The organism is Asticcacaulis aquihabitans (genome assembly GCF_032490435.1).
Lineage (GTDB): Bacteria > Pseudomonadota > Alphaproteobacteria > Caulobacterales > Caulobacteraceae > Asticcacaulis.
The window spans coordinates 1,425,612-1,480,436 of sequence record NZ_JAVGWM010000001.1; the positions used below are offsets into that span (position 1 = coordinate 1,425,612).

The window sequence follows — 54,825 nt, forward strand, 5'->3', positions numbered from 1 at the left end:
GTGCGGCAGGCAGTCGCCCTTGCCAAATCTGGCGAGGGTAAATCGCCAGATTTGGAGTGCCTATGAACCTGCCTAACCTTGTCCATCCTGAGCTTGCCCACGTCGACACCTGGATCTTCGATCTCGACCAGACCCTGTATCCGCATGAGGCGGAGGTCATGGCGCTGATCGAAGGCAAGATGACCGCCTTCGTCGCCCGCCAGACCGGGCTCAGCCACCCCGCCGCCTATGACCTGCAGAAATCCTATCTCAGCGAGCACGGCACCACACTGGCGGGACTGATGGCCAATCACGATATCGATCCCTATGCCTTCCTCAACGAAGTGCACGACGTGTCGTTGGAAAATTTGTATGCCGACCTGGACCTCAATGCCCGCATAGCCGCCCTGCCCGGCCGCAAGCTGGTCTTCACCAACGGTGATGAACATCACGCCTTTCGCATTCTCGACCGATTGGAAATGCGCGACCTGTTCGACGGCGTCTTTCACCTGGGGCACGCCAACCTGATTCCCAAGCCGAACATGGCGACGTTCGAGCGCATGATGGCCAGCCATTCGGTCACGCCGGCAACCGCCGCCTTTTTTGAGGACAGCCCGAAAAACCTCAAACCGGCGCACGAACTGGGCATGAAGACCATTCTGGTCGGGCCAAAAGCCATCGACAATGTCGATGCGCATGTCGATTTCCGCGACACGTCGCTCAAGGCGTTTCTCGATCGGATTTAGCATTTCTGACTTGATCCGCGGACCGCGCCGCCGTAAGCCGATGCCATCTTTGCAACACTGACGAATGAGCACGCACATGTCCGATCTGGCCGCCTTCAAGGATGATATCGAAGCCGCCTGGGAGGCGCGCGATACGCTCAATCCTGCCTATACCGGCCCCTACCGCCAGGCGGTTGCCGGCGCCCTGTCCCTGCTCGACAACGGCCGCTTCCGCGTCGCGGAGAAGAAGGACGGCGTGTGGGTGACCCATGAATGGCTGAAAAAGGCCGTGCTTCTGTCCTTCCGCCTCAATGGCAATTCACTCATGCACATTTCGAGCGGGCTGTTCGAACAGGCGCCCCTGGGTCCTTACTGGGACAAGGTGCCGAACAAGATGGCCGGTTGGACGGCGGATCATTTCAATACGGCAGGCTTCCGCGCCGTGCCTGGCGCCATTGTCCGCGCCGGCGCCTATATCGCCAAGAACGTGGTGCTCATGCCCTCTTTCGTCAATATCGGCGCCTATGTCGACGAAGGCACCATGGTTGACGGCTGGTCGACGGTCGGCTCCTGCGCCCAGATTGGCAAGAACGTCCACCTGTCGGGCGGCGTCGGCATCGGCGGTGTGCTGGAACCGCTCCAGGCCAACCCGACCATCATCGAAGACGACTGCTTCATCGGCGCCCGCTCGGAAGTCGCCGAAGGCGTCATCGTCGAGCAGGGGTCGGTGCTCGCCATGGGTGTCTACCTGTCGGCCTCGACCAAGATCATTGACCGCGCTACCGGCGAAGTCTTCCGCGGTCGCGTACCGAGCTATTCCGTCGTCGTGCCGGGCTCGCTGCCCGATCCGAAGGGCGGCCCGTCCCTCTACTGCGCCGTCATCGTCAAGCGTGTCGACGCCCAAACCCGCGCCAAGACCGGTATCAACGAGTTGCTCCGGGACTAGTCTGGATCGGCAGACGGCCCGGACCTCGCCTTAACGGAAGGGACTTAGGATGGACAAGGCGACACTTGATGCCCTGGCGGCCTTTCCAGCGCAGCTGGAGGCGCATTACGGCGCTATTCCCGATGCCTATAGGCTGTGGTCGCCGCCCGCCTGGGACGGCTGCCCCAGCGAGCACCTGTCTGCCCTCGAACAGCTCTGTCACGTGCGCGACATCGAAATCGACGGCTACCATGTGCGGTTTGTGCGGACGCTGAAGGAAGACCATCCCTTTTTGCCCGGCATCGATGGCGAACGCCTGCGCATCGAGCGCGCCTATGCCGATTGCCATGCACCGGATGTGTTCGACCAGTTTCGCCGCGCCCGGGAAGACACCCTGATTCTGCTCGCCAACCTATCCAGCGATCAGTTGAGCCGCACCGCCGAATTCGAGGATTACGGACGCGTCACCGTGCGCGGCCTGATGCATTTTCTGTGCAGCCACGACCAACAACATCTGGCCGGATTGCAATGGCTGGCTGGCAAGATCGACGCGCTCGATAGCTAAAGCGCTTTCCGAAAAGTGTGCTGCACTTTTCGGATAAAAAAGCGCGTAAAAGCAGGGAAGTAGAGCGCCGATCTGAGTCAGTCAGATCGGAATACGCTCTAATTGAGAAAAAATTACACGCAAGGACTTGACCGGATCGCCGCGATCGGTCAAAAGCGCGCTTCTTCTGATCGCGGTCCCTTCGTCTATCGGTTAGGACGTCAGGTTTTCAACCTGAAAAGAGGGGTTCGACTCCCCTAGGGACTGCCAATCGGATTACCCCCCAAATCATATTAAAACGAATAGCTGCGCAAGACCTGCCCGGCTTGCTGTCGCTATGTTTCGGCGTGTCCAGTCAACAATGTAAAACGTCCTCCCCTGAAACCAGGAGAGGACGTCAAGTCTTAGCTAAGCTCAAACGCCGCATGGCTCCTCGCATAAGCTCGGGCGGCCAGTCGGCCTTGCCAAGCGTCATGAGTCAAAAGTCATGACGCTTGTATTATAGGCTTTTAGTTTACGGTCGGCTTGCCGACAGTCAGGTTTTCGCCGTCGAAACCGACATGGATGACGTCACCGTCCGTCACGGATCCGCTGAGGATCTTGCGGGCGATTTCATCAACCAGCAGCTTCTGGATCACCCGCTTCAACGGCCGTGCGCCATAGGCGGGGTCATAGCCCTTGTCCGCCAGATAGGTTAGCGCCGCGTCGTCGATAGACAGGGTCATATCGCGATCCTTCATCAGCTTTTCCAGCCCCTTGAGCTGGATGCGGACGATATCGTGCATGTGCGCCCTGTCGAGTCGGTGGAACAGGATCATCTCGTCGATCCGGTTGAGGAATTCCGGACGGAAGTGCCGGCGCACCACATCCATCACCAGAGGCCGCACGGTTTCGACCGACGTGTTGTCATCGATATTGACCAGGACGTCCGAGCCCAGATTGGAGGTCATGACGATCAGGGTATTGCGGAAATCAACCACACGCCCCTGCCCGTCCGTCAGGCGTCCGTCATCAAGGACCTGCAACAGGATATTGAAGACATCCGGGTGCGCCTTTTCGACTTCGTCGAACAGGACCACCTGATAGGGACGCCGGCGGACCGCTTCCGTCAACGCACCGCCCTCATCGTAACCGACGTAGCCCGGAGGCGCGCCGATGATGCGGGAGACCGAGTGCTTTTCCATGTATTCCGACATGTCGAGACGCGTGATAGCCGTTTCATCGTCGAACAGGAATTCAGCCAGCGCCTTGTTGAGTTCCGTCTTGCCGACCCCCGTCGGGCCAAGGAACAGGAACGAACCGATGGGGCGGTTCGGGTCCTTCAACCCGGCGCGCGCGCGGCGCACCGCATCCGCGACGGCGACCAAGGCCTCGTCCTGGCCGACCACGCGGGACCTCAGCACATCTTCCATGCGCAAAAGCTTGTCACGTTCGCCTTCCAGCATCTTGTCGACCGGAATGCCGGTCCAGCGCGACACCACCTGAGCGATCTGGGCCGAATCGACCACTTCCGGCGTCAGGGGGGAATCGGCGTCGGGCTGAGCGGTTTCCGCCCGTTGTAACGCTTTTTCCAGGGCCGGGATGATGCCGTACATGATCTCTGAGGCCTTTTGCAGGTCGCCGGCACGTTGGGCATTGGCCAGGTCGATGCGCGCGCGATCCAGGGCTTCACGCGACCGAGCGGCCGAGCCGACCTTGTCCTTTTCCGCCTTCCAGCGGCTGGTCAAGGCCATGGACTTGCCTTCCAGGTCTTCAAGCTCTTCGGACAGGCGTTCCAGACGGGTCCGCGATCCGGCATCGGTTTCCTTTTGCAGGGCCTCGCGCTCGATCTTGAGCTGCACGATGCGGCGGTCCAGCTCGTCCAGTTCCTCGGGCTTGGAGTCTACCGCCATGCGAACGCGGGACGCCGCCTCGTCGATGAGGTCGATGGCCTTGTCCGGCAGGAAGCGGTCGGCGATGTAGCGGTTCGACAGGGTGGCCGCAGAAACGATGGCGCTATCGGAAATGCGTACGCCATGGTGGATTTCGTACTTTTCCTTCAGGCCGCGCAGAATGGAAATCGTATCCTCGACCGTCGGTTCGCTGACGAACACCGGCTGGAAGCGCCGGGCCAGGGCCGGATCCTTTTCGACGTGCTTGCGGAATTCATCGAGCGTGGTGGCGCCGACGCAGTGCAATTCACCCCGCGCCAGGGCGGGCTTGAGCAGATTTGAGGCATCCATGGCGCCATCGGACTTGCCCGCGCCGACTAGGGTGTGCATCTCATCGATAAACAGCACGATCTGGCCTTCGGCCTGGGTCACTTCGTTAAGCACGGCCTTCAGGCGCTCCTCGAACTCACCGCGATACTTGGCACCCGCAATCAGCGCACCCATGTCGAGCGACAGGAGCTTCTTGTCCTTGAGCGATTCCGGCACGTCGCCATTGACGATACGCTGAGCCAATCCTTCGACGATGGCGGTCTTACCCACGCCGGGTTCACCGATCAGAACCGGATTGTTCTTCGTCCGGCGGGCCAGGACCTGGATGGTACGGCGGATTTCCTCGTCGCGGCCGATGACTGGATCGATCTTGCCGTCCAACGCGGCCTGGGTCAGGTCGCGGGCGTATTTTTTCAAGGCATCAAAGCCGCTTTCGGCGGAGGCGCTGTCAGCCGGCTTGCCCTTTCGGAAGGCCGCCTGCGCGTCCTTCAGCTTACCGAGCGAAATGCCCGCCGCCTTGAGCACGGCCGCGCCTTCGGTGTTATCGACGGCGGCGACAAGCAGGCGGTCGGCGGTCACGAAGGAGTCGCCTGCCTTGTTGGCATCGGCTTCCGCGTCGCGAAACAGCTTGGCCGTATCGTTATGCATATAGAGCTGAGCGCCCCCGGTCACGGCCGGTAATTTACCCAGGGCCGTATCGACCGCGGCGCTGAATGCGGCAGCATTGCCACCCGCGAGGTTAATCAGTTGCGGGCCAAGCGACTCCTTGTCCTCGGTCAAGGCCTTGAGCACATGGAGCGGCGTGAAATATTGGTGGTTTCGCGCCTGGGCGATGCCCTGCGCGCTTTGGATAAGCTTTTGAGTTTTTTCGGAATATTTTTCGATATTCATGTCTATTCGTTCCCCGTTTCGGCGGATTGGATTTCGCTCCGTCCTCGTCACAAGCAACGATGCGATAGTGACGATATGGTGTGGCATTTGGGCTACACAAGGGGGCTTTATGGCAAAATTTCGTCTCCCGAAAGGACTGGCGCAGCGCGGCCAAAATGCCTATAAACGCGGTCATGAACGCCAAAATCTTCTACCCCGCCGCCGCCCTGATCGCGATCCTCCTGATTGCGTTGAGCTTCGTCTGGCCGCAGGGCCAGGGCCAGCGCTCGCCGGCGCCGTTTGGGCACGCCATCGAGAAGCCCGACTATTTCCGCATGGTCCGGGAGCGCGACGCCCGCCTGAAAAAGCAGGCCGAAGACAAGGCCCGCGACGCGCAGGAAGCGGCGAATGCCAGCGCAGCCGCCGCCAGCCTGGCCGACAGCAGCGCCGGCCAGTGAGCCCCTTCCAGTGAGCCTGCTGATCTTCGGCTATGGCTTTATCGGCGCCGCTTTTGCCGAAGCCGCCCGCGCCGCAGGCCATACCGTTGTCGCCACGGTCCGCTCACCCCATCGTCGTGAGACCCTGGATCGGCTGGGTATTAAGGCTGTGTCTGTCGACGACAACATGGAAATGACTCAGGCCGTAGCCGCCGCGTCCGGAATACTCGTTACACCGCCGCCCGGTGACGACGGGTGTCCCGCCTTTGCTAAGATGTCTGAAAATGACATCCGCGCAAACGACCCATCCGGCAAATGGATCGGCTACCTGTCCACCACCGGCGTATACGGCAATCGCAACGGTGGCTGGGTCTTCGAAGACTCACCACTCGAAGCCACCGCCGTCGAAGGCCGCCGGCGCCGTCTGGCCGAAAGCCAATGGCTCAGCGTCGGCGCGCAGATCTTCCGCCTGCCCGGCCTATACGGACCGGGCCGCAACGTCATCGACCGCCTGCGCGACGGCACCGCACGCCGCATCCATAAACCCGGCCACGTTTTTTCCCGCCTGCATCACGACGACTGCGCCGCCGCCCTGATGGCCAGCCTCAACCATCCCCGTCCTGGCGGGATATATAATCTCTGTGACGATGAACCCGCCCCGGCCGACACTGTGCTGGAATACGCCGCGGACCTGACCGGACTGCCCCTGCCACCGCGCGTCGCCTGGGACCCTGCCGCCTTCAGCCCGACGATGCAACGCTTCTATGCCGACAACAAACGCGTATCGAATGCCCGCGCCAAGGCCGAACTGGGCTGGCGCCCGCGCTATCCCACCTATCGTGAAGGCCTGACCGCCATTTTCACGGCTATACAAACGGACAAAAAAGACTAGCCTCGGCGGCGACTCAATGGAGTGCGCCATGGCCGATACTAGGACCTTTCTGATTACCGGCGCTTCCTCCGGTATCGGTGCGCAATTCGCCCGCGCCTACGCCCAGCGCGGCTACAATCTGATCCTCGTCGCCCGCCGCCTCAACCGTTTGCAAGACCTGGCGGCGGAGTTGACGGCGAAACACGGCATAGCCGTCACCTGTCTTGATGCCGATTTGAGCGACCGCGCGCAGGTAAAGGCCCTGGTCGCGCGTATAAGGGAAATGAATCTATCCCCGGACGGCCTGATAAATAATGCCGGCTATTCCCTGGCCCACACCTTCGCCAGCACGACCACGCAGCAGCAGATGGATTTTGTCGAGGTCTGCGTCATGACGCCGACCTATCTGGCGCGTGAATTCCTCGATCCCATGCTGGCCCGCGGGTTTGGTCGCATCATCAATGTGTCGTCCATGGTCGCCTTTTCCCCTGGCGCGGCGGGACACACCCTGTACCCGGCGGCCAAGGCCTATATGTTGAAATTTTCGCGATCTCTGGCGGCGGAAGTCGCTTACAAAGGCGTGAATGTCACGGCCCTGTGTCCCGGATCGACCGAATCCGAATTCCAGACCGCCAATGGAATGGCCGCCGCCGTCGGTACATCCCCGTCGCGCTTCGTTCAGTCGGCCGAAGCCGTGGTCGAAGCCGCTATCCGCGCCAATGAAGCCGGTCGCGAAGTCATCGTCACCGGCCTGATAAACAAGCTGGCGGTCTTCCTGATGACCTACCTCCCGGACGGTCTGGTGACCCCGCTGATCCGCTGGGGCGCCAAAAAATATCAACTATAAAAAACGAGTTTGAGATGACCGATGCGCCTGCCTCCGAAGCCACCCATTACGACCTGATTATCATCGGCTCCGGCGCGGGCGGCGGCACCCTTGCCTACGCCCTGGCCAATACCGGCAAATCCATTCTTATCATCGAACGCGGCGAAGAATTGCCCGTCGAGCCGCAGAACTGGGACCCGAAGGCGGTTTTTATCGATCATCGCTATCGCACCAAGGAACAGTGGCTGGACAAGGACAATCGTCCGTTCACGCCCAACACCAACTACTGGGTCGGCGGCAACACCACCTTCTATGGCGCCGCCCTGATGCGTATGAAGCGGCGCGATTTCGAGGCGGTCGAACACAGCGACGGCCTGTCGCCCGCCTGGCCGCTCGATTACGACGACTATGCCCCGTGGTATACCCAGGCTGAGGCCCTGTGGCAGGTTCACGGTCAGCGCGGCACCGACCCGAACGACCAGCCCGACGATCCGCCCTATCCCTTTCCGCCGCTGATCGACGATCCTGGCGTCGCTAAGTTGAAAAGCCATTTCCAGGCCCAGGGCTGGCATCCGTCATCCCTGCCGCTCGGCGTCAAGCGCGATGACGCCCTGCCTCTCACCTCGAAATGCGTGCGCTGCAATACCTGCGGCGGCTATCCCTGCATGCTGAAGGCGAAATCCGACGCCCGATCCATAGTGCTCGATCCCATCCGCGACCTGCCCAATGTCACCATCCTGCCCGGTCACAAGGTCCTGCGTATCGAATCGACCGGTTCAAGCGTGACCGGCGTCGTAACCCAGACAGCGGAAGGCACGGTGCAGACCTTCCGCGCCGATCTCTACGCCCTGGCCGCCGGTGCGGCCAACAGCGCGGCCATCCTGCTGCAATCGCATTCCGCTTCGCATCAGAACGGCCTGGCGAACAGTTCCGGGCTGGTGGGGCGCAACTACATGTTCCACACGACCTCGGCGGTGATCTGCATCCTGCCCGATCGATTCGATTCGAGCTTCCCCAAGACCTTCGCCGTCAACGACTTTTATTTCGGTGAACCCGATTACCCCTATCCGATGGGGCAGATTCAACTTTTGGAATATATGTCGGGCCAAACCCTGGAAGGCCAGATTTCCGACATCATCCCGCCGGGGCTCGTGCCCGACGTCCTGAGCAACGACCTGGCGCGCCACATGGTCGCCTTCCTGACGATGAGCGAAGACCTGCCGCGCGAGGAAAACCGCGTGACCCTGACCGACAGCGGCCAGATCAAGCTGACCTACACGCCGAACAATCTAGAGGCGCATACGCGGCTAACCCGCAAGCTGGAGGTCGCGCTGCGCACCTTCAGCCTGCGTCAGCACACGCTTTTCGAACCCAATTTCCGCATCGACAGCCTGTTGCCGCTTTACGGCACCGCCCATCAATGCGGTACGATCCGGTTCGGCAAGGACCCGTCACGCAGCGTGCTCGATACCAATTGCAAGGCGCACGACCTGGACAATCTCTATGTGGTGGATTCGTCCTTCTTCGTGTCAAGCTCGGCGGTCAACCCGACCCTGACCATCGTCGCCAACGCCTTGCGCGTCGGCCAACATCTGGCGGAACGCATGCGCTAAGGTCCTGCTAAAGCCCGTTCAGGCGACCCGCGCTCTCAGACTCGCCACCATCTCCACCAGCAGGTCCAGGTCCTGAGGTCGCGACAGCCGGTGATCACCGTCCTTGATCAGATGCATATGGGCGTCCGGCGTCGTTAACGTTTCCAGCAGCCGCAATCCGTGCTGCCACGGCACGACGTCGTCGCCCATGCCGTGCAGGATGCGCACCGGCCCGTCGAACGCTATGGCGGCGTTGAGCACCTCATGCGCCGCCGCCTCATCGAAGAAGGCCTGCGACAACGGCACCGGACGATCATAGCCCGGCATCATGTAGACGCCGGATACCTCAAGCTGCCGGCGATCCTCCGGCGACAGGGAGGCCAACATCAACGCCGTCGCGAAATCGGCGGCGGGGGCCAGGAAACCGGCGGCCGCAACCCGGTCCGGCCTGGCCTTGATCAGCAGTGACAGCATGTGACCGCCCATGGACGATCCGACACAGACCAGGCGCCCCTGGGTCAACCGGTCGGTGACGGCCAACACATTGTCGAACCATCGGCCGACCCTCGCTTCGGTGAAATCGCCGCCGGTTTCCCCATGGGCGAAATAGTCGAAACAGAGAAAATCCCAGCCGCGTGCCTTCGCTTCGGCCGTCAGTCTGGTAATCTTGCTGCCGGTCATATCCGACAGGAAGCCGCCCAGCCACAGAATGGTCGGGCCGTCCCCCGTCACATGACGGTAGGCGATGCGGTCCGAAGCATCCAGAAAGGCGGCGGGCTCTTGATTTGGCATGTTTTCCATGGTCATTGCATAGCCATCCCTTCGCCCGCGCACAAGGCACCATGACGAACCCCTCCTTCACCGGCTGCGTCCTGCAGGTCGTTCCCGAACTTGACACCGGGGGCGTCGAACAGACCGTGGTCGATGTCAGCGCGGCGATCATCGCCGCCGGCGGGCGCTCCATCGTCGCCACCAAGGGCGGACGGCTGGAAACGCAACTGACGCGCCAGGGCGCCACCGTGGTCCACATTCCGGTGCACAGCAAGCATCCGCTTGTCCAGCTCAAGAACTATCACGCCCTGCGCCGCCTGATCCGCACCGAAGGCATCGATATCGTCCACGTGCGGTCACGCGCCCCGGCGCTGGCGGCCATCCGGGCGGCCAAGGCATCAGGTGTGCGGTCGGTCGCTACCTACCACGGCATCTACAACGCCAAATCGGCGATCAAGCGCTGGTACAACAGCCTGATGACGCGCGCCGACATGACCATCGCCAATTCGGACTATACGCGTGCCCATATCCTGGCCACATATCCCAAGGTGCCGCCGGAACGGGTGATCAGCATTCCGCGCGGCATCGACATGAAACGGTTCGACCCCGAAGGCTTCGATGTGCGCAAGATCATGACGCTCGAAGAGGACTGGGGCCTGACCGCCGGCGATGGCCGCATCCGCTTCCTGCTGGCCGGACGGCTGACGCGCTGGAAAGGCCAGGAACTGATCGTCGAGGCCGCCAATCTGTTGCGATTGCAGGATATCGACACCTTCGCCGTGGTCATGGCCGGCGACGACCAGGGACGCGGCGACTATACGCAAGGTCTGCGCGACCGCATTGCCAGCTATGGCCTGAGCGAACAGATACGGCTGGTCGGCCATGTCTCGGACATGCCCTCGGCCTATACAGCCTGTCATTTTGCCCTTGCGCCCTCGCTCGATCCGGAAGCCTTCGGACGCACCGCCGTGGAACCCCAGGCCATGCAGCGCCCGCCCTTGGCCGCTGCACATGGCGCCACCGTAGAGACGGTCCTGCCGGGCGAAACGGGCTGGCTGGTCAAGCCTGGCGATGCTCAGGCCTGGGCCGACGCCATGAAAGCGGCCATCCAGATGCCGGAGGCCGACCGGTTCGAAATGGGCCGGCGCGCACGCGCCCATGTCCGTGATCAGTACAGCCTGCCGCTTATGTGCGAACGCACACTTGACGTTTACAGGGCGCTTCTTATCTTGAACACGCGGCCATATCGCCTTTAATGCCTCCGCGCACGGCTAAATTCCTGAAAATTTAACCTATTGAGGCTATGGGGGTTGATAGTTAACCCCTGTTTCGGCATAATCCCGCGCACCATTTACAGACTCAAGGAGAACGACCTATTCGTCGCCCGATTCAAGCACCGCCCCCCAAAGACGGCCCCCGCATCAACAATGAGATCAAGGTTCCCCGTGTTCTGTTGATCGACGCCACCGGCGAAAAGCAAGGCATCATGCCGACCTCCGCCGCCCTGGAAGCCGCTGAAGAAGCTGGTCTGGATCTCGTCGAGGTCTCTCCAACCGCCGATCCCCCCGTCTGCAAGATCCTCGATTACGGCAAGTACCGTTTCCAGGAGCAGAAGAAGAAGGCCGAAGCGCGCAAGAAGCAGAAGGTCGTCGAAATCAAAGAAATCAAGCTTCGCCCGAATATCGATATCCACGATTATGAGGTGAAGGCCAAGGCGATGACGCGCTTCTTCGAAGAAGGCGACAAGGTCAAGGTGACGCTTCGCTTCCGTGGACGTGAAATGGCCCACCCGGAACTTGGCATGAAGCTGCTCCAGAAGGTCAAGGCCGACTTCGAGCCCACCACTAAGGTCGAATACGAACCGAAGATGGAAGGCAAGCAGATGATCATGATCCTGGCGCCGAAATAGGCCTCCGATCCATCCAGACAAAGCCCTGCGCAAGCGGGGCTTTTTTGTTAAGGCGCTCCATGTCCCAGTTTCTCAAATTCGACCGCGCAGACGTCACGCCCGAACAGGACCGTCCTGCCCCGGAACGCGTATTGGATGGCGACCCGCAGTTTACCACCTGGCTGCTGGAAACTTCGCCTGACGAAAAGACCTATGCCGGATACTGGGCGGCAACACCCGGCACATGGCGGGTCAGCTACGACGAATGGGAATATTGCACCCTTCTCGAAGGCTTGGCCATCGTCACCGAAGACGGCCGGCCGCCGGTAACGCTCACCCCCGGCGACCACATCGTCTTCCGGGCCGGGTATCAGGGCCAGTGGCAGGTCATCGAACCGGTTCTGAAGACCTTTGTGATCATTCTGCCGTAACGCCAGCGCACAGCGCTACCTTACGCCGATGGCCCAAAAGCAGGCCGGTACCGCCAACAGCAGCATCATTGCAAACGAGATCATAAAGCCCTGCATCGTGCTATCGGCAGCAGCGCGTTTTTCCGGATCTTTCGTTACGCCCATGGCGATGATGCAGATAAGCCCAAGACCCAGGTCGATGAGGGATAACCCGAAGGGCCAGGTCAGCGCCGCCACTTTCGCAGAACCATCCTTATTTGGTATGCAGTCGACGATCAGAATTAATCCCAATATCACCGCGTTCACGATGACAATGGCTTTCAACGGAGTCATTTTCATCGCGCAGCCTCCATCAGACGCTGTTCGACCGCGGGATCGCGGTAAAACAGGTTCATCGTATCAAAGGGGATAATGCGACCGTCCTTATGGACAATATGGACGCAGGCTTTTTTGACGCCACGCACATCGAAATCGTGCGCATCGTAAAACTTCATGACAATGACGCGGAACAGATTGGCATAGGTCAACGCACCAAACGCCGTTTCCGTTTCAACCTGCGGCAGGCAACACATGATATCGGCGATGGTGTCGGTGCAGTCGGCTGGCGAATTACCGGTCGAGAATAGCTTGATCAGCTTGGCCTGAACCTCTGGCATGGTTTCGAAATTGACCGTGTTGCGCGATGTGCCCAGTAATTCTTCCGGGCTGAAATAACGGGTCAAAGGCACGATATCGTCGCCCAGTTTCAGCGCGTACCCCATCATGATTGCGTCCGGATGGCACGGCACGGGCACCAGATCCTCCGGCACAAATATGTCGCTCTGGTCGAGGATCGCCTGGCGCACTTCAGATAAGGTGATGCGATCAGTGGCGGGGTTAAAATGTTCGGTTCGTCCGGCCACCTGGGTCGGCTGGAAAGTGACGCCGCGCACGCACGCCTGACTACGGGCAAAGCGCAATATGTCGCCGATTTCGTGGTCGTTCAAACCTTTTTGCAACGTGACAACAAGGGTCGTAGAGATGTTGAACGCATTGAGATGTTCTATGGCTTGCTGGCGGCTTGCGCGCAAATCTTCACCGCGCAGCGAGATCAGGGCGTCGGCATCGAACGAATCGAACTGCAGGTAGACTTCGATACCGGGCATGTAGCTGCTTAGACGCTCAACGAAGCCGCGATCCTTGGCGATCCGGATTCCGTTGGTATTGATCATGAGATGGCGGATCGGGCGCGCCTTGGCCATATCCATCACGGCGAAGAAATCAGGATGCAAGGTCGGTTCGCCCCCTGACAACTGCACCACGTCGGGTTCACCTTCGCTGGCGACAACGATGTCGAGCATTGTCTCGATTTCGGCCAGGGAGCGGTGGCGGCCGTGACTGGGACTCGACGCGGCGTAGCAGGTCGGACATGTCAAATTGCAGCGGTCGGTCAATTCGATGATCGATACGCAGGAATGCTGTTCGTGATCGCTGCACAAACCGCAATCGTAGGGACAGCCGCGTTCGACCTTCATACCGAACTTGCGCGGCATGTCACCCGGCTTGTTAAAGTCGCGCGTCTTTTTGTAATAGGCAATATCTGTGGAAATCAGCACCTTTTCCTTGCCGTGATCCGGGCAGGTCTTGAGCATATAGACGCGATCATTCTGGAAAATAATCTTGGCTTCCAGCTTTCGATAGCAGGTAGAACAGACGGAATTCGTCAGCTCGAAAAAGATGTAGTCACGCGTGGCCATTCCGAACCTCCCCCAAGACTCGCCAGGCAAAATAGGCGGCGTAGTAAGCCAGTGCCACCAGGGCGCTGACCTGAAGCCAGGAGAGCCCCGGCACAGCCCGCAAGGCATCTTCCGTAGCTACATTTTGAACGATGTTCAAGCTACTTGTCAAGCTGTAGGTTGTAACGGGCTTGATAAATTCTATCAGGAAACGCCAAGCACAGTACGCCACGATAAAAATCTTGAACAGATCGCCCTCACGGAGCTTCACGCGCTGGTGCACTATAAACAAAGCCAGACCCAACGCCGCCAGGAATACCATTTCGTACCCCGGTGTCGGGTGACGGATGACCCCATCACCCGCGTCGAAGCCCGTGACCAGGTGGGTGGCGTTACCCCAAGTGCCGTCGCTGACGCCGGTAAGAAGGCAGCCGATGCGGCCGATGAAAATGGCAGTCAGAAGCGGGAAGACGTAGATGTCGCCCGTGGAGCGCGTTATGCCTGCGGCCGCCTTAACCGCTTCAACGCCAATCAACCCGCCCAGTAATCCCCCTAGAATGGTTTTCGCGGCGAAAAAATAGAGCGGATTATGCAGGGCCCGCCGCCACAGGTCCGGATGTTCCGCAAAACCCAGCATTTTTGATCCGAGAGCCGCACCAACGACGGCCCCCAGCAAAACGGTCATACGTGTCTTGTCGCCGATGGTATCGGACTGGGCACGCCTCAGCCAGAGATAGAGGCGAAAGCCCACCGCGTAGGCCAAGGTCTCGAAAACGAGATGTGCCGGCAGGGCCATACCGAACAGATCAAACACGACGGGAAAATGCATGATCTGAACACATGCCTGCATTTTCTGCACATCGGCAAGACCTTCGAGACGGTACCTGGCGACTATTGATTTGAGATGTTTTGAAAACGGCGGCTTTTTCTGAAGACCTTTGTGATCATTCTGCCGTAACGGCCTTGCGCCGGACCAGTGCCGCCGGCGAAAAGCCGGTAATCAGCGCCACGCCGACAATGATCAGGGCCGCGCCGCCCAAGCCCATCAGGCCGATGTGTTCGTGCAGCACCAAGGCGCCCCACACCATGCCGAACACCGGCACCAGAAAGGTCACGGTCGTAGCCGATGCAGCGCCAACCTCGTCAATCAATTTGAAATAGAGGACGTAGGCGATCCCGCTGCAAGCAATGCCCAAGGCCAGTACGCACAACATCACCCACGGATCGGGCATGGCGGCGGCGGGGAAGAAAGGTGTGGCCGGAGCGATGAGAACCGTTGCGGCCCACATGCTGCCGTGCGCATTTGAAAAGGCATCGACACTCTTGGCTACCTTCGAATAGAGCGCAGCTATGGCGTAGCAGGCGGCCGCGGTCAGCCCGGCGGCAACGCCCAGCATCATACCGGGCGTCAGACGAGCACCATCAAAGCCGACCAGTATGGCAACGCCGGCCACACCGAGCGCCAGCCCGGCGACCGTCTTCATCGATAGCGCGGTCCGCAGCCATATCGCTCCGAAAATGGCGCCCCAGATGGGCACCGTGGCGTTCAGAACCGATAACAGCGACGCCGGCAGGATTCGCGAGGCCCAGGCAAACAACAGGAATGGCAGGGCGGTGTTGAAAAAACCGAGGATCGCGAAATGCTTCCAGTGCGCCATGATATCGAGCGGCTTTTTCCACAGGAATGCCAGGCCCAGAAGGAAGACCGCCCCCAACAGAACCCGCGACTGAATCAGAAGCACAGGTCCCAGGACGGGCGCCGCAATATGCATGAACAGGAAGGATCCGCCCCAGATAGCGCCTAATATGATCAGTTTGACAAGACTGGCGGCGGGCATGAGGATCTCCTTTTCAGCACATGGCGGGTCTATAACCACAGATAGGTGCAGGGTCGCTCCGCTTCTTGCGGTCACAGCCGGTTTGTCAGGATCGTTACGCCGATTGGCGGATTCTTTCCGAAATGGCGATCTTGGCGCGAACCCAAGCTACAGCCGAGCACACCATATTCGCCGAACATCACGCACTTGCGATAAAGAAACTGTCGCAATGGCGTGCAAATCATTTATAACCGCACGAATGTCAAAACCCGATACCAGTGTTGCGTCCACGGACGATCTTGCCGTGTCCGAGCCGGCATCTGTGATCCCCGCCCCTGAAAACGAAGAGGACGATGATCGTGACGACCGCACCTTTTTCCGGTCGCGCTTGCTGCGAAATATCCGCAGCGCCCTGAAGGAAAACGGCCCGCTGGCGGCCATGTTCGCCGTGGTCTTCGTCAATCTGGTCGGTTTCGGCATTGTCGTCCCCTTGATGCCCTTCTTCGCCCAGAGCCTGAAAGCGCAGGCCTGGCAGGTGACGCTGATGTTCACCACCTACTCCTTGGGCCAGTTCTTCGCCGAACCTTATTTCGGCCGCCTGAGTGACCGCATCGGGCGCAAGCCCATCCTGATCGTCACCACTGCCCTGAGCGTGCTGTTCTATCTCCTGCTCGCCTTTTCGCCCAATATTTGGGTGGCCATTCTCATACGGTTTTTCAGCGGCCTGAGTTCCGGCAATATATCGACGATCCAGGGCTATGTTTCCGATGTGTCGCCACCGGAAAAACGGTCCGGCCGCATGAGTCTGATCGGCGGCGCCTTTTCGCTCGGCTTCATCATCGGTCCGTTCATCGGAGGTATGCTGAGCCACGAAACTGCCGCCGGAGGCAGCCAGTTTCGGCTGCCGCTTATAGGGGCTGCCATCCTGTCGGCTATCGCCAGCTTCGGCGTCATGCTGTTTATACGCGAAAGCCGCCAACGCCGCACCAAGGCCGAAGCCGCCCAGCCCAATGTTCTAAAGACGGCTCAGGAAGCCGTGCGCAACCCGGTCATCCTGCGCGTCATCCTGGCGACCCTGTGCTATATGGCGGCCTTTGCCGGCTTAGAATCCACCTTCGGCCTGTGGGCCGAGGCGCGCTTTCACTGGGGGCCTAAGGAAATCGGCGCCATCTTCCTGCCGCTCGGCATCGCCGCCGCCCTGATGCAGATGGTTTTCATGCGCCCCCTCGTGCGCCGCTACGGCGAAACCAAGGTTCTGGCGACCGGGCTGTTCGTTTTCGGACTGAGCTTTGTGTTGCAAGGGGTGAACAGCATCAACTGGCTGATCGTCCCGATCGTCATGCTGGGCGCGCTGGGTCAGGCGGTTATTTTTTCATCGATCTGCGCCATCATTTCCCTGTCGACGCCACCGGACAAGCAAGGCGCCATGCTGGGGCTGAACATGTCGGCCGGTGCGGTTGCCCGCATCAGTGGACCAATGTTCGCCGGCTTCTTCTTTTCGGTGCTGGGCCCCGACGCGGCGCTGTGGATGGGTGCGGGCATGACCTTGCCGGCGGCATTGCTGGCCCTACAGGTCGGCAAGTTGCGTAAACAGCAGGCGAAGCTTCTGGCAGAACAGGGGCAAGCATAGATGGATCGTTTTCAAGCCGACTGGCATCGCTTCCACCCCAACACGCACCCGGTCGGGCATTTGCTGCGCCAGGCCGACGGCTGGAACCTGACACGCTTCCATCTGCTGCCGGACAACCGCAAGGCCGCACACGATCATGCCGAACTGCGCGCCCTGCTCGATCGCTTCAATACGGTCGCCACCGCGGCTTTGGGCGAAGGTGCACCCTGTCATCTGGTCGCGCTGCAATCGCCAAACCAGGACAAACGCCACCGCGCCCGCATGGAACGTCTTAAGCGGCGCTATGACCTCATCCCCGGCTGGGAATTCCATTCAACCTCGGACCAGTTGAGCTATATCGTGTGCGCCGGCGAGGTAACGTGGACGACCAACGGCTTCAACCGTCTGTTGCTGCATATTTACCAGACCGATTTTTGGGACATTATGTGGATGAACCGCGACACCGGCGCCATCTTCAGGCCCTATGACGCCGGCGCCGACATTTCCCAGCCGACGCCGAACGATCTGATCGCGCGGATTTCCACCTTCTATGGCTGGCTGCCCACCGGCGGTATGGGCTTTATCAATTTCAATCAGGCCCAGATGGCGACGGCCCGGTTCCAGGTGACAAAGCCCTGCGCCGAAGCGATTCAGCGCGTGATCGCCGCTCAGACCAAATAGTCAGCCCCCAATCATGTCGCGCCATTTGCGCCCCAGGACTGCGTAGTCGGGATCGGCCGGATAATCGATCTCGTCAGGGCCTATGAGATAGAAGGCCTGCTTGGATCGGGTCCAGATGTGCCCCGCCGGGCGCAGCCATGTCGCATCGTCCAGCGTCCCGCCCTTGATGTTGAACGTCTCGGCCTCGGCGGTACGACCATGGAACAGGCGAGTGCCGCATCGGCGGCAAAACTCACAAGTCTTGGTCTTGCCGCTGTCGGCGGTGATTTCGAACACTGCCGGTTCACCCGATACCTCGACATCGACAGCGCGCACCTTGACCGACTCGCCAAAGGCCGAAGACGACTGCTTCTGGCAATGGGTGCAGTGGCACAGATAAAAGACGACCGGTGCGGCCTTGAGCCTGTAACGCACATGGCCGCACTGGCATCCGCCGGAAACGGGAAACTGAGGAAGTTGCAACGACATTGGCCCTCCATGTTATAGAGTCGCCCCCACTATAGGGCATTTTGTGGCGATGCGGGCTACCTTGAGACTCCGCTTGCCTTCGCCGTCCTTTTCCTGTAACACCCGCCGTTCTTGCGCGTGGTCCGCCACGCCGCTTGACACACTTCCGACCCGACGGGCCAAAAGGCATGCCTTGGCGGGTCTTAATTCCTATAGAGGGCGGCTTTAATACAGCCGTACATGAAATGCCCAAGTTGAAGACCAAGTCGGGCGCTAAAAAGCGTTTCCGTATCACTGCTTCAGGCAAGGTAAAGGCCGGCGTCGCCGGTAAGCGCCACCGTTTGATCTCGCACAATTCGAAGTACATCCGTCAAAACCGGGGTACCGAAGTGATGTCCGCCCCGGACATCGTGAAGATCAAATCCTACATGCCTTACGCCTAAGAGGAGCAGACACATATGGCTCGCGTTAAAAGAGGCGTAGTTTCCCACGCCCGTCACAAAAAAGTTCTGAAACTTGCCAAGGGCTTCTACGGCCGCCGCAAGAACACCATCCGCACCGCCAAGGCCGCCGTCGATAAGGCCGGCCAATACGCTTACCGTGACCGCAAGGTCAACAAGCGTAACTTCCGCGCCCTGTGGATCCAGCGCATCAATGCCGCTGCCCGCCTGGAAGGCTTCACCTATTCGCAATTTATCCACGGTCTGAACGTGGCCGGCATCGACATGGACCGTAAGGTTCTGTCCGACGTCGCCATGCATGACCTGAATGGCTTTAAGGCCATTGCGGACAAGGTGCGCTCGGCTCTGGCCTGATTTTCTGATCAGACCTGAACATAAGAACCCCGCACCTTTACCGGTCGCGGGGTTTTTTGTGCTTTCGCAATCTGCCGGCTTTACCGCGCCCAGCTCAACACGCCTCTTGTCGAAAATGCTTACATTTTGTCGGGAAGCGCTCTAAACCAGCCCATCGCCTTTTGGCACTTCTTCTCTAAAAGATACGAAAATGACCGCCTACACCGACCTGCAAAGTGAAATCGAAGGCGAAATCGCCGCCGCCGCCGACCTGGGCGCGCTGGATGCCGTGCGCGTTTCGGCGCTGGGCAAGACCGGCCGCATTTCCGGCCTGCTCAAGACATTGGGCGCCCTGCCGCCGGAAGAGCGTAAGACGACTGGCGCCGCCATCAATGCCGTGCGTGACGCCATCCAGACACAGCTCGATGCCCGCAAGGAAACGCTTGAGGCCGAGCATCTGGCCCAGCGACTGCAAAACGAACGCATCGACCTGTCCCTGCCGTCAGCGCCGCGCCCGAAGGGCGGCGTCCACCCGACCTTGCAGGTCATGGATGAGATGATCGCCATCTTCGCCGAGATGGGCTTCGAGGTCGCCGAAGGACCGGACATCGAAGACGACTTCCACAATTTCACCGCCCTGAACTTCCCCGAGAAGCATCCGGCGCGCGAAATGCACGACACCTTCTTCTTCAATCCGGATGAAAACGGCGTGCGCAAGCTGCTGCGCACCCACACCTCACCGGTCCAGATTCGGTCCATGGTGTCGGGCAAGCCGCCGTTCCGCCTGATCGTGCCGGGCCGCGTCTTCCGCTGCGACTCCGATCAGACCCACACGCCCATGTTCCACCAGATCGAAGGCCTGGTCATCGACCAGACGGCGCATATGGGGCATTTGAAATGGGTGCTGGAGACGTTCATTTCTCGTTTCTTCGAAACCAACGATGTCACGACCCAGTTCCGCCCCCATCACTTCCCCTTCACCGAGCCGTCCGCCGAAATGGACGTGCGCTGCTCGTGGGAAAAGGGCGAACTGAAGGTCGGCACCGGCGACTCGTGGTTGGAAATCCTGGGCTGCGGCATGGTTCATCCGAATGTGCTGAAAGCGTGCGGCATCGATCCGGACGAATATCAGGGCTTTGCCTGGGGGATGGGCGTCGATCGCCTGGCCATGCTGAAATACGGCGTGCCGGACCTGCGCGACATGTTCGCCGCCGATACCCGCTGGCTTGGCCACTATGGTTTTAGTGGCTTCACCGCCCCGAACAGCGCCTCCGGTCTCTCCTAACGCTTATTGCCGGGCGGTACGCCGCCCCGGCTCCGAAATAAAGATATAGCCATGAAATTCTCGCTCTCCTGGTTGAAAGACCACCTCAAGACCGACGCCTCCATCGAAGACGTGGCCGCCGCCATGACCATGGCTGGCCTCGAAGTCGAAGACGTCATCGACGCCACCAAGGCTCTCAAGCCGTTTTCGGTCGCCAAGGTCGTTTCCGCCGCCAAGCACCCCAATGCGGACAAGTTGCAGGTCCTCCAGGTCGACACGGTTGACGGCCCGAAGGAAATCGTCTGCGGCGCCCCCAATGCCCGCGCCGGCATGACCACCATCTATGCCCCGATCGGCGCCTATGTCCCCGGCCTAGACGTGACCCTGGTCGAAAAGCCGGTGCGTGGCGTCGTTTCCAACGGCATGATGTGTTCCGCCGCCGAGCTTCAGCTGTCCGAGGAGTCCGACGGCATTCTGGACCTGTCCGACGACCTCGCTGTCGGCACGCCGGCCGCCCAGGTTTTCGGCGCCGAGCCGGTGATCGACTTCGAAGTCACGCCCAACCGTCCCGACTGGCTGGGCGTCAATGGCATCGCCCGCGATTTGGCCGCCACAGGTCTTGGCGTCTTCGACGACAAGGCCGTCACACCCGTGACCGGCGCCTTCCCATCGCCCATTTCGGTTAGTGTCGACGGCGACGCCTGCCGCTTCTTTTCCGGCCGCCTGATCCGCGGTGTGAAGAACGGGCCGTCACCAGAATGGCTGCAAACCCGCCTGACCAGTATCGGCCTGAAGCCAATCAGCACCCTGGTCGATATCACCAACTACCTGTCTTATGACCGGGCACGGCCGCTGCACGTCTATGATGCCGCCAAGCTCTCCGGCAATTCGCTTGTTGCGGGAACCCCTTCCGAAAATTCGGAATTTTTAGCCCTGGACGGGAAAAAATATTCTGTGACTCCGGAAATGTGCGCGATCATGGATTCATCCGGCGTCATTGGCCTGGGCGGCATCATGGGGGGCGAAAGCACTGGCGTATTCGACGAAACGACCGATGTCTTCCTCGAATCCGCTTGGTTCGACCCGATCCGCACCGCCCAGACCGGCCGCACGACCACGATTACATCCGACGCGCAATATCGTTTCGCGCGCGGCGTCGATCCGGAATTCACCGTGCCGGGCCTCGAGCTGGCCACGCAACTGATCCTTGAGCTGTGCGGCGGGGAAGCCTCCGAAATCGTGACGGCCGGTGAATTACCGGCACGACGGCCCAATGTCCGCTTCGACCCCACCTATGTCGGCAAGCTGACCGGCCTGTCCGTCGACAACGATGAGATAAGGCGTATCCTCGGCGCGCTCGGCTTCGGCATTGCCAGTGACGGTGACGTTTATGACGTGTCCGTGCCGTCGTGGCGCCGCGATGTCGAAGGCAAGGCGGATCTGGTTGAGGAGGTCGCCCGTATCCATGGGTTCAAAAACCTGCCGGCCACGCCGCTTCCCGTCGTCAATCCTCGTCCCGGCGGTGTTCTGACCGCCCCGCAGGCAAAGGCCCGCGTCGCCCGTCGGGCCCTGGCGGCCTATGGCTATTCAGAAGCGGTCACCTGGTCCTTCATGCGCCAGGAATGGGCCAAGCTGTTCGGCGGCGGAGACGACACGCTGTTGCTAGCCAATCCGATCGCTTCGGAACTGAACTGCATGCGCCCATCCGCCCTGCCGAACCTGCTCGAAGCGGCTGGCCGCAATGCGTCGCGTGGCTTCGCCGGGGTGCAATTGTTCGAAATCGGGCCGATCTATCTGGGCCTGGAACCGAATGACCAGAAGACGACCATTACCGCCATCAGGGCGCCCGACAAGGCGCGCCACTGGCAAAATGTGGGCGAGACCGGACTGTTTGCGCTGAAAGGCGATCTGATGCGCCTGCTCGAAGACATGGGCGCGCCGGTGGCGTCGCTGCAACTGGTCCAGGGCCAGAACAGCGGTTACTGGCACCCCGGCCGCTCGGCGCGCCTGCAACTGGGGCCTAAGCAGATCGTTGCCGAATTCGGCGAACTGCATCCCGCCGTACTGAAGGCGATGGACCTCGATGGCGCCTATCTCGGCTTCGAAATCCGTATCGACAACCTGCCCTCGCCGAAGTCGAAGGGCGGCAAGTCGAAAGGCGCGCTGACCCTGTCACCATTCATGCCGCTGACGCGCGACTTTGCCTTCCTTGTGCCCGACACGGCTGCGTCTGGGGATCTGGTCCGTGCGATCAAGGGCGCTGAAAAGACACTGATCAGCGACGTCCAGGTCTTCGACGTCTATACGGGGGTCGGCGTGCCTGACGGTCAGAAGTCTCTCGCCGTGGTGGTTACTCTCACGCCGGTGGATAAGACGCTTACAGAGCCGGAAATCGAAGCCGTTTCAGCTCGGATTATCACCGCCGCACAAAAGACCGGTGCTGCGCTGCGTAGCTGATTAGGGCAACTAACTGTAATGGGCGGGTGGCGGCGATAAGATCACGCCACCCGCCCAGTTTCGGCATATATACGCGCTCCTATCAGGCCATCTGGCTTAACAACCATTAACTGCGTCTTTAAAAACGACCTTAAACTTTCACGCGCATGGTTATCCACATGCCCGCGATCAGTTCAGCCTATTCCGGCGTTTATGCCGCCAACCAGCGCTTCGAAGCCGCCGCCGCCAACACGGTCCGCGATGCCTCAAGCGGCGGCGATATCGTCAGCGACGTGGTCGGACAGATCGAGTCCCGGACAGCGTTCGAGGCCAGCATTTCCGTCGTCAAGACCGCCGATGAGATGATGGGACGCCTGCTTGATATCAAGGCGTAGATATCCATTTCTGAGTGTTTCTCGTGTTTCCCCTTAAACTAAATGCCCGCCGCCCCACGGTGGGTATTTTTTTATCTGGAACGGGGGCGCCCCTTAGCCTGGATATAGAGGCGCGCCGCATTTAATTCGTTCGCACGCTGCGACGCGGTATGGGTTTTGGCGACATAGGCCTGCCCTTCCGACGCCATGGCGATACGGCGTGGCGCATCATCAATAAGAGCGATAATCGCTGCCGCCAGGGTCTCCCATGTGACCTCGCCGACGTAGACCGCATGCGAACCGCTGACTTCCTTCAGGCCACCCCGGCCCGATGAGACCACTGCGGCACCCGCCGCGTGCGCTTCCAGCGCCGTCAGGCCGAAGGCTTCCTCCCATAGAGACGGTATAACCGCTATCCCGGCCCGCTTCATTTCATGACGAACCTCGCTCAGCGGCAAATCGGTCATCAGGCGCACGCGCGAGCCAAACGGCTCCAGAAGGCGCAACTGCGCGGCAACGAAAGCTGGATGCGTGACGCTCTTGTTCATCAGCAATTGCCCCCGCCAGTCCGGACGCGCTGTCAAAACAGCGGCCAAGGCGTGGCAGAAGGGCTCGAACCCCTTTTCCGGTGCCGCCCGTCCGCAGAACACGACGACGGGATCGCGGCTCTGAGGATCGGCGTACCAGAGGGCAGCGTCGATGGGATTGGGAACGGCGAAGCTCAGGTCGGCCCATTGCGGGCTCTGCGCCAGAAAATCGGTGCGTGCGGCGCCGCTGACGAAGATATAGGCGCCGAACGGACGGCCATACCACCAACGGCGCAAACGCCCGGTCAGGGATCGCCGCGGCTTGATGTAGTTGTGACGGTATATGCTGTTGGGGATATCAGGAAAGGCGGCGGCTATGGGATAGAGGCGCACCATGTTCTGCTGGAATTCGATATAGTCCGGGCCAAAGGCGCGGATCGCGGCGATGATCGCTCGGTTCCGCCCGGCCCCCGGTCGGACGGTGACCACGCTCATATCGCCATGGTCGCGTGCGCCTGCGTCACAAAAAACCTTTACCTCGTGCCCAAAATCACCCCCGGCATGCAAGGTGCGCACGACCGTTTCGATCGAATTCGGGGCGTGGATATCGAACAGGAACCCCGGCGGCAGCACGATGGCGATTTTCATAAAACCTGCTCACCCTTTCACACGCTACCTGGTATCGCAGCACATGTCCGCTACACCGCAATTGTGACCGATCTGTATCGACCGGCCACCCTTGCGGGACTGGACTCAATAGTCCTCGTCTTCTTCCGGTTCCGAACGCTTGCCGCCGCCGGCGCCAAAAACGTCCTCGACGGACAAATCCGTCTTCTTGGAATAGGGGCTGTCGTCTTCTTCCTCGAACGCGGGCTGGATCGTCTGAGCGGGCTTCAGCGACGGATCGTCGAGCGGGATACCGTGCTTTTCGGCGTGCTTGCGCTTAACCTCAGCCGCCTTGCGGACGGCGGCGTCCAGTTCGATCTGGCCGATCAGGCCCAAGGTCACCGGATCGACCGGCTTGATGTTGGACGAATTCCAGTGCGTGCGCGAACGCACCTGCTCGATGGTCGATTTGGTGGTGCCCAGCAACTTCGAAATCTGGGCATCCGTGACTTCCGGGTGATTCTTGACGAACCACAGGATAGCGTCGGGGCGGTCCTGGCGGCGGGACACCGGCGTGTAGCGCGGCGCCTTCTTGGACGGCTTCAACAGTTCGGCATGGCGCGAGACCAGCGCCTTCATGCGATAAGTGTCTTTTTCTTCCGCCTTGGTCAGTTCTTCGCGCGTCAACTGGCCGTTGGCGATGGGATCGGCGCCGCGGATATCGCGCGCCACTTCGCCATCGGCAATGCCTTTGACTTCAAGCGGGTGGAGGCCACAGAATTCAGCGATCTGATCGAACGACAAGGACGTGTTGTCAACGAGCCAAACAGCGGTGGCCTTGGGCATCAGGATGTCGGCCATGGGAATTTTCCTTTATCCAGAAATGGCTACGCCCGGCCTTTTCGGCCGGGCGCAGGGGGTGTGGGTGAGTGTATAGAGCGATTTTTCGCGAAAGGGAAGCCCGTTTCACGGCCGCCTCTGGATCACCACCGCCCGCGTGCCTATGTCAGGCCTATGACTGATTTTCACGCTCTGCACCCTGCACTGACAGCGCTTTTCACCGCCCATCGCCTTGTGCCAGAAACCCGGCGCGACTGGCTGTTGCTCGACGACGCGTTTCCTGCCGTTCGCGCCCATGTGTCAGGGCGCCTTCTGACGGTTGAAATCGCCCTTGATACACATAAAGTGATCACCGAACTCTATCCGCTAGATGCGGGTTTGGACCTGTTTCGAGATGGTAGTTTTCCCGTCCTGCGCAGCGTCTTCTGGCAAGGCCACGATCCGGACAGCGTATTGACCCAGGTTATCCGCCGGATCGATGGTCCGTGGCGTCTGTTTATAGGACGCTACTTGCGTCACGTCGCAAGCGGGGAACGGCCGCCCTTGCCCTATAGCCTATTCGAAACAGTTCAGGCGTTTTTGCATGATGCGCCCCTATCCGGTGACCTGCATTGGCTGTCGACCGGCGTAGCGGTGGACGCTGACGGCCCGGCCGTCGACATTCGCCTGGATGGCACGCGCCAACCAGCCCTGGAAGGGGCGGTAAGCGCGCTGGACTGGGTCCATGACGGGCGGGACTACACGGTCCGCAACACCCTTGTCCTGACCCGGGCATAAAGCGCGGGTCAGTATTCGCAGTGCATCTTGACCCACTGTCCGCCACTGTCACGGCAGGCCTTCTTCGGATCGAACACATAGGCCCCGCCGCCAACAATCGCCCCAATAACAATCACGGCAATCACCAGAACCCAGATCCACAGTCTCTTCATAGCTTCAATACCACCTTACCCGTATGCGCGCCGGAATCCATATAGGCATGGGCGGCCGGCGCGTCCGCAAAATCGAAAGTCTTGTCTACCACGGTTCGAATTTTGCCATCCTCGATCAGCGGCCAGACCCGTTCATGCACCTTGGCGGTCAGGCGCGCCTTTTCATCCGGCGAGCGCGGTCGCAACATGGACCCAGTCAATATGGCGAATTTGGCAATGATGCGGCGCAGGTCGAGTTCCACCGTCGATTCCTTGCCAAATCCGACCTGGACGATGCGTCCACGCATGTTGAGACAGGCGAGGTTCTTGCCGAAGAAATCTCCCGCCACGATGTCGAGCACGACGTCGGCGCCGCCGGCTGACTTGACCGCAGCCACGAAATCTTCCGCATCGCTGTCGATCACAAGATCAGCCCCCAGATCGCGGGCGAAGGCGCACTTGGCCGCACCGCGCGCCGTTGCGATCACCCGCGCACCGAACGCCTTGCCCAACAAGATGGTCATGGCGCCGATACCCGAATTGCCACCGTGGACCAGAACCGTTTCGCCAGCCTGAAGACCGCCATGTTCCATCAGGTTGGCGTAGACGGTAAGCACGGTTTCTGGCAGGGACGCCGCCTGCGCCAGGGACAGGCCCTTCGGAATGGGCAAAAGATGACGGATATCGACGGCGACGAATTCGGCATAACCGCCGCCGTTGACCAGGGCGCACACCTCGTCTCCCACGGCCCAGCCGATGTCGTCACCAAAGGGCTCGGGCAGGTTAATGGCATCTATGACGCCCGAAACTTCCAGTCCCAGAATGGGCGATGCACCCGGCGGCGGCGGGTAGACGCCGCGTCTTTGCAGGATGTCCGGCCGGTTCACGCCGGCAAATCTGGTTCGAATTAACACATGTCCCGGTGCCAGATCGGGCCGCGGCGTCTCACCGACGTACAAATCCGACGGGTTCTGACCATCGCCGGAGATCAAAATGGCTTTCATGACTGATTCGTTTTCCTTGATTTCTTCGCGCAAGAGGCGTTTCATCTCAAGTGGGACGATGACGCAAAATTGGCGTAAAAGTCCATACGGGAGACACCGAACATGGCGATAATGGATGAAAACGAGTCGCTGGCCCGATTGAATGCCGGACCCTTGACTGCGCTTGTGCGCGAGGACCTCGATCCTTTCAGCGTCGAGGACCTGGAAGCCCGCATTGAAACCCTGGAAAGCGAAATCGCCCGCGCCCGCTCTGCCATGGATCGTAAAATAAATCGTCGGTCCGCCGCCGACGCTTTATTCTCTTTTAAGGATCATTAACGATAACTGATCGTCATGCGTTCCCGGTCGATGGCACAGGCGTTGCAGTGCCAGCCCCCAAGGTCTTCATGATGACACCTACGCCCGGCGGGGCAGACAGGCGGGTCAGAAGAGACCTGCGCCATAGTTCTCAGCATAAGGCTTACATATGTCCGATACCGCACCCGTTCTGAATGCCCGTGTAGGCATTGTGCGTGATTTCGCTTCTTCCGATCTGTTCGATCGCACCTTCAAGGAAGGCATGGCCCTGGTCGAAGAGACCGCCGCCTACCTCGACGGTGACGGTCGCCGTGACTCCCGTCTCTTGTCCCGCGAAGATGCCTTGGTCTATGCCGGAGAAAGCATGCGCCTGACGACCCGCCTGATGCAGATCGCGTCCTGGCTTCTGGTTCAGCGCGCCGTTCGCGAAGGCGACATGGATCCGTCCGATGCCTGCGACGACAAGTATCGCATTGCGCCGCTCAAGGCCGATGCCGCCAATGGCGCCTTGGCCATGCCGGGCGGTCTGCTTAGCCTGCTCGACCGCTCCAACCGCCTGTATGAGCGCATCTCACATATGGACAAGCGCATGTTCATCGACGGCGAAGGCGACGCCCCCAAGGTCAATGCCGTTATGAGCCAGATGGCTATGCTGCAAAGCGCTTTCGCCGGTCAGCCCAGCCTCGACGCCTAAGCCTTTCCGTTTATTTGAAAAAAGCGTGCAGCCGATGCACGCTTTTTTTGCGCTCGCTCGCCTGTCACGCGAATGCGGCGTTGGGTCATTTTGCATCGAATCCCGAATTTGGCCTGAATTTGAACCGCCGCCAGGTCGCAACGGCGGTCGTGGATTTCTTGCGCTGAGCCTTATTTTTTCACCTGTTGAGCGAACCTGACGCCCCAGATAACACCGTGTGGCACGCCATTTGAAACCTGTAAGGCGAGCCGTTTCACTTTGGAACAGCGCCACACACGAACTTTTTTGGGGTTTGAAATCATGGCTACCGATATCGATCTGCACTTGGGTAAGCGTCTGCGTCGTCGCCGTCGTCTGCTCGGCTTGACGCAACAACAACTCGCCCTGGCTGTCGGCATCCGCTTCCAGCAGATTCAAAAATACGAATGCGGCGCCAACCGTATCTCGGCCGCCCGTCTGTTCCAACTGGCCAAGGCGCTGGAAACCCCGATCAACTATTTCTACGACGGCCTGACTGACGAGAAGACCGAAGTTGCCGCCGTCAACAACGAAGGCATCGAAGTGTTCTCGCGCAAGGAAACCCTCGACCTGATCCAGGCCTATTACCGTCTGTCCGAACGTCCCCGTCGTCGTCTCCTCGACCTCGCCAAGTCGCTTAACGGTGAAAACGAGCAAGCGGCGTAAGCCGAAGGCCTTTTTTCGTAAGAGATGACGCACAAACGTGCGCGGCGGGCGGTCGCCCTTGCCAAGGTTCCTAAAGAACCTTGGAAGTCAAACCCCAGGCCGACAATGGTGCGCCGTGCAGTTGCCCTGCCTAGCCGCTGACTAGGCTTCGAAATGACAAACCTCTGGACCCGCATGGCCGATACGGCTATGCGGGTTGTCATGTCAGAATACACCCCCGACCACGCCGCGCCCGACTATCCTGCCCTGGAATCCTTCGCGCTGGAGTTGTCCGCCGCCGCAGCGCAAGCCGCCCTCCCCCTGTTCCGCCTCAAAGGCCTGGGCGAGATCAACAAGGGCAATGCCAGCCGCGCCGATGTCCATTTCGACCCCGTCACCGAAGCCGATAAAGGCGCCGAGCGCGCCATTCGCGCCCTGATCAACCAACACTACCCAGACCACGGCATCATCGGCGAGGAATACGGCACGGAAAGGCCGGAGGCCGACTATGTCTGGGTCCTTGACCCGGTCGACGGCACCCGCGCCTTCATTTCCGGTCTACCGGTGTGGACGACCTTGATCGGCTTGCGTTTCAAAGGCCGCCCCGTCCTGGGCGTCATCGCCCAGCCCGTCTTGCAGGAAATCTATCTCGGATCGCCCCTCGGCTCACGCCTGATCACGCCCTCAGGCAGCACGCCCCTGTCGGTGCGCGATTGCGGATCTTTAAACGATGCCGTCATCGCCACCACTGACCCCCACCTCTACAGCGGGGCGGAGGTCGAGGCCTATGCCGCCCTGCGTACGGCCAGCAAGCTGGTCCGTTACGGCTGTGACGCCTATGCCTTCGCCATGGTGGCGGCGGGAACGATGGATATCGCCTTGGAAACCGGGCTCAAGCCCTGGGACATCGAAGCCATCATCCCCGTGATTGAAAACGCCGGTGGTGTGGTCGTAAACTGGCATGGCCGCCCGGTCGGCCCCGAGGCCGGCCAGGTGCTGGCGGCTGGGTCACAGGCCTTGGCTGACGAGGCGTTGACACATCTTGGCGTCGCGGCGGATTAAGCGGCTCAATGCCCCCTGCGGTTGCCGCTTTCGTCCAGTGCCGCCAGATGGTCCTCTTCCGGTATCAGCGCTTCGGGGGAAATATCCTCCGGTAGCTCCGACGCCACCTCGGCGAGGTCGGCCGTGAAGCTCGTTAAAGACGCCGATGTGTCCATATCGGAGAAGGGCTCCGTATTCCCTTGAGGCAATGACCGGGAGGCGACGAACGCCGCCAGCTCATCGAATTCCGCCATGGCAAGATCGCGATACTGATCCAGTTCGATCAGGACTTCATGTTCCGCATTGGGAATTTCGACATAGGTCGCCTTGCCCAGCCGTTTGGCGAAGGCCTTGGACGGCTGCTTGTTGATTACATGATCGTCCCCGGAACAGACGATGCTGATCGGGGTCTTGAGCTTCTTGAGCAGCTTGTTCTTGTCTTTCAGCAGGGTCTCACCAAGCCGAAGGGCGAATTGCAGCCACCCCCATGTCGGAGACCCCACCGCCAGGTGCGGACAAGCAAACAGTTGCTCATGCCAGATAGAATAGCGCTCACGATCATGGGTCAGGGCATCGTTTTCGAACGTATGCTCAAACGGATCGTCGAACAGCTCCGGCACATAGTCCGTGCCCCGCCCGTGATTGACCTGCCAGTTGGTCTGGAAATTCACCGACCACAGCGAATGCCGCCCGGTCTTCACGCGTAGCATCGGGTTGACGAGATAGGCCCCGGCGATGCGCTGCTCACCCTTTACCAGGGTGGCGATATTGAGCGCGGCGCCCATGGAATGTCCCATCATGATCCATGGCTTGGGTGCGCGCTCTTCGAAAGTGTCGAGCAGGCGCTGATAGTCATCAAGAAATTCGTCGGCCGACCGCGCGTGGCATTTCAGACGATCCGGCAAAAGGCGTGCGGACAGGCCCTGACCACGCCAGTCATGAACTACGACGCAAAAATCACGCGCCAGAAGGTCAGTGACGACTTCATAGTATTTTTCAATCGGTTCTGAACGTCCCGGCGATACGAAGACGGTGCCGCGCGGCGTGCGCGGCGGCTGCCAAAAGCCGAGACGCAGACGCAAGCCCCCGGCGCCACGGAACCATTCACCCGTGCCGCCATCGGGCACGCGCGATTCCGGCGTAAACATCAGAGGCGCGCTGGTCGAGAGGGCGGCGATACGGCTCACAGAATTTTAGTCCCCATTTACTGCGGCTTCCGGAATTTCAATGTCATACGGTCGCTCTCTCCGATCGATTCGTAAAGCGTTCCGTCAAATTCAGGATTGGGCGGCTGTCCGCGCGGCGCAGTTAACCGTTGCGGCGGTAACGTCCATACTCCAAAAGGGTGATCCTTGTCATCCTTTGGATTGGCATTGATCTCGCTGGAGCTGACAAACTGGAAACCGGCCTCGGCGGCCAATTGTTTGACGAATGGCTCCTGGACGTAGCCATTCGTTGCCCCAGGATCCTGAACATTGCCGATATCGGCGCGGTGTTGTTCTACGCCCAATATGCCGCCCGGCCTTAACGCCTGGAAGGCATCGGTAAAGGCTTTTTCGGCGACCCCCTGTGCGATCCAGTCCTGGATGACAAGCAGCATCAAAATACAATCGGCCGTGTCTGCCTCAAGCAGGGCCGTGCTGTTGGCGCCAAATTCAGCGTACCCAAGTTGCCCGTAAAGCTTTTTGTTACCGTCAAAGTGGGCTTTGTACTTGTCGCCCAAGGCGGTGGAGGCTGTATCGGTAACGCTCGCCTCGAACATGGCAGCGACATAGCGGCCCTTGCCGCGCGCCAGGTAGGGGGCCAGGATTTCGGTCATATAGCCAGCGCCCGGCCACATATCTATGACCGTGTCACGTGGCTTGACCTCAAAAAAGGTGAGCATTTCGATAGGATGGCGATACTTGTCACGCGCCTTATCGACGCTGTTGCGCCAATTGCCGCTGACGGCCCATTCCAGGGTACCTTCCTGCTGCGCCAGCTTGGGATTGATCTGTTCCGATTCGTCGGCGTCGGGGTCGACAGCCGGATCGTTACCCGGCTTGCGGCCACAGGCACTCACGGAGACACCAAGGCCAAGGAGCGCGGCGCCCCCAAGCCCCAGTCGGGCAAACTCTCTGCGATTTACGATACTCAAAACGCCTGAACCCCTGCCGTGGTCATATGGTGCAACGGTCCAGGCAGGTTAGGGTGTTCGCCGGTAAAGGTCAAAGAGGATTTCGCCTCTTATCTATATGGCTTCGGCAAGGCTCAGCCCTCGCCTTCGATTTCCTTCATGGCGCTTTGGATATAATTCGCTTCGCCCATCAGCTTGATCAGGCCGAGCTGGGTTTCTAGGAAGTCGATATGGTGTTCGGTATCTTCCAGAATGCGACGCAGCAGCTCACGGCTGACATAGTCCATGTGATCTTCACAGAACTTGACGCCCGGCACCAAGGTTTCCCGGCCGCTCATTTCCACGCGCAGGTCCGATTCCAGGCATTCGGTGATGGTCTCGCCGATACGCAGCTTGTTCAGATCTTGCAGGTTGGGCAGGCCATCGAGGAATAGGATGCGCTTGATGAGCAAATCGGCATGCTTCATCTCCTCGATCGACTCTTTGTAGACGATGCGACCGAGGTGATACATGCCCCAGTTTTCGATCATGCGGGCATGCAGAAAATACTGATTGACCGCCGTCAGCTCATTGGTGAGCACCGTATTCAGCAACTTGATAACTTCGGGTTGGCCCTTCATGGCGTGCTCCTGCGTGAGTGTCGTGACACAAAGCATAGTTCGGACACCGCCGCGTGTGAAGCCACTTTTTCAAATAAAATCAAATTGTTGTGCAAATGACAATAAGAAAAATTCGCAACATCAAAAGGCGAGACGCGAATTGACTATTCCGCGGCCATGGTCAGGGAAACCTGAGCATCATCGATCATCTGGCGGATATCGCACACACATTTGGCGCATTGCGGTCGGGTCTGGCAGTGAGTGAAAACCGCCTTCACCGTAGCGGCGCCGGCATCGATCGCGGCCAGGGCATCACGTTCACGGATGGCGTTGCAATTACAGACGTACACGGACAACTCAGGGCTGGATGACAATGCGAATACATCGCAATTAGCATAGGCGCCGTTTGATTGCAAGTCATTCGCACCATAAACCCTACCGGCTCAATAAAAAACCCTCCGGTGTGAACCGGAGGGTGTCATCTGTGGACGCTAATCGCGATTAGCGATTGTTGTAGCCGACGTTAGGTGCGTTTGTTTCACGCCACGTCCCATTGGCTTCGCGATAGCCATAGGCCTGGACCTGACCTTCATGCCATCTGCCCTTGGAATCCTTCCAACCGTAAGCGACAGGCTGCTCTGTGTGCCAGACGCCGCGATCATCTCGCCAACCCTTTACGCCCGAATTGGCATTGGAGTAGCTACCATTGTTATAGCCGCCGCCGTTATTATAGCCGTTGTTGTAATTGCCATTATTGTTGCTGGCGTAGCGGGGGCTGGTGCTGCGACGGGTGTCGTAATAGACAACGTCGTACATTTTCGTTTCCGGACGATCCTTGAAATAGACGACGTCATAGCCATCCGGCGCGGCAAGCGGGCTATAATAGCCGGATTCATACGAATAATATTCGCCGTTCAGGCATTTCTCATTCGCGCCCGCGACCTTGTTGCCGATGACGCCGCCCAATACGGCCCCGGCAACAGTGCCTAGGCCGCGTTCGTTCTTCGATATTTGACTGCCGAGCGCCCCACCGGCCACGGCACCAACGACGGTCCCCGTCGTCTTGCTGCCCTTCTTTGCATAGCAATAGCCGTCATAATTTCCGCTTTGCGCATGGGCCGCCATCGGGGCGCCCATCGAGAGGGCGAGAATAGCCGCGGCACCGGCGGCTATCGTTTTGGTATTAAGGGCCATAGAGATATCTCCTTTATTCATGCGAACAGGCCTCCAGGCGCAGCTGGAGCCCGTATGTTGCGTGCATTGTAGTCAGCGATATGTAGCGGGCTATGCGAATTACCGCCCGCAAGGTAAAATGCCGGTAAGGGCCCTCCCTTAGGAAATCCTTGTGATACCAAAGGGTGATGCCAAAGGATTTACACACTTCCGGCTTGCCCATGTGCCGCATTTCGGGCAAATGACCGGCATGTCCAAATGCCGCCTCTACCTGATCACCCCTCCCGCGATACCGGATGTCGCCGCTTTCGCTCGCGAACTGGAAGCCGCCCTGGGCGCCGGAGACGTCGCCGCCTTGCAGATTCGTCTCAAGGATCTCAATGATTACGACCTGATCGCGGTCGCCAAGGTCATTGCCCCAATCGCTCAGGCGCGCGGCGTGGCCGTGCTGATGAATGACCGGGTGCAACTGGTGAAATCCCTGCGCCTAGACGGCGTGCACATCGGTCAGTCCGACATGTCGTTGAAAGAGGCGCGCGCTACGCTCGGGCCCGATGCCATGATTGGTGTCACCTGCCACAATAGCCGCCACCTGGCTATGGAAGCGGCGGAAAACAGCGCGGACTATGTCGCGTTCGGCGCATTCTTCCCGACCCAGACAAAGGTGGTCGAACACATGGCCGAACTGGAAACCCTGAGCATCTGGCAGGAAAGCATGGAAACGCCCTGTGTCGCCATCGGCGGCATAACGGCCGAAAACGCCGCCGAAGTGGCGCAGGCCGGCGCCGATTTCATCGCGGTGTCCGCAGCCGTATGGAGCCATACTGACGGCGCCGCCGCGGGTGTCAAGGCGCTGATCGCCGCCATTTCCGGCAAATAGAGACTATCCAAATACAGCCTGGTATGTCTCGCGCCGGGCACCGTATGTGTCGGAACATAGCCTTGGCGGCTGTCCCCGTGTTGACCTGCGAATGGCTTCCTCCGCCGTCCCCCTTGCGTTTCGCGGTCATTCCGAGTAGGAACGCCGCCAACTAACCCCTCTCTTTGACAAGTTGTATCCATGAAAATCAATGCCAACCAGATCAAGCCCGGCATGGTGCTCGAATATCAGAAGGGCCTTTGGTCCGTCGTCAAGTCGCACCACGTAAAGCCCGGCAAGGGCGGCGCCTTCGCTCAGGTCGAGCTGAAGAACCTCATCACTGGCACCAAGCTCAACGAACGCCTGCGCTCCGAAGACACGGTCGAGCGTGTCACGCTGGAGCAAAAAGAACACCTCTACCTCTACACCGAAGGCGACATGCTGGTGTTCATGGATCAGGAAAACTACGAACAGATCAGCCTGCATGAAGACTGGGTCGGCGAAGACCAGATTCAGTATCTGCACGACGGCATGATTGTCACCCTGGAATTCCACGACGAGCGCCCGATCTCGATCACCTTGCCCGATACCGTGATCCTGGAAGTCGTCGAAACCGAGCCGACCATCAAGGGCCAGACGGCCTCATCATCCTACAAGCCCGCCAAGGCCTCCAACGGCATGCGCGTCATGATCCCGCCGTTCATGGGTGTGGGTGAACGCATCGTCGTATCGACCCTCGACGGCGAATATATGAAGCGCGCCGACTAAAGCGCCCTCCCCTTCCGGCAACGGAAGGGGACATCTAACGGGTTCGTCCCGCCTACATTGTAAATCCAGTTTCAAAGGCCCCTCCCCATGGTCACGGTTCTTCAATCCTCTCTCATCCAGGTCATGGTCGGCGCCGTACGCAAGGCGTGCAAGGGCGTGGCCCGCGACTTCGGGGAAATCTCCGAACTTCAGGTCTCGCGCAAGGGACCGGGCGATTTCGTCACCGCCGCAGACAAGCGCGTCGAAGCCGCCCTGCTGGAAGAACTGACCCGCGTTCGTCCTGGTTACGGCTTTCTGGGCGAAGAGACCGGCGAAACGATCGGCACCGACAAGACGCACCGCTGGATCGTCGATCCCATCGACGGCACAACCAACTTCATGCACGGCATCCCGCATTTCGCCTGCACCATCGCGCTTGAGCGCGACAACGAAATCGTCGCCGGCGTGACATTCAACCCGGTCACCAACGATCTCTATTGGGCGGAAAAGGGCAAGGGCGTCTATCATAATGACCGCCGCCTGCGCGTGTCTTCGCGCAAGACGCTCGACGATTCGCTGATCGGCACCGGCCTGCCCTTCATCGGCAAGTCCGGCCATGCCCAGGCGTTGAAGGAATTGCACCAGATCATGCAACGCACCGTCGGCATACGCCGCAACGGCGCCTGCTCCCTCGACCTCGCCTATGTGGCCGCCGGCCAGCTCGACGCCTTCTGGGAACGCGGCCTGAAGCCGTGGGACATGGCGGCGGGCCTGCTGTTCATCCACGAGGCGGGCGGTAAGTTCGGCTCGATCGACAGCGACGCCTCTCCCCTCGTCACCGGCGATCTGATCTGCGGCAATATGGAGCTTTACCCGTTGCTGCTGGAAAAGCTTCACCTGGCGAAATAAACCCGTCACACGATACAGAAAGCCCGCGGCGATGCGGGCTTTTTTGTGCGCGTCGTACAACCACAGGCGTGACAAAGCAAAACGAAAACGGCTTGACGGCCGGACCAATCGGGCCGCTACTCTCCGGAAAACAAAAGCTGGAGAAGACGCCATGACCCTGACCCGCCGCACCGCGCTTATCAGCGCGGCCGCCTTGACTATACCCGCCTTAGCGCGCGCCACTGAAACGCCCATTGCCCGCAGTCCCGGCGGGGCAATACTCGGCGAAGGGCCCCTATGGTCGGCGCCCGACAATACCGTCTACTGGGTCGATATCCGGGGCAAAAAGCTCAACGCGCTGCGGCTGGCCGACAATAGCGCCCAAAGCTGGGACATGCCCGATCTGATCAACTGGATCGTGCCGCGCCGGTCGGGCGGCTTTCTCGTCGGGATATTGCGTACGGTTCACGCCCTGACGCTCGATCCGTTCACCCTGACGCCACTCCTGACCATTGAAGCGGACCAGACGGAGAACCGGCTGAATGACGCCAAGGTCGATGCCGCCGGCCGGCTGTGGACCGGCACCATGCATATGCCTTTCAACAAAAAGACGGCGGCACTCTATCGTATCGACGCCGATCTCAGCCTGCACCGCATGGACGCTCCCTATCTATGCACCAACGGTCCGGCCTTTTCGCGTGACGGCCGCCGGATGTATCACAACGAAACCGCCGAGAATCTGGTCTATGTTTTCGATATGGCACCCGATGGCGCCCTGTCGGGCAAACGTGTCTTCACCCATTTCGCGCCGGATGTCGGTTCGCCCGACGGCCTGACGGTCGATGCCGACGATGGTGTCTGGGTCGCCCACTACAATGGCGGCCGCATCAGCCGCTATACCCCGGACGGTAAGCTTGATTTCGATGTCGCCATACCCGCAAAACAGGTGACCAGCCTGACCTTCGCCGGTGCCGGTCTCGACAGGCTGTTCGTCACCTCCGCCGCACAGCCGCCGGTCGATGCCGACGACCGACACGCGGGCGCGCTTTGGGAAGTGCCCAAATCGCTGCTGCACGGTCACAAGGGGCTACCGACCAATGCCTTTGCGGGCTGATCAACTGCTGAATTGCAACTGTGCCAGACGGGCATACAGACCGCCGCGCGACACCAGTTCGTCATGGGTGCCGACATCGACCACCTTGCCGGCCTCCATGACCACGATGCGGTCGGCCTTCAGCACGGTGGCCAGCCGGTGCGCGATGACCAGGGTCGTACGTTCGCTCATGGCTTCATTGAGCGCGGCCTGCACCAGACGTTCGTTTTCGGCATCAAGCGCCGAGGTCGCTTCGTCGAGCAGCAGGACCGGCGCGTTGCGCACCAAGGCGCGCGCGATCGACAGGCGTTGTTTCTGACCACCGGACAGGGATTTGGCGCGCTCACCCAGCGGCTGCTTGAAGCCTTGCGGCAGGGCTTCGATAAAGGCGCGCGCCTGGGCCTTTTCGGCGGCGACGCGGACTTCGGTGTCGGTGGCGTCTTCGCGGCCAAAACGGATATTTTCTTCCGGCGATCCTGAAAACAGGGCCGTGTCCTGGGCGACGAGGGAGAGGCGCTCGCGGACCGCCTTCGGGTCTGCCTGACGGATGTCGACCCCATCCATCTGAATGACGCCGTGATCGTAATCGTAATATCGCAGCAGCAGCTTGAAGACCGTCGATTTCCCGGCCCCCGATGGTCCGACCAGGGCGACAGTTTCGCCGGGCTTTACGATCAGCGAAAAGCCATCGAGAATGATTTGGTCCGGGCGTGACGGATAGGCAAAGCGGATATCCTGGAAACGGATGTCCCCGCGCGCCGGCTCAGGCAATGCCACAGGCTGCGCCGGCGCCACGATATTCGGCTTCGAATCGAGCAGTTCGTCGATCCGCGTCATGGCGCCCGCCGCCTTTTGCACGTCGCCCCAGGTTTCGTTGAGGTTGGCCACCGACCCGCCGGTCAGAATGGCGAGCATGACGAATTGCACCAGCGTGCCGTTGGACATCCGCCCGTTCAGCACGTCCTGCGCGCCCAGCCAGAGCACAAAGGCGATACCACCGAAAACGAGGGTAATGACCATGGCCGTCATGGTGGCGCGGGTGGCCATGCGCCCCACCGACATGCGGTAAGTGTCTTCCACACCTGCGTCAAACCGTTTGCGCGTAAAGCCTTCACGAACGAAGGCCTGGACGGTTTCCAGCGCGTCCAGCGATTCCGACGCAAAGCCGACGGCCCGGGCAAACGCGTCTTGGGTGTCACGCGTAGCGCGGCCGACCTGACGACCGAAGGTAATCAGGGGAACCAGCACGAACGGAAAGACGCCGAACACCATCAAGGTGAGTTTCGGGCTGACCACCATCATCATGACAAGACCAGCCACGAAGGTGAGCAGATTACGCAGGGCTATCGAGATGGACGACGAAACCAGGGTCTCGATGATCTGGATGTCGGCGGTCAGGCGCGAAATGACTTCGCCCGTGCGTATTTTCAGGAAATAGGCCGGATCGAGCCCAAGAATATGGGCAAAGACATCTTCGCGCAGGTCGGCGACGACGCGCTCCCCCATGCGCGTGATGAAATAGTAGCGCAAGGCCGTGGACAGGGCTAAGACCAGAGCGACCGCCCCCAGGACGATGAACCATTTGTTGAGTTCCGCCACATTGCCCGATCCGAACCCACGGTCGATCAATTGCTTGGCGACAAAGGTCATGGAGGGCGTCGCCGAGGCCGATATCAGCAGAAAGACGATCATGGCCAGGCCGATCGCCTTTTGCTTCCAGAGGTAGGGAACAAGGCGGCGCAGCGGCCGTAAATTCTTGGTCTTGCCGCGTTGCCCTGCGGCTTGATGCATGCTGGCGGCCAATTCGGCGCCGGAGCTTGGGCGGCCGTCGGGAGTATCGGTTTGAGAGTCGGACATATTGCCTGCTTTATACACGAAAGGCTTGCGCGGCAAGGAAGCTTCCTGTAGAAGCCGCTCCTTCGGCAATTATGCCCCACGCTTTTTATCGCGTCCGCACGCTGCTGGCCGGACGTATAAAGGATAGATGACGATGAAAAAAGAAGGTCACCCCGACTATCACTGGATCACGGTTACCCTGACCGACGGTACGAGCTACAAGACCCGCTCGACCTACGGCAAGGCGGACGCCGTTCTGAACCTCGACATCGATCCGCGCACGCACCCGGCTTGGACCGGCGGCACGGGCCAGCTGCTCGACCGCGGCGGCCGCGTTTCGCGCTTCAACAACAAGTTCGCTGGCTTCCTCAAGAAGTAAGCCTGGCTTATCATACGAATGTCAAAATCCGGCCCGGGCAACTGGGCCGGATTTTTCTTTTGTGCTATCCAGCGGGAATGACGGATCGCGCTTTTCACACACCCTATGACGGGTCGCACAAACTGTTCACCATCGGTGTGAAGCCGCTCGATGCGGCGGACTGGATCGACGCCGACGAAAACCTGCTAGGGTATCTCGACGAAAAGGACCGTCTGGCCGAACGCGCGCCGGAAGCCATCTTCGTCATGGAGCCGGGAACCGAAGCCGCCCAGACCGAAGTGCTCCACCTGCTGGCCGATCATCTGCCGCAACATTTCCCGGACATATATCAGAGGCTAGGCCCGCAGATCGACATCGTTCCCGCCTTTCGGCGTGTGCGTCTCGATACACCCTATCCGCCCCTGCTTGTTGCCGGCGGTCTGGTGCAGGAAGATCTTATATTGATGCGCCGGGGGGAGGATGGCTGGCGGCTGGCGGCGGGGCACCTGTGTTTTCCGTCGTCCTGGCGGCTGCATGAAAAATTCGGCAAGGCGCTTCAGGAGATTCACGCCCCCGTGCCCGACTTCGGACGGGATACCCGAAATGCCACCATCATCGAGCGTATGTTTGACAATCTGCGCACCGAACAGCCGGTGATGCGCTGGAACTGGTCGCTCCATGCCGACAATGCCCTGCACCATCCGCAATCGGCCGGCCAATGGCAGTTTTCGCGCCGGCTCGGCGATGAACAGATCGATAATCTCTATTTCCGCCTGGAACGCCAGACCCTGCGCAAGCTGCCGGTCAGTGGCGATATCCTTTTCACCATCCGCATCTATCTCGACCCCCTGCACGACATGGAGCGCCAACCCAACGCGGCGGCGCTGGCGCAGGCATTGATCGACCAGTTGCAGGGCTACAGCGCCGCACAACTGGATTATAAGGGCCTGACGGGGGAGCGCGAACGGCTGATCGCCCGCCTCACCCAGATTGCGGGCGGCTGACCGTCGTGATAGCCTGACGCCATTCGGGGGGAACATATGACATCGACAACACGACGGGCGACGACCATCCTGGTAGCTCTGCTCAGCCTGACGGCGTGCAAGCCGGCAAAGACCGTAACCGAACCCACCGCGCTGGTCGCCGACGCCTCATCGCCCGCCGCTCAAACACCAGATGCCAAGGCGCCAGCCGCCAAGACCTTCGTCATAAACGAACTGAACGACGATGACGGCGATATCATGGGATGCACAACCATGCTGACCCGCGCCTCCGGTGGCCGCGACATCTTCCGCGAGGACGGTGTCGACAGCGGCGCCAAGGGGTTCCTGCGCATTGACGGCAAACTGATGCGTGTCGACCTGACGGGCATAAGCCGTGACAATGACAGCACAGGCACACGTTTGTTCAGCGATGCCACCGGTCGCCTTACGGTTAAGGAAGCCTACGTCATCGGCGCCGCCCATCAGGAATCCGACAGCGTGGAAATGACGGGCAATCTGACCGTCACCTGGGACGGCGTTACGCAATCCGTGGCCTTCGCCGGCGGTACGGCCTGCTGACAGCCGCATTGTTTGCTTATAAATTACCGTGATAGCGTCGTTCAGGCCCACGCGAGGACTGCATGACAAAGACACCTGTGCCGTTTGTATGTTTCATCGCCCTGGTGGGCTGCCACCAACCGACGGCGGAGGAACGCGCCGCTGCCGCCTTTACCGTAAGCGATCTCCAGGCGAGCGACGGAAACGACCTGACAGGCTGCATCACCAATGTCGCCCGTGCCGGGCGTACCGACGGATCGCGGGTATTCACCGAAGATTCCCTGCAAGGTGGCGCGAACGGCTATATCCGTATCAGCGGGCATCTGACCAAGGTGACCATGGTCCACGGCGGTGCAGACCCGGCCCATAGCGTCCGCAGCTTCAACGATGCCGCCAAGCAGCTATCGGTTGTTGAATCGTATGACATCAAGGAAGCCGCACCGGGGCAGCAGGTCCGCGCGCTGAGCGGTGAACTGATCGTCACCTATAAGGGCGGGACCCAACGCATTGCCATCGCAGGCGCGCGCAACTGTATCGATGCGCCGTGATGAGACACGAAAAAAACGAGGGATTTGAGTCAGATAGCAGGAGGATAGCGCCGCAGGTACCTTATATACCTGCAAGCAATACCGACGCACTAGCTGGCCAAAGACCTCGATTTTTACGCTGCCAACTGTGCCTTGACACGTTCCGCCAACGTCTTGATATCCAGCGGCTTGGGCAGGAAGGAGATGTTTTGCTCTTCTTCCAGCAGGTCTGAGAATTCCGACTCCGCATAGCCCGATATGAACATGACCGGCACGTCTCCCAGGATGGGACGGGCCAGTTTGAGCATGGATGGACCGTCCATGCCCGGCATGATGACGTCGGAGATAAGAAGGTCGAACTTGCCACCTTCGGCCTCGATGATCTCCAAAGCCTGCTCACCGTCCTCGGCTTCCAAGACTTCATAGCCACGCTGGCGCAGCAAGTGTGCGGCGATACCGCGCACAATCTGCTCATCCTCGACGAACAGGATGCGGCCGACACCGGACAGGTCCTTGGGCACTGGCTTGGCGGCAACTTCAGGCTTCGGCGCGTCGGCAGGCTTCTCGACCTCAATCCATACCGGCAGGAAGATACGGAAGCTGGCACCCTTTCCTGGCGGGGACACGATCAGGATATGTCCGCCCGCCTGGGCGATAATACCGTGAACCGTGGACAGGCCGAGGCCTGTCCCTTCACCCAGCGGCTTGGTGGTGAAGAAGGGCTCGAACACCTGGGCGGCGATTTCCGGCGGAATGCCGGGCCCGGTGTCGCTGACCTCGATCAGGGCTGCCCCTTGGGCCGGCGCGTCGGGCCAGCCATAGGCCTTGGCTTCGTCCTGTGTCATGCTGGCGGCGCGGATGTTCACCTTGCCGCCGCCTTGGGCACGCATGGCGTCGCGGGCATTGACGACCAGGTTCATCATGACCATTTCCATCTGCCCCTTGTCGACATGGACATTGGGCAGATTGCGGCCATAGGCGGTTTCCAGCTTGACGTCTTCGCGCACCAAACGGCGCAGCAGAACCTCGGCTTCAGAGACCATTTCACCGACATTGAGCGTCACACGCTTGACGGTCTGCTTGCGCGCGAAGGCCAACAGGTTGCGCACCAGGTCTTCGGCACGGGCGATGATCTGACGGATGCCGTTCAGGTCTTCATAGGACGGATCGCCAAGCGGGTGATTGAGCAGCAGTTGGTCGTTGCGGAACTTGAAACCGGTCAGCAGATTGTTGAAATCATGCGCCATACCGCCGGCGACCTGGCCAATGGCCTGCATCTTTTGCGACTGGACAAGGGTCTGCTCCAGCTTCTTCTGCTCGGAAACATCGAACAGATACAGGCTGTAGCCGCCCGATACCTGAGAGACATAGATATGCAAGGCGCGCTGAGACTTGACGCTCAGGGCAATGTCGAACGGGCCGCTCTTGCCCGATGCCAGGCGTTCTTCCAGCGCGGCGCGTGAATTTTCGGTGACCAGTTCGCCAAAGGCCATGCCGGTCAGGCGGTCTGGCACCTGCTCTGTCAAGGCGGCGAACACCGTATTGAAATCCTTGATGCGGGCCGAAAACACGTCGTCCCCGACGATCAGGGCCGCACCGAACGGCGCGGCTTCGGCGAAGGCATCCATAACGGCGGCGGGCAGGTCGGGCTTGATCTCCGGTTCATCCGGCAGGAAACCGGCTTCTTCGACCGCATGCGGGTTTTCGTGCTTAAGCATCAGGCCGTTGCCGAGCACGCCTTGCGATGCAGCTCGGACGAGAACCAGGTCTTCGCCCAGACGCGACACAACCATTTCGTAGTCAAACCCACCCAGACGCACCAGGGCCCGACCCAGGCCTTGCGCCTTGGCCTCGCGCAGAGCGACGAACAGGGCGGGCGCGTCGTCGCCGTGCGGCAGCCGACGCGTACCGCCGCCCGCATCGCTCCATGCCGGATTGACGGCCAGCACATGACCGTCGAAAGCCGAGACAGCGGCGGGCTCACTCAAGGCGCGCACGATATCGCCCGCTTTGAAGCCCTCGGCGCTCAGGATTTCCTCGTCCGACGAAAAGGCGAACATGCCCATGAAGATCACACCCGCAAAGGCGGCGATGATGATTCCGATCACGACACCGGCCGGCAGACGGCCAGCCACCAGCCAAACGGCCAGACAGGCACAAACGACCACGGCCGCGACAATACCGACGGTCAGGGGATTCAACGCCTTGGTCAGGCTGGGCGCACGCCGAGACTTTCCAGTGGCAGGTATCTCAGCCTTCGCTAATTGTTCCTGTCCCGCTTTTTCCAGATGCGGCTTACGCGACGCCGGTTGGCTCTCCTCTTGCGATGCGTCTTTCTTCGCACGAATCTGCGCGGTAAACGAGTTTGCGGACAAAGGCGGAACCTTTCAGGGAACTGGACGCGGGAGGAATCGCTCAACGCATGAGCGAATCACTTCCCTCAGTGTAGCCGATTTTGATTTGTGTGCAGAATCTTGCAAAAGTCCAAGCACGACAACGTGTTAGAATGAAAAGAGGCGTGGCGGATCTGTGGATAAGCTGTTGATCGTCAGAAGCCGCGCTTCTTCTTGGCCATCACGAAGCTGATCAGCTTCGCCACAGCGGCGAAATGCTCCTCGGGGATGGTGTCATCGATTTCGATCGCCGCATAAAGCGCGCGGGCCAGGGGCGGGTCTTCGACGATCGGCACGGTGTGCTTTCCCGCTTCCTCACGAATTTTCAAGGCAACGGCGTCCATACCCTTCGCTACGCAAACAGGCGCAGCCATCTCACCGGGCTCGTATTGCAAGGCGACCGCATAGTGGGTCGGGTTTGTCACGACCACGGTGGCGTTCTTTACATTGGACATCATGCGGCGCCGGCCCTTTTCCATGCGCAGCTGACGCAGGCGGGCCTTGATGTGCGGATCCCCTTCGGTCTGTTTGTATTCTTCCTTCTGTTCCTGCTTCGACATTTTCATGCGTTGCAGGAAGCGGAACTTTTGCAGGGCGAAATCCCCGACCCCCTCGATGAATAGGAAGAGGCAAACGGCCAGCGCCAGGGCGATGGCAGCTTCCTTCACATAGGGTAGAATCATCATCGGCGACGCCGCCGCCAGACCGACAATGCCCGGCAGGCGGTTCTTCACCACCATCCACACGATAATGCCCGTAACAACCAGCTTCAGCAGGGTCTTGCCGAACTGGATCAAGGCATCGACGCCGAACAGACGTTTGAAGCCTGTCATGGGGTTAAGCTTGGTGAAATCGGGCGCCAGCTTCGACGGCGTGAACATCAAGCCGGTTTGCAGCACGTTGCCGGCTATGCCCATGAACATGGACGCCCCCATGATCATTATGAGGATAGGGACGATATGCAGTATGACGGCACGCGCAATGCCCATGCCGCCATCACCGTCCAGCGCCCCCAACATTTGGTCGGGATGGTCGATAAACGGTATGAGGTTGGCCATCAGGGTTTGACAGATGTCAGGCCCCTTCATGGCTACGACAGCGCAAGCGCCGATCAGGGACAGAGCTTGCGGCAGGTCTCCGGATTTACCGACATCGCCTTTTTCCCGGGCCTGCTGGAGTTTCCGCCCCGAGGCGTCTTCTGTTTTGTCTTCGCCATCCGCTTCTTCAGCCATTATCCGTCACTCCGGATGGCATCCAAAGACCCGGCAGGCGGGTGATGGTGACTAGGCAGGCCCTCATCGCGGCCTCGCGATGAAGATACCAAGCAAGTCCTGGTAATGATCGATGAAGACAACGCCCAATGTGCCAAGCGACAGGGCCAAAATGGTCAGGCCGGCCAGAACGCTGAGCGGCGTAGCGGCGAAAAAGACCGGAAAATTGGGCATCATGCGGCCGACGAAACCCGTGGCGATATTGAAGACCAGGGCGAAAACGATTACCGGCGCTGACATTTGCAAGGCCAGCACAAAGCTATCGGTCAGGGTGCGGATCATGAGTGTACCAGCGTCACCGATCATGACGCGCTTAACCGGCGAAAATATCCGATAGCTGTCGACCATGGCGCGGATGAACAGGTGATGGGTATTTGTCACCCAGATCATCACCAGCCCGAAGACGGCCAGAAAGGCGCCAAGCGACGTGCTGGACTGGGCTTCTGTCGGATTGGCCGTCTGGGCGAATGACAGGGTGGTCTGCAAGGACAGAATCTCGCCAGTGGTGATAAGGGTAAAAAGCAGGACGCGCATCAGCGTACCGAGCATGAGTCCGATAATGACCTCATGCAGGACAATTCCGGTCATGTCGCCCAGGCCGGCGGGTAAAGCCGGCAGGCTGGGGCTGACGGTCGGGGTGATGATGATCGCCAGCAGAAGCGCGAAGCCTATACGCGCACGCGCCGGAACAGCAGGATCCCCCAGGCCCGGCACCAGCATCACAATACTGGCCAGGCGCAGGAAGATCAGGCCGACCGCCCATACCTGCGCCGATGTGCCGAAGAACGAGCTTAGGTCTCCCCCGCCCGCGTCCGACAGACCTGTGCGTATCTGGGCGGCGGCCTGCAGCAACATGGTTACATCATCGCGATCTTGTTGACGATTTCGTGCATGAAGCCGGACAACAGGCTGCCCATCAAAGGCAGCAGGAGCAGCAGCGCCAGAAAGACGGCAATGATCTTTGGCGCATAGATAAGCGTAGCTTCCTGAATCTGCGTCAATGCCTGGAACAGGCCGATCGCCACGCCGACCACAAGGCCCACGAGCAGAATCGGGGTACACAGTTGGATAGTCAGCCAGATGGCGTCACGTCCAATCGTCAAAACCTCGGCACCGTTCATTCGTCTATCCGTTAATATCACCAAACGCCCGGCAAATTTTGCCGGATTACCGGGTCATATTTGCCGCGCGAACGGTTAATTTCGGCTTAAGCTATGGAGAGATTCTGAGGCCCGCCACCAGAGTTTTTTCAAACACCCCGACCACATTGGCGTTAATTTGGATGGGATACCAGCCGGCAAGCGCCGTAAGCCATTGCGTTGATACGGGTGAAAATCGTGAGATTTGAGTCGAGTGGTAGCTGGCAAGCGCCGCAGGTACTCTTATGTACCTGCAAGCGCAGACTGCGTACCAATCGGCCAAAGACCGCGATTTTCAGATCGGCATGCGCATGATTTCCTGGTAGGCGCTGATCACCTGGTCACGGATGGCGATGACGCTCTGCAAGGAGGTTTCGGCGCTGGCCACGGCGGTCACGGCGTCGATCAGTTCAACCTTGCCCTGCTGCTGTTGAACCATCATGTCCTCTGCGCCTTGCGTCGTTTTCATCGTCTGCTCGAGCGCGCCCTGGAGCATCTTGCCGAAGTCGGGCGCACTGACGGCCTGGCCCTCGTCGGTTTGACGCGTGGCGTTCTGCATCTGCTTGACGGCGGCGCCATAGGCGCGGGCGGCGGATAACGGGTCCATGGCTCAGGTCTTTCTCGGCCGGTTACTTCTGTAATATGTCCAGCACCTTTTGCGTCATGGAGCGGGACGTTTCAATGACGTTGAGGTTGGCTTCATAGGCGCGCTGGGCTTCGCGCATGTCCATGGTTTCGATCAGCGGATCGACATTCGGCTTCTTAACATAGCCCTGCGCATCCGCTGCCGGATGGCTTGGGTCGTACACCGACTGGAACGGCTTCATGTCCGGCGTTACGGAGGCCAGCTTTACGCCGGTCGCGCCATCCACCTTTGCCGAGGTGAAGACCGGGGTCTGGCGGCGATATGGATCAGCGCCCGACGTCTTGCCCGTCGAATCGGCATTGGCGATGTTTTCGGCGATGACGCGCATGCGGGCCTGCTGCGCCTTGAGCGCGCTGGCTGCGACGGCCATGGTCTGGCTGGATTGCACCGGAGGCTTGTTATTATTGATCATTTTCTACCTCGCCTACTTGCCCGGCGCCCGGGCGGCCATCCGCACCATGGACAGGGACTTTTCATAGAAAGACACCGCCGCCTGGAACTGGGTCCGGCTTTCGGCCATTTTTAGCATCTGCTCTTCCAGCACGACGCTGTTGCCGTCCATTGTGGTTTCGGAATCGAGCGACACCACTTCGTTGCTGCGGGCGGACGCGCCGCCTTCGGGCGCCATGTGCATCGTACTGGTCAGGGTCAAGCCCAGTCCGCCGCCGGAATTTTCGCCGGCCATCAGGGCGCTGAAATCCTGCGGTGTTAGGTCGTGCGGCTTAAACCCCGGCGTCGAGGCGTTGGCGACGTTTTGCGCCACGACCTTTTGACGGTCGTTCAACCAGTGCATCCGCGACGTCAGCGCCGACATGAAACCGATATCCTGAGCGGCCATGACCTACCCTTTCCGAATTGGCGCGACTCAACCTAATGAAAAGACTTCGCGCATATGGGGCAAATTATGCCCACCTTTTGGTTAACGAAGACTTTAAGTAAACGCGGCGTTAACCGGGATCGGCGCAAAAGGACGAAATGGATATCTTAAGTACCCTGAAGGCGGTGTTCGCCCTGGCCATAGTGATCGGCCTGATCATGGGCCTGGCCTATGTGCTGCGGCGGTATGCGCCGGCCCTGATGGCCAGGATGCAGGCGCAGCGCGGCGCCCGCCGCTTGACGGTGGTCGAAACCCTGGTGCTTGATCCGGCGCGCCGTCTGGTCTTGGTACGCCTCGACGATCAGGAACGCCTGATCCTGCTTGGCGAAGGCCGCGAACTTGATCCACCGGGCCGCGCGTCGGCCAGACACCTTGAACCGCGTACCCCGGTGACCCCGAACGATGACCCGAACGATGACCTGTTCTAAGCCGGCGCCCGCTGACGCGAAGACACCGAAGCCTGTAAACACCGCAGGGAACGCCGGGTTAGGGAATGCCAGGGTGATGAACCTCATCGTCCTGTGCACCTTCATCCTCGGCTTCACGATGATGATCTTCCCCTATGCCGCGGTGGCGCAGTCGCTGAACGTGGACCTGGGAAAAGGGGGATCGCTGTCAGCGCGCGTGGTGCAACTGATCGGCCTGATGACCGTGCTGTCGCTGGCGCCGTCGATCGTTATCATGTCGACCTCCTTTATCCGCATCGTGGTGGTGCTGTCCCTGCTGCGGACCGCGCTGGGTCTGCAACAAAGCCCGCCCAACGCGGTTATTATCTCGCTGGCCCTCTTCCTGTCGGCCATCGTCATGGCGCCGACCTACGAAGCCGCCTATTCCGCCGGTATACGCCCTCTGATGGACCAGGAAATGGAGTTGCCCCAGGCCTTTGACGCCGCGTCGCAGCCAGTGAAGGCCTTCATGCTGGCCCAGGTCGATGCCAAGGACCTGGCCCTGTTCGCCAACCTGTCAAAGATGGAAATGCCGAAGGACCGCATGGACTTGCCGGTGCGCGTTGTCACGCCGGCCTTCATGATTTCGGAATTGAAAAAGGCGTTCGAGATCGGGTTCTACCTGTTCCTACCCTTCCTGGTCATCGATCTGGTCGTCGCATCCGTCCTGATGTCGATGGGCATGATGATGCTGCCGCCCGCCGTCATTTCCCTGCCATTCAAACTGATCTTCTTCGTGCTGGTCGATGGCTGGCAACTCGTTGCAGGCTCGCTGGTCCGCAGTTTCCACCCCGTGGTCACCGGCGGCGGATAGCCGGGTTAAAGGCAGCCCCTATTCAAATTGAAAACGCTCCGGGCTTTCGCCCGGAGCGTCTCTATGTTCAGACCTTGCGCACGCCTTAGCGATTGCCGACGTCGATGAAAGGCACCGCCCCGCCCGTCGTGGTCGGCAGATGGCCGTCCCACTTTTCGATGGCGCGCAGTTTCACCACCTCCGGCGACGAGGCGACGGATTGGGCCAACAATCGGTTCGCCTCCGCCTGACCGCGCGCCTGTTCGATCTGAGCATCGGCCTGGGCCTTGGCGACCGCGACCTGCGCCTGGGCGGCAGAGGCATCGGCGTCTGCCTTGGTCTTGGCCTGGATCGAATCGAGGATGACCTGCGGGTATCGGATCGTGCCGATCCAGTCGAGTTGGCTGATATTGACGCCTTGCGTCTCCCATTTACGGTTGACCCGCGCCAGCGCTTTCTGGATCACCTGCTGGCGGCCACCGCGGTAAAGATATTCGACACTGACCAATTCGGTTTCGGCGGCGATGGCAGAACGGACATCGTTACGGATCGGGCCCTCGAACAACTGATCGAAGGTCAGGCGGTAACGCGTATAGAGCGCCGGCGCCTTCGACGGATCGATGCGCATGACCAACTGCACATCAGCCGTCATCGGCAGGGCGTTATTGTCCGAGAAGGTGACCTCCTCGTTCTCCGGTCCGCGGTCGTCCTTCTCGCGCGTATAGGTATAGGTACGCTGGATGACCGGGAATTCGGCGATGCGTTCACCCGGCAAGTTGATGTGCCAACCGGACGGCAGCGGCGTCTTATCGACACCGGCATTGGGCCCGAGCGTGCGGATCTTGACGCCGACATTGCCAGGCTGGATCGTCTGACCGCAGGACACCAGAGTGCCCAGCAGAATGACGCCTATGACGGCGGCCGACGCGACGACCTTTAAACGGCCGGGAATGGATACCCCATTGGGGCGGATATTGTTCATAACCATATGTTTTGTTTCGCGGTCTGCGGCCTGAACTCTACGCGGCGCAGTCCCTCGACCTTTCGTTGCTGAGGGTGGGGAAGATATCGGCAAGCAAACGCGCACCTTCCTTGAGGAAGGTCAAAATCGTCTGGGTTTCGGGGGCTTGATCGCGAGTAAAGCAAATATGGGCTGGTGCCGAGATTTCGACTTCGGACGGTTCGGTAAAGCTTTTGACAAGCCAGACCTCTTCGTCGGAATTTTGATGCCGCGCAATGTGCTTGCGGCTGTGCCTTTTTAACTTAAGCTCTCGATCCTTCATTTAATAACGTTCCCCATATCACTTGGGAACCCGGATATATTACAGGGCCTCCCGAAAGCCTTAAAGCGAAACACGACACGGCTCACATAAACGTGATCTCGGCCTGCCCCGATCAAGCCGTCTTGGCCGGGGGGGCAGCAGTCGCGGCCTTGGCGGCGGCATCATCCTTTTGGCGGAACTTCTTCTTCATGCCGGAGACCCAGCCGGCAAAACTGTCATTGGCCGCCGCCGACGCGGCGAAGTCCTTGGCGTTCAGCGTACCGCCATCGAGCGGCGCCAGGGCAACCCGCACGGCGTCAGGCGCCGACGCCGTATCGGCGAACTTGCCGAAACGCGTGGACAGACGCGTCAGAGACGGCTGGTCCTTTTGCAGGCTGTAGGCGACGGCAGCGCGAATTAGCCGTCCCTCGTCGCCCGGCGCCAAGGGCCCGCCCTTTTTCCAGACGTCCCCAAGCCGGCGCTCCAGTATGGCCCCGGCCCGGGCATAGTCCTGCTTGTTCCAGTACACATCCGCACGCACATCGTCGGCGTCCGGCGACGTGTCACTGCCCAGGACGTCAAGCGCCTTATCCGGTTCATTCAGTTCGTTAAGCGCGCGCGCTTCCAGCATCCGACGCTCCGCCATAACCGCCTTGGGCAGCAGGGTCGTGCGCGTATTCCACAAGGTCTGAAGAGCCTTCTGCGGATTATGATTCATAAGGTAGATGGCTGCCAGGTCGGCAGCGACCGATGATCTGGCCACGCCATCGAGACGGTGGTTTACCTGGTAATCCAGCAGTTCGGCGGCCTGGTCCAGCAGATCCACATCAACCAGACGGCGGACGATGCGGCGCACCATTTCATCGCCGTCGGCGCCGATCGGCGTCAGATCCTTTTTGAAATCGTTGAACAGCGCCAAAGCTTCGATCGGCTGCAGCCCGTCGGCCATACCCCCAAGGAACAGGGCACGGAAGGTCTGGTTCATCGAGGCCTGGATCTGCGTCGCCTGGGGTTGACCGGCGAACGACTGGCCGCCGCTCTTCATGACCATAAGGGCCTCGCGGTAGCGGCCTTCGCTGAGATAGATCTGGCCCATGCTGCCGATCAATTGCAATTCGGTGTTGTCACCACGCCAACGGAACCGCAGGCTGTCGAGGGCAGCCAGTGTCTGAGCGGATGTCGCCTTCTTCAGATCATATGCCAAAACGGCCGCGTGCATGGCTGCCGGTGTCGCAATGCCGTCGTCCGATGCGCGAGCGACCGCCTGATAGACCTTAAGCGCCCGCGCCTTGTCCCCCTGGGCTTCGATGATCTGGGCATCGACCAGATAGGCGCCCAGTTTATCGAGTGGGGTCTGCGCCTGGCCGATGGCGTAGGTGATCATGGCCTGGGCCGTTACCAGGTCATTTTGTTGCAAGGCGGCGAAAGCGTACGCGCTGCCGATACGGGCCCGCCACTCCGGTGGAAACTGGTCCAGCGCCCGCAGGCCGAATTTAAAATCCTTTACAGCGTCGGCATATCGGCCCGCCTTCATTTCTGAATAGCCCGACCAGAGACGCGACGCCGGATCGCCGATCAATTGCGACGACGCCAGATCGCCCGTCGCGGCTTCGAATCGCCCGGTCAGCATACGCGCAAGGACGCGCAAGCCGCGCACCTGCGGGTCGTCCTGACCGCGCGGGCTGGTCTTGACCAGCAGATCAAGCACACCCTGTGCTTCGTAGTTCAACCCTTGTCCAACAAGAAAGCGAGCCAGCGCCAGACGCGCCTTGGTCGGCGCCGCCGACCCCAGATTACCCTCATCCGCCGCCGCCGCCTGCAAGGCGTTGTAGCGCGGAAGGAAGCCTTCCGGCGGCGTGACCGACCAGTCCGGATTCATCAAGCTTGGGTAGAGGGCATTCTTGTAAGCCAGGGCCGCGTCCGAAGGCGACAGACCGCTGGCGGATTTGGACAGGGTCAGGCCACCGGGCCGCGAAATTTCAATCAGGTCGCCGTCGACATTCACCTTGACGTCCGGCGTCATGTGCACAATCGCCGCGCCTTGCGCCGTCGATGCCAGAGTGGCCTCCAGCGTCGTGCGCGTCGTGGACAGGTTCTTGATCGGCCCCCTAGCGGGCACGACCGCCATGCGATCGCCGACCGACGGATCGCGTATCCAGGCGACGCGCGTGGCGCCGGCCAGGTTTATGTTCAGCCCCGGCACGCCGCTCGAGTCGTCGCGGACGACATTGACTTCGGCAACATGCCCGTCAAGCGGCTTACCGCCGACACGTACGCGCCAGACAAGCCCTTCGCTGACCGCGGACAGCGAACCGGCCGTGGGCGCCTTAAGGCGCAACGCCGTAAATCCGTCATTGCGCGTCCATTGGGCGTCCTGAACGATCATGCCGTCCTTCAGATTGCCGGGCAGACGCAGGTCGACCTCCTGGTCGAAGACGACCCACACGGAGTCGCCGCGACGGAATATGGCCGCCGCAGCCGGTCCCTCAAACGGAAAGAAAATATCCATGCCGCCATCGATGCTGGCGACGTCGAGCGCCACGACCGGCACGCTGGGGGCGCGATTCACACGTGACGCGTCTGCCGCATCCGTAGGCTTGGCTGCCGAGGTTGGTGGAGTCTTGGCGATGTCCTGCAAATTAACGACGATCTTGCCATCGCTCTTACCGTCGTCAGGCTTTTCGTTGTCGAGGGCCTTCGGATCGATCTGCACGAAGACCGCGCCGTCCTCCCGCCCGAAATGGGTTTCGAACCCATCGGCAATGGTGAGCCACAGTTCACTGGCACGGGCATCCGATTTGAGATCGACCGACTTTACGCCTGCGGGCGGGTTGGCGCGAATGTCACCCAGGTCTGGCTGCATCTGACCCGGTAACCGTACGACCACTTGGCCTTTGTCACGGCGAACCGAAGCCCGCGACCCGATTGCACCATAAATTTCCACGCGCCCGGACTGCTTATTACGGCCAACCCGGATGTCGATTTCCGACCTCGGCGCGATTTGAGGAATCAGGGCCGGGTCACCAAAGGCCAGGCCCGCCATGCCCATTCCAACGGTGACGGCGACGATTGCCGAGGTCCGCAAGGAGAGATTCAACGATCGCTTGGCGGCCTTTGGGGTATCGAGCAACATCCGGGCACGGTCCATCGGCCGCACGGGCGGCTCGGTGCTGTTAACAGACGGTTTACGATCTCGACTCATCAAGCGTTAACTTGCCTGAACGGAGTTTAACCACAGTTAACGCGAAACCAAGATTATGCGGGGCCGAGGCGAAATGAGCAAAACAATAGGCGCACTTCGCGCAGGAGACCGGGCGTTAGAGCGGGTTCCCCAAAGTGTGCTGCACCTTTCGGATAAAAAAGTGGGTAAATGCGCCGATAGGACTCCGTCAGATCAGGAAGGGCCTAGTGCCCCGGCATTGCCGCCTGGAATTCATCCGCCGTGAGGAAGCCGTCGGCGTTCTTGTCGAGCGCCTTGAATGCGGCATCGACATAGGCCTTATATTCCTCAGCCGAAATGCTGCCGTCGCCATTTGTGTCGGCCGCCTTCAGCGCCGCCAGACGCTGCTGCATCATCTGCGCCATGCCGCCACCGCGCTGCGCGGCCTCGGCGCCCGCTGCGTCGATTTCGGCGAAGGAAAGCGCACCGTTGCCGTCGGTATCGATACGGCGGAACTGGTTTTGCCGGCCGGTTTCGTACTCAGCCAGGCTAACCTTGCCATCTTTGTCGGTGTCGTAGCGGTCCAGCATACCGCGACCGCCGCGCCCCTCTGCGTTCTGGGCATGGGCGGCGATGGCCGTAAGGGCGAAAACGCCCGCTACGAGCGCGGAAGAAAAACGAGAAATGCGTGACATGTGTTGCCTGTCTCCGAAAAGGGTGCCGACCCAGCCGGTCCCTTTGCTTGCACGTTGTCAGGCCGTCGCTTCCGTCGCACCACCGATCATTTTTAGCGCGGCTGGCGAAGCCTACTTCTTTGCTGGCGCGGGGGCGGGAGCCGCCGCCGGTTTCGCGGCAGGCGCGCCCGCGCCAGACTTGGCAGCGGGCTTGGCATTGGCGTTCGCGGTGGCAGGCGGCGCCCCGGCGGCAGATGGACCACCCGCTGTCGCCTTGTTCAACTGCTGCTGTAAACCATCGGCGCGCTGCATGCGCTTGGCCAGCTTTTCGGTAAGGTCGCGGGCCGCGTCGGGCGTCATGGCCCCCAGGACGGCGGCCAGGGCGCGGTCCTTCATCTTTGCGGCGATCGGGAGGCGAACATCGTCGCTCATCGTGGTAAGGACCGCCGCGGCATCCTTTGGCTTCATGGCCGAGTAGACAGCAACCAGACGATTGGTGTCGTCATCGGAAACCTTCGTCGCCTGGTCCAGCAGAGCCTGAATCTGATTTTTCAAGTCGGACAGCTGGGCGATGCGGGCGTCCAGCTTGGAATCGGCGGCCTGGACGAGCTGACCGCGCGAATTCAATTGCTGTTCGCGTTGGTCGAGTTGCGCGCTGCGCGTCCGCAGGC

General features: G+C 60.2%; 60 protein-coding genes and 1 tRNA gene (1 of these 61 cut by a window edge). 33 read left to right on the forward strand and 28 right to left on the reverse strand.

The window, feature by feature from the left end; genetic code table 11:
- Positions 1-62 precede the first annotated feature (62 nt).
- The 4 genes from RCJ00_RS06535 (at position 63) to RCJ00_RS06550 (ending at position 2,443) form a co-directional block, all read left to right on the forward strand.
- Positions 63-725: a pyrimidine 5'-nucleotidase gene (locus RCJ00_RS06535; RefSeq protein WP_316220969.1), complete on the forward strand. Its 663-nt coding sequence runs from the start codon at positions 63-65 to the stop codon at positions 723-725.
- Positions 726-801: 76 nt separating this feature from the next.
- Positions 802-1,650, forward strand: a complete 849-nt coding sequence (gene dapD, locus RCJ00_RS06540) for a 2,3,4,5-tetrahydropyridine-2,6-dicarboxylate N-succinyltransferase (protein ID WP_316220970.1) — start codon at positions 802-804, stop codon at positions 1,648-1,650.
- A gap of 49 nt (positions 1,651-1,699) precedes the next feature.
- Positions 1,700-2,194, forward strand: coding sequence for a DinB family protein (locus RCJ00_RS06545; RefSeq protein ID WP_316220971.1), 495 nt, complete (start codon positions 1,700-1,702; stop codon positions 2,192-2,194).
- A gap of 174 nt (positions 2,195-2,368) precedes the next feature.
- Positions 2,369-2,443, forward strand: a tRNA-Glu gene (locus RCJ00_RS06550).
- Between the two features lie 239 nt (positions 2,444-2,682).
- On the opposite strand, the gene clpB is transcribed toward RCJ00_RS06550, so the two are convergent.
- Positions 2,683-5,265 (reverse strand): ATP-dependent chaperone ClpB, encoded by a 2,583-nt coding sequence (gene clpB / locus RCJ00_RS06555; RefSeq protein WP_316220972.1) that lies wholly within the window; start codon positions 5,263-5,265, stop codon positions 2,683-2,685.
- A 155-nt stretch (positions 5,266-5,420) separates the two neighbouring features.
- Here clpB and RCJ00_RS06560 point away from each other — a divergent pair, with 155 nt between their 5' ends.
- The 4 genes from RCJ00_RS06560 to RCJ00_RS06575 are packed head-to-tail and all read left to right on the forward strand — an operon-like array spanning position 5,421 to position 8,991.
- On the forward strand, positions 5,421-5,702 hold the full coding sequence (locus RCJ00_RS06560; RefSeq protein WP_316220973.1) for a hypothetical protein: 282 nt from the start codon (positions 5,421-5,423) through the stop codon (positions 5,700-5,702).
- A gap of 10 nt (positions 5,703-5,712) precedes the next feature.
- Positions 5,713-6,573: an SDR family oxidoreductase gene (locus tag RCJ00_RS06565; protein WP_316220974.1), complete on the forward strand. Its 861-nt coding sequence runs from the start codon at positions 5,713-5,715 to the stop codon at positions 6,571-6,573.
- A 28-nt stretch (positions 6,574-6,601) separates the two neighbouring features.
- A complete protein-coding gene (locus RCJ00_RS06570; RefSeq protein ID WP_316220975.1) occupies positions 6,602-7,399 on the forward strand; it encodes an SDR family NAD(P)-dependent oxidoreductase in 798 nt (265 codons plus the stop codon).
- Positions 7,400-7,413: 14 nt separating this feature from the next.
- Positions 7,414-8,991 (forward strand): GMC oxidoreductase, encoded by a 1,578-nt coding sequence (locus RCJ00_RS06575; protein WP_316220976.1) that lies wholly within the window; start codon positions 7,414-7,416, stop codon positions 8,989-8,991.
- Positions 8,992-9,009: 18 nt separating this feature from the next.
- Here the strand turns inward: RCJ00_RS06575 and RCJ00_RS06580 are convergent, their stop codons facing one another.
- Positions 9,010-9,762 (reverse strand): alpha/beta hydrolase family protein, encoded by a 753-nt coding sequence (locus RCJ00_RS06580; RefSeq protein ID WP_316220977.1) that lies wholly within the window; start codon positions 9,760-9,762, stop codon positions 9,010-9,012.
- A gap of 50 nt (positions 9,763-9,812) precedes the next feature.
- Between RCJ00_RS06580 and RCJ00_RS06585 the strand changes: the two genes are divergently transcribed.
- The 3 genes from RCJ00_RS06585 to RCJ00_RS06595 all read left to right on the forward strand — a co-directional run bounded on the left by RCJ00_RS06585 (position 9,813) and on the right by RCJ00_RS06595 (position 12,060).
- Positions 9,813-10,997, forward strand: coding sequence for a glycosyltransferase family 4 protein (locus RCJ00_RS06585; RefSeq protein ID WP_316220978.1), 1,185 nt, complete (start codon positions 9,813-9,815; stop codon positions 10,995-10,997).
- 131 nt (positions 10,998-11,128) lie between these two features.
- The gene (infC, locus tag RCJ00_RS06590; RefSeq protein ID WP_031238200.1) at positions 11,129-11,650 is read left to right on the forward strand and encodes a translation initiation factor IF-3; all 522 of its coding nucleotides are present in this window, start codon (positions 11,129-11,131) and stop codon (positions 11,648-11,650) included.
- 59 nt (positions 11,651-11,709) lie between these two features.
- Positions 11,710-12,060: a cupin domain-containing protein gene (locus RCJ00_RS06595; RefSeq protein WP_316220979.1), complete on the forward strand. Its 351-nt coding sequence runs from the start codon at positions 11,710-11,712 to the stop codon at positions 12,058-12,060.
- A gap of 15 nt (positions 12,061-12,075) precedes the next feature.
- Here RCJ00_RS06595 and RCJ00_RS06600 read toward each other — a convergent pair whose 3' ends face one another.
- The 4 genes from RCJ00_RS06600 to RCJ00_RS06615 all read right to left on the reverse strand — a co-directional run bounded on the left by RCJ00_RS06600 (position 12,076) and on the right by RCJ00_RS06615 (position 15,592).
- Positions 12,076-12,378: a hypothetical protein gene (locus RCJ00_RS06600; RefSeq protein WP_316220980.1), complete on the reverse strand. Its 303-nt coding sequence runs from the start codon at positions 12,376-12,378 to the stop codon at positions 12,076-12,078.
- Positions 12,375-13,775 (reverse strand): radical SAM protein, encoded by a 1,401-nt coding sequence (locus RCJ00_RS06605; RefSeq protein WP_316220981.1) that lies wholly within the window; start codon positions 13,773-13,775, stop codon positions 12,375-12,377. Before RCJ00_RS06605 ends, RCJ00_RS06600 begins: the two co-directional genes overlap by 4 nt.
- A complete protein-coding gene (locus tag RCJ00_RS06610) occupies positions 13,762-14,583 on the reverse strand; it encodes a prolipoprotein diacylglyceryl transferase family protein (RefSeq protein ID WP_316220982.1) in 822 nt (273 codons plus the stop codon). The genes RCJ00_RS06605 and RCJ00_RS06610 overlap by 14 nt, the downstream gene beginning before the upstream one ends.
- 115 nt (positions 14,584-14,698) lie before the next feature.
- Entirely contained in the window at positions 14,699-15,592 is an 894-nt protein-coding gene (locus RCJ00_RS06615) for a DMT family transporter (protein ID WP_316220983.1), read from the reverse strand.
- Between the two features lie 238 nt (positions 15,593-15,830).
- Here RCJ00_RS06615 and RCJ00_RS06620 point away from each other — a divergent pair, with 238 nt between their 5' ends.
- A complete protein-coding gene (locus tag RCJ00_RS06620) occupies positions 15,831-17,201 on the forward strand; it encodes an MFS transporter (protein ID WP_316220984.1) in 1,371 nt (456 codons plus the stop codon).
- On the forward strand, positions 17,202-17,861 hold the full coding sequence (locus RCJ00_RS06625) for a DUF3885 domain-containing protein (protein ID WP_316220985.1): 660 nt from the start codon (positions 17,202-17,204) through the stop codon (positions 17,859-17,861).
- Here RCJ00_RS06625 and RCJ00_RS06630 read toward each other — a convergent pair whose 3' ends face one another.
- Complete coding sequence (locus RCJ00_RS06630; RefSeq protein WP_316220986.1) at positions 17,862-18,329, reverse strand: GFA family protein; 468 nt, start codon at positions 18,327-18,329, stop codon at positions 17,862-17,864. It lies immediately after the preceding gene.
- A gap of 224 nt (positions 18,330-18,553) precedes the next feature.
- On the opposite strand from RCJ00_RS06630, the gene rpmI reads away from it, so the two are divergent.
- From rpmI to RCJ00_RS06655, 5 genes are all read left to right on the forward strand, one after another.
- Positions 18,554-18,751, forward strand: coding sequence for a 50S ribosomal protein L35 (gene rpmI, locus RCJ00_RS06635; protein ID WP_023456780.1), 198 nt, complete (start codon positions 18,554-18,556; stop codon positions 18,749-18,751).
- Positions 18,752-18,766: 15 nt separating this feature from the next.
- Positions 18,767-19,123: a 50S ribosomal protein L20 gene (gene rplT / locus RCJ00_RS06640; RefSeq protein WP_316220987.1), complete on the forward strand. Its 357-nt coding sequence runs from the start codon at positions 18,767-18,769 to the stop codon at positions 19,121-19,123.
- Positions 19,124-19,313: 190 nt separating this feature from the next.
- A complete protein-coding gene (pheS, locus tag RCJ00_RS06645; protein WP_316220988.1) occupies positions 19,314-20,387 on the forward strand; it encodes a phenylalanine--tRNA ligase subunit alpha in 1,074 nt (357 codons plus the stop codon).
- Between the two features lie 51 nt (positions 20,388-20,438).
- Positions 20,439-22,823 carry a phenylalanine--tRNA ligase subunit beta gene (gene pheT, locus RCJ00_RS06650; RefSeq protein WP_316220989.1) on the forward strand — a complete coding sequence of 795 codons (2,385 nt, stop codon included), beginning with the start codon at positions 20,439-20,441 and terminating at the stop codon, positions 22,821-22,823.
- 158 nt (positions 22,824-22,981) lie between these two features.
- Positions 22,982-23,197, forward strand: a complete 216-nt coding sequence (locus tag RCJ00_RS06655) for a flagellar basal body rod C-terminal domain-containing protein (RefSeq protein WP_316220990.1) — start codon at positions 22,982-22,984, stop codon at positions 23,195-23,197.
- 71 nt (positions 23,198-23,268) lie between these two features.
- Here the strand turns inward: RCJ00_RS06655 and RCJ00_RS06660 are convergent, their stop codons facing one another.
- Together RCJ00_RS06660 and RCJ00_RS06665 are read right to left on the reverse strand one after the other, a co-directional pair.
- Positions 23,269-24,351: a glycosyltransferase family 4 protein gene (locus RCJ00_RS06660; protein WP_316220991.1), complete on the reverse strand. Its 1,083-nt coding sequence runs from the start codon at positions 24,349-24,351 to the stop codon at positions 23,269-23,271.
- A 105-nt stretch (positions 24,352-24,456) separates the two neighbouring features.
- Positions 24,457-25,170 carry a DUF1013 domain-containing protein gene (locus tag RCJ00_RS06665; RefSeq protein ID WP_316220992.1) on the reverse strand — a complete coding sequence of 238 codons (714 nt, stop codon included), beginning with the start codon at positions 25,168-25,170 and terminating at the stop codon, positions 24,457-24,459.
- A gap of 153 nt (positions 25,171-25,323) precedes the next feature.
- Between RCJ00_RS06665 and RCJ00_RS06670 the strand changes: the two genes are divergently transcribed.
- The gene (locus tag RCJ00_RS06670) at positions 25,324-25,926 is read left to right on the forward strand and encodes a DUF6348 family protein (protein ID WP_316220993.1); all 603 of its coding nucleotides are present in this window, start codon (positions 25,324-25,326) and stop codon (positions 25,924-25,926) included.
- 8 nt (positions 25,927-25,934) lie between these two features.
- Here RCJ00_RS06670 and RCJ00_RS06675 read toward each other — a convergent pair whose 3' ends face one another.
- Positions 25,935-26,078, reverse strand: coding sequence for a hypothetical protein (locus tag RCJ00_RS06675; protein WP_316220994.1), 144 nt, complete (start codon positions 26,076-26,078; stop codon positions 25,935-25,937).
- On the reverse strand, positions 26,075-27,061 hold the full coding sequence (locus tag RCJ00_RS06680; RefSeq protein WP_316220995.1) for an NAD(P)H-quinone oxidoreductase: 987 nt from the start codon (positions 27,059-27,061) through the stop codon (positions 26,075-26,077). The genes RCJ00_RS06675 and RCJ00_RS06680 overlap by 4 nt, the downstream gene beginning before the upstream one ends.
- Positions 27,062-27,163: 102 nt before the next feature.
- On the opposite strand from RCJ00_RS06680, the gene RCJ00_RS06685 reads away from it, so the two are divergent.
- The 4 genes from RCJ00_RS06685 (at position 27,164) to hisN (ending at position 29,777) form a co-directional block, all read left to right on the forward strand.
- Entirely contained in the window at positions 27,164-27,379 is a 216-nt protein-coding gene (locus tag RCJ00_RS06685) for a DUF1192 domain-containing protein (RefSeq protein ID WP_316220996.1), read from the forward strand.
- A gap of 148 nt (positions 27,380-27,527) precedes the next feature.
- On the forward strand, positions 27,528-28,052 hold the full coding sequence (rcdA, locus tag RCJ00_RS06690; protein WP_316220997.1) for a protease adaptor protein RcdA: 525 nt from the start codon (positions 27,528-27,530) through the stop codon (positions 28,050-28,052).
- A gap of 300 nt (positions 28,053-28,352) precedes the next feature.
- On the forward strand, positions 28,353-28,736 hold the full coding sequence (locus RCJ00_RS06695) for a helix-turn-helix domain-containing protein (protein WP_018080822.1): 384 nt from the start codon (positions 28,353-28,355) through the stop codon (positions 28,734-28,736).
- 201 nt (positions 28,737-28,937) lie between these two features.
- Positions 28,938-29,777 carry a histidinol-phosphatase gene (hisN, locus tag RCJ00_RS06700; protein ID WP_316221089.1) on the forward strand — a complete coding sequence of 280 codons (840 nt, stop codon included), beginning with the start codon at positions 28,938-28,940 and terminating at the stop codon, positions 29,775-29,777.
- Positions 29,778-29,782: 5 nt separating this feature from the next.
- Here hisN and RCJ00_RS06705 read toward each other — a convergent pair whose 3' ends face one another.
- The 5 genes from RCJ00_RS06705 to RCJ00_RS06725 all read right to left on the reverse strand — a co-directional run bounded on the left by RCJ00_RS06705 (position 29,783) and on the right by RCJ00_RS06725 (position 33,665).
- A complete protein-coding gene (locus RCJ00_RS06705; RefSeq protein ID WP_316220998.1) occupies positions 29,783-30,943 on the reverse strand; it encodes an alpha/beta hydrolase in 1,161 nt (386 codons plus the stop codon).
- Between the two features lie 17 nt (positions 30,944-30,960).
- Complete coding sequence (locus tag RCJ00_RS06710) at positions 30,961-31,893, reverse strand: class I SAM-dependent methyltransferase (RefSeq protein WP_316220999.1); 933 nt, start codon at positions 31,891-31,893, stop codon at positions 30,961-30,963.
- Positions 31,894-32,006: 113 nt separating this feature from the next.
- On the reverse strand, positions 32,007-32,492 hold the full coding sequence (gene bfr / locus RCJ00_RS06715) for a bacterioferritin (protein WP_316221000.1): 486 nt from the start codon (positions 32,490-32,492) through the stop codon (positions 32,007-32,009).
- Between the two features lie 143 nt (positions 32,493-32,635).
- Positions 32,636-32,821: a (2Fe-2S)-binding protein gene (locus RCJ00_RS06720; RefSeq protein WP_316221001.1), complete on the reverse strand. Its 186-nt coding sequence runs from the start codon at positions 32,819-32,821 to the stop codon at positions 32,636-32,638.
- Between the two features lie 151 nt (positions 32,822-32,972).
- The gene (locus RCJ00_RS06725) at positions 32,973-33,665 is read right to left on the reverse strand and encodes a glycine zipper 2TM domain-containing protein (RefSeq protein ID WP_316221002.1); all 693 of its coding nucleotides are present in this window, start codon (positions 33,663-33,665) and stop codon (positions 32,973-32,975) included.
- A 229-nt stretch (positions 33,666-33,894) separates the two neighbouring features.
- Between RCJ00_RS06725 and thiE the strand changes: the two genes are divergently transcribed.
- The 4 genes from thiE (at position 33,895) to RCJ00_RS06745 (ending at position 37,252) form a co-directional block, all read left to right on the forward strand.
- Complete coding sequence (thiE, locus tag RCJ00_RS06730) at positions 33,895-34,524, forward strand: thiamine phosphate synthase (protein ID WP_316221090.1); 630 nt, start codon at positions 33,895-33,897, stop codon at positions 34,522-34,524.
- Positions 34,525-34,704: 180 nt separating this feature from the next.
- Positions 34,705-35,271, forward strand: a complete 567-nt coding sequence (gene efp, locus RCJ00_RS06735; RefSeq protein WP_023456760.1) for an elongation factor P — start codon at positions 34,705-34,707, stop codon at positions 35,269-35,271.
- An 87-nt stretch (positions 35,272-35,358) separates the two neighbouring features.
- Entirely contained in the window at positions 35,359-36,159 is an 801-nt protein-coding gene (locus tag RCJ00_RS06740) for an inositol monophosphatase family protein (protein WP_023456759.1), read from the forward strand.
- Between the two features lie 151 nt (positions 36,160-36,310).
- Positions 36,311-37,252, forward strand: a complete 942-nt coding sequence (locus tag RCJ00_RS06745) for an SMP-30/gluconolactonase/LRE family protein (RefSeq protein WP_316221003.1) — start codon at positions 36,311-36,313, stop codon at positions 37,250-37,252.
- Here the strand turns inward: RCJ00_RS06745 and RCJ00_RS06750 are convergent, their stop codons facing one another.
- Positions 37,253-39,088, reverse strand: coding sequence for an ABC transporter transmembrane domain-containing protein (locus RCJ00_RS06750; protein ID WP_316221004.1), 1,836 nt, complete (start codon positions 39,086-39,088; stop codon positions 37,253-37,255).
- 133 nt (positions 39,089-39,221) lie between these two features.
- Between RCJ00_RS06750 and rpmE the strand changes: the two genes are divergently transcribed.
- From rpmE to RCJ00_RS06770, 4 genes are all read left to right on the forward strand, one after another.
- Positions 39,222-39,446 (forward strand): 50S ribosomal protein L31, encoded by a 225-nt coding sequence (rpmE, locus tag RCJ00_RS06755; RefSeq protein ID WP_316221005.1) that lies wholly within the window; start codon positions 39,222-39,224, stop codon positions 39,444-39,446.
- Positions 39,447-39,523: 77 nt separating this feature from the next.
- Positions 39,524-40,429: a heme-dependent oxidative N-demethylase family protein gene (locus tag RCJ00_RS06760; protein WP_316221006.1), complete on the forward strand. Its 906-nt coding sequence runs from the start codon at positions 39,524-39,526 to the stop codon at positions 40,427-40,429.
- 36 nt (positions 40,430-40,465) lie between these two features.
- Positions 40,466-40,987, forward strand: coding sequence for a hypothetical protein (locus RCJ00_RS06765; RefSeq protein ID WP_316221007.1), 522 nt, complete (start codon positions 40,466-40,468; stop codon positions 40,985-40,987).
- 62 nt (positions 40,988-41,049) lie between these two features.
- Entirely contained in the window at positions 41,050-41,514 is a 465-nt protein-coding gene (locus tag RCJ00_RS06770; RefSeq protein WP_316221008.1) for a hypothetical protein, read from the forward strand.
- Positions 41,515-41,627: 113 nt separating this feature from the next.
- Here the strand turns inward: RCJ00_RS06770 and cckA are convergent, their stop codons facing one another.
- The 7 genes from cckA to flgB form a co-directional block, all read right to left on the reverse strand.
- The gene (cckA, locus tag RCJ00_RS06775; RefSeq protein WP_316221009.1) at positions 41,628-43,868 is read right to left on the reverse strand and encodes a cell cycle histidine kinase CckA; all 2,241 of its coding nucleotides are present in this window, start codon (positions 43,866-43,868) and stop codon (positions 41,628-41,630) included.
- Between the two features lie 173 nt (positions 43,869-44,041).
- Positions 44,042-45,118 carry a flagellar biosynthesis protein FlhB gene (flhB, locus tag RCJ00_RS06780; protein ID WP_316221010.1) on the reverse strand — a complete coding sequence of 359 codons (1,077 nt, stop codon included), beginning with the start codon at positions 45,116-45,118 and terminating at the stop codon, positions 44,042-44,044.
- Positions 45,119-45,181: 63 nt separating this feature from the next.
- A complete protein-coding gene (gene fliR, locus RCJ00_RS06785; RefSeq protein WP_316221011.1) occupies positions 45,182-46,012 on the reverse strand; it encodes a flagellar biosynthetic protein FliR in 831 nt (276 codons plus the stop codon).
- Positions 46,013-46,014: 2 nt separating this feature from the next.
- Complete coding sequence (gene fliQ / locus RCJ00_RS06790) at positions 46,015-46,278, reverse strand: flagellar biosynthesis protein FliQ (RefSeq protein WP_023456749.1); 264 nt, start codon at positions 46,276-46,278, stop codon at positions 46,015-46,017.
- 313 nt (positions 46,279-46,591) lie between these two features.
- The gene (gene fliE, locus RCJ00_RS06795) at positions 46,592-46,903 is read right to left on the reverse strand and encodes a flagellar hook-basal body complex protein FliE (RefSeq protein WP_023456748.1); all 312 of its coding nucleotides are present in this window, start codon (positions 46,901-46,903) and stop codon (positions 46,592-46,594) included.
- Positions 46,904-46,925: 22 nt separating this feature from the next.
- The gene (flgC, locus tag RCJ00_RS06800; protein ID WP_316221012.1) at positions 46,926-47,354 is read right to left on the reverse strand and encodes a flagellar basal body rod protein FlgC; all 429 of its coding nucleotides are present in this window, start codon (positions 47,352-47,354) and stop codon (positions 46,926-46,928) included.
- A gap of 12 nt (positions 47,355-47,366) precedes the next feature.
- Positions 47,367-47,780 (reverse strand): flagellar basal body rod protein FlgB, encoded by a 414-nt coding sequence (gene flgB / locus RCJ00_RS06805; RefSeq protein WP_316221013.1) that lies wholly within the window; start codon positions 47,778-47,780, stop codon positions 47,367-47,369.
- A gap of 137 nt (positions 47,781-47,917) precedes the next feature.
- On the opposite strand from flgB, the gene RCJ00_RS06810 reads away from it, so the two are divergent.
- Together RCJ00_RS06810 and fliP are read left to right on the forward strand one after the other, a co-directional pair.
- The gene (locus tag RCJ00_RS06810) at positions 47,918-48,247 is read left to right on the forward strand and encodes a FliO/MopB family protein (protein ID WP_316221014.1); all 330 of its coding nucleotides are present in this window, start codon (positions 47,918-47,920) and stop codon (positions 48,245-48,247) included.
- Positions 48,248-48,323: 76 nt separating this feature from the next.
- The gene (gene fliP / locus RCJ00_RS06815) at positions 48,324-49,079 is read left to right on the forward strand and encodes a flagellar type III secretion system pore protein FliP (RefSeq protein ID WP_316221015.1); all 756 of its coding nucleotides are present in this window, start codon (positions 48,324-48,326) and stop codon (positions 49,077-49,079) included.
- Positions 49,080-49,164: 85 nt separating this feature from the next.
- Here the strand turns inward: fliP and RCJ00_RS06820 are convergent, their stop codons facing one another.
- The 4 genes from RCJ00_RS06820 to RCJ00_RS06835 all read right to left on the reverse strand — a co-directional run.
- A complete protein-coding gene (locus tag RCJ00_RS06820) occupies positions 49,165-50,040 on the reverse strand; it encodes an SPFH domain-containing protein (RefSeq protein WP_316221016.1) in 876 nt (291 codons plus the stop codon).
- A 413-nt stretch (positions 50,041-50,453) separates the two neighbouring features.
- A complete protein-coding gene (locus RCJ00_RS06825) occupies positions 50,454-53,522 on the reverse strand; it encodes a tetratricopeptide repeat protein (RefSeq protein WP_316221017.1) in 3,069 nt (1,022 codons plus the stop codon).
- Positions 53,523-53,725: 203 nt separating this feature from the next.
- On the reverse strand, positions 53,726-54,175 hold the full coding sequence (locus tag RCJ00_RS06830; RefSeq protein ID WP_316221018.1) for an EF-hand domain-containing protein: 450 nt from the start codon (positions 54,173-54,175) through the stop codon (positions 53,726-53,728).
- Positions 54,176-54,286: 111 nt separating this feature from the next.
- Positions 54,287-54,825: the 3' portion of a MotE family protein gene (locus RCJ00_RS06835; protein WP_316221019.1), read on the reverse strand. 367 nt of this gene lie beyond the right edge of the window; 539 of the gene's 906 nt are visible here — the last part of the coding sequence; its start codon lies beyond the right edge, outside the window — the gene reads right to left on this strand; the stop codon is at positions 54,287-54,289.

Bases quoted from the DNA above. Each gene is read 5' to 3' on its own strand.
- RCJ00_RS06535 (WP_316220969.1), top strand. From the start codon at position 63: ATGAACCTGCCTAACCTTGTCCATCCTGAGCTTGCCCACGTCGACACC.
- dapD (WP_316220970.1), top strand. From the start codon at position 802: ATGTCCGATCTGGCCGCCTTCAAGGATGATATCGAAGCCGCCTGGGAG.
- RCJ00_RS06545 (WP_316220971.1), top strand. From the start codon at position 1,700: ATGGACAAGGCGACACTTGATGCCCTGGCGGCCTTTCCAGCGCAGCTG.
- clpB (WP_316220972.1), bottom strand. From the start codon at position 5,265: ATGAATATCGAAAAATATTCCGAAAAAACTCAAAAGCTTATCCAAAGC.
- RCJ00_RS06560 (WP_316220973.1), top strand. From the start codon at position 5,421: ATGCCTATAAACGCGGTCATGAACGCCAAAATCTTCTACCCCGCCGCC.
- RCJ00_RS06570 (WP_316220975.1), top strand. From the start codon at position 6,602: ATGGCCGATACTAGGACCTTTCTGATTACCGGCGCTTCCTCCGGTATC.
- RCJ00_RS06575 (WP_316220976.1), top strand. From the start codon at position 7,414: ATGACCGATGCGCCTGCCTCCGAAGCCACCCATTACGACCTGATTATC.
- RCJ00_RS06580 (WP_316220977.1), bottom strand. From the start codon at position 9,762: ATGCCAAATCAAGAGCCCGCCGCCTTTCTGGATGCTTCGGACCGCATC.
- RCJ00_RS06585 (WP_316220978.1), top strand. From the start codon at position 9,813: ATGACGAACCCCTCCTTCACCGGCTGCGTCCTGCAGGTCGTTCCCGAA.
- RCJ00_RS06595 (WP_316220979.1), top strand. From the start codon at position 11,710: ATGTCCCAGTTTCTCAAATTCGACCGCGCAGACGTCACGCCCGAACAG.
- RCJ00_RS06600 (WP_316220980.1), bottom strand. From the start codon at position 12,378: ATGAAAATGACTCCGTTGAAAGCCATTGTCATCGTGAACGCGGTGATA.
- RCJ00_RS06605 (WP_316220981.1), bottom strand. From the start codon at position 13,775: ATGGCCACGCGTGACTACATCTTTTTCGAGCTGACGAATTCCGTCTGT.
- RCJ00_RS06610 (WP_316220982.1), bottom strand. From the start codon at position 14,583: ATGCATTTTCCCGTCGTGTTTGATCTGTTCGGTATGGCCCTGCCGGCA.
- RCJ00_RS06615 (WP_316220983.1), bottom strand. From the start codon at position 15,592: ATGCCCGCCGCCAGTCTTGTCAAACTGATCATATTAGGCGCTATCTGG.
- RCJ00_RS06620 (WP_316220984.1), top strand. From the start codon at position 15,831: ATGTCAAAACCCGATACCAGTGTTGCGTCCACGGACGATCTTGCCGTG.
- RCJ00_RS06625 (WP_316220985.1), top strand. From the start codon at position 17,202: ATGGATCGTTTTCAAGCCGACTGGCATCGCTTCCACCCCAACACGCAC.
- RCJ00_RS06630 (WP_316220986.1), bottom strand. From the start codon at position 18,329: ATGTCGTTGCAACTTCCTCAGTTTCCCGTTTCCGGCGGATGCCAGTGC.
- rpmI (WP_023456780.1), top strand. From the start codon at position 18,554: ATGCCCAAGTTGAAGACCAAGTCGGGCGCTAAAAAGCGTTTCCGTATC.
- rplT (WP_316220987.1), top strand. From the start codon at position 18,767: ATGGCTCGCGTTAAAAGAGGCGTAGTTTCCCACGCCCGTCACAAAAAA.
- pheS (WP_316220988.1), top strand. From the start codon at position 19,314: ATGACCGCCTACACCGACCTGCAAAGTGAAATCGAAGGCGAAATCGCC.
- pheT (WP_316220989.1), top strand. From the start codon at position 20,439: ATGAAATTCTCGCTCTCCTGGTTGAAAGACCACCTCAAGACCGACGCC.
- RCJ00_RS06655 (WP_316220990.1), top strand. From the start codon at position 22,982: ATGCCCGCGATCAGTTCAGCCTATTCCGGCGTTTATGCCGCCAACCAG.
- RCJ00_RS06660 (WP_316220991.1), bottom strand. From the start codon at position 24,351: ATGAAAATCGCCATCGTGCTGCCGCCGGGGTTCCTGTTCGATATCCAC.
- RCJ00_RS06665 (WP_316220992.1), bottom strand. From the start codon at position 25,170: ATGGCCGACATCCTGATGCCCAAGGCCACCGCTGTTTGGCTCGTTGAC.
- RCJ00_RS06670 (WP_316220993.1), top strand. From the start codon at position 25,324: ATGACTGATTTTCACGCTCTGCACCCTGCACTGACAGCGCTTTTCACC.
- RCJ00_RS06675 (WP_316220994.1), bottom strand. From the start codon at position 26,078: ATGAAGAGACTGTGGATCTGGGTTCTGGTGATTGCCGTGATTGTTATT.
- RCJ00_RS06680 (WP_316220995.1), bottom strand. From the start codon at position 27,061: ATGAAAGCCATTTTGATCTCCGGCGATGGTCAGAACCCGTCGGATTTG.
- RCJ00_RS06685 (WP_316220996.1), top strand. From the start codon at position 27,164: ATGGCGATAATGGATGAAAACGAGTCGCTGGCCCGATTGAATGCCGGA.
- rcdA (WP_316220997.1), top strand. From the start codon at position 27,528: ATGTCCGATACCGCACCCGTTCTGAATGCCCGTGTAGGCATTGTGCGT.
- RCJ00_RS06695 (WP_018080822.1), top strand. From the start codon at position 28,353: ATGGCTACCGATATCGATCTGCACTTGGGTAAGCGTCTGCGTCGTCGC.
- hisN (WP_316221089.1), top strand. From the start codon at position 28,938: ATGTCAGAATACACCCCCGACCACGCCGCGCCCGACTATCCTGCCCTG.
- bfr (WP_316221000.1), bottom strand. From the start codon at position 32,492: ATGAAGGGCCAACCCGAAGTTATCAAGTTGCTGAATACGGTGCTCACC.
- RCJ00_RS06725 (WP_316221002.1), bottom strand. From the start codon at position 33,665: ATGGCCCTTAATACCAAAACGATAGCCGCCGGTGCCGCGGCTATTCTC.
- thiE (WP_316221090.1), top strand. From the start codon at position 33,895: ATGTCCAAATGCCGCCTCTACCTGATCACCCCTCCCGCGATACCGGAT.
- efp (WP_023456760.1), top strand. From the start codon at position 34,705: ATGAAAATCAATGCCAACCAGATCAAGCCCGGCATGGTGCTCGAATAT.
- RCJ00_RS06740 (WP_023456759.1), top strand. From the start codon at position 35,359: ATGGTCACGGTTCTTCAATCCTCTCTCATCCAGGTCATGGTCGGCGCC.
- RCJ00_RS06745 (WP_316221003.1), top strand. From the start codon at position 36,311: ATGACCCTGACCCGCCGCACCGCGCTTATCAGCGCGGCCGCCTTGACT.
- RCJ00_RS06750 (WP_316221004.1), bottom strand. From the start codon at position 39,088: ATGTCCGACTCTCAAACCGATACTCCCGACGGCCGCCCAAGCTCCGGC.
- rpmE (WP_316221005.1), top strand. From the start codon at position 39,222: ATGAAAAAAGAAGGTCACCCCGACTATCACTGGATCACGGTTACCCTG.
- RCJ00_RS06760 (WP_316221006.1), top strand. From the start codon at position 39,524: ATGACGGATCGCGCTTTTCACACACCCTATGACGGGTCGCACAAACTG.
- RCJ00_RS06765 (WP_316221007.1), top strand. From the start codon at position 40,466: ATGACATCGACAACACGACGGGCGACGACCATCCTGGTAGCTCTGCTC.
- RCJ00_RS06770 (WP_316221008.1), top strand. From the start codon at position 41,050: ATGACAAAGACACCTGTGCCGTTTGTATGTTTCATCGCCCTGGTGGGC.
- flhB (WP_316221010.1), bottom strand. From the start codon at position 45,118: ATGGCTGAAGAAGCGGATGGCGAAGACAAAACAGAAGACGCCTCGGGG.
- fliR (WP_316221011.1), bottom strand. From the start codon at position 46,012: ATGTTGCTGCAGGCCGCCGCCCAGATACGCACAGGTCTGTCGGACGCG.
- fliQ (WP_023456749.1), bottom strand. From the start codon at position 46,278: ATGAACGGTGCCGAGGTTTTGACGATTGGACGTGACGCCATCTGGCTG.
- fliE (WP_023456748.1), bottom strand. From the start codon at position 46,903: ATGGACCCGTTATCCGCCGCCCGCGCCTATGGCGCCGCCGTCAAGCAG.
- flgC (WP_316221012.1), bottom strand. From the start codon at position 47,354: ATGATCAATAATAACAAGCCTCCGGTGCAATCCAGCCAGACCATGGCC.
- flgB (WP_316221013.1), bottom strand. From the start codon at position 47,780: ATGGCCGCTCAGGATATCGGTTTCATGTCGGCGCTGACGTCGCGGATG.
- RCJ00_RS06810 (WP_316221014.1), top strand. From the start codon at position 47,918: ATGGATATCTTAAGTACCCTGAAGGCGGTGTTCGCCCTGGCCATAGTG.
- fliP (WP_316221015.1), top strand. From the start codon at position 48,324: ATGAACCTCATCGTCCTGTGCACCTTCATCCTCGGCTTCACGATGATG.
- RCJ00_RS06820 (WP_316221016.1), bottom strand. From the start codon at position 50,040: ATGAACAATATCCGCCCCAATGGGGTATCCATTCCCGGCCGTTTAAAG.
- RCJ00_RS06825 (WP_316221017.1), bottom strand. From the start codon at position 53,522: ATGAGTCGAGATCGTAAACCGTCTGTTAACAGCACCGAGCCGCCCGTG.
- RCJ00_RS06830 (WP_316221018.1), bottom strand. From the start codon at position 54,175: ATGTCACGCATTTCTCGTTTTTCTTCCGCGCTCGTAGCGGGCGTTTTC.